Origin of the sequence: Paenibacillus contaminans (assembly GCF_003285015.1) — a bacterium.
Lineage (GTDB): Bacteria > Bacillota > Bacilli > Paenibacillales > NBRC-103111 > Paenibacillus_V > Paenibacillus_V contaminans.
Genome location: NZ_QMFB01000015.1, coordinates 115343 through 171736, shown reverse-complemented (window position 1 = coordinate 171736; position 56394 = coordinate 115343). Strand labels below are relative to the sequence as shown.

At 49.7% G+C, this 56394-nt stretch carries 61 protein-coding genes and 1 pseudogene (2 of these 62 only partly in view); 19 read left to right on the top strand and 43 right to left on the bottom strand.

Features of this window, described 5'->3' with window-relative positions; translation table 11 throughout:
* The 15 genes from DQG23_RS24130 to DQG23_RS24055 form a co-directional block, all read right to left on the bottom strand.
* Nucleotides 1-230, bottom strand: partial view of a hypothetical protein gene (locus DQG23_RS24130; protein WP_113033444.1) — the 5' portion only. The gene continues 100 nt to the left of window position 1, outside the view; 230 of the gene's 330 nt are visible here — the first part of the coding sequence; it begins with the start codon at nucleotides 228-230; its stop codon lies beyond the left edge, outside the window.
* A complete protein-coding gene (locus DQG23_RS24125) occupies nucleotides 208-558 on the bottom strand; it encodes a hypothetical protein (RefSeq protein ID WP_113033443.1) in 351 nt (116 codons plus the stop codon). The genes DQG23_RS24130 and DQG23_RS24125 overlap by 23 nt, the downstream gene beginning before the upstream one ends.
* Before the next feature lie 12 nt (nucleotides 559-570).
* Nucleotides 571-1605, bottom strand: a complete 1035-nt coding sequence (locus DQG23_RS24120; protein WP_113033442.1) for a major capsid protein — start codon at nucleotides 1603-1605, stop codon at nucleotides 571-573.
* 15 nt (nucleotides 1606-1620) lie between these two features.
* Nucleotides 1621-2004 (bottom strand): head decoration protein, encoded by a 384-nt coding sequence (locus DQG23_RS24115; RefSeq protein WP_113033441.1) that lies wholly within the window; start codon nucleotides 2002-2004, stop codon nucleotides 1621-1623.
* Nucleotides 2005-2006: 2 nt separating this feature from the next.
* The gene (locus DQG23_RS24110; RefSeq protein ID WP_158560666.1) at nucleotides 2007-3086 is read right to left on the bottom strand and encodes a head maturation protease, ClpP-related; all 1080 of its coding nucleotides are present in this window, start codon (nucleotides 3084-3086) and stop codon (nucleotides 2007-2009) included.
* A complete protein-coding gene (locus DQG23_RS24105) occupies nucleotides 3061-4569 on the bottom strand; it encodes a phage portal protein (protein WP_238178008.1) in 1509 nt (502 codons plus the stop codon). The genes DQG23_RS24110 and DQG23_RS24105 overlap by 26 nt, the downstream gene beginning before the upstream one ends.
* A gap of 98 nt (nucleotides 4570-4667) precedes the next feature.
* On the bottom strand, nucleotides 4668-4907 hold the full coding sequence (locus DQG23_RS24100; protein ID WP_113033438.1) for a DUF6148 family protein: 240 nt from the start codon (nucleotides 4905-4907) through the stop codon (nucleotides 4668-4670).
* Between the two features lie 24 nt (nucleotides 4908-4931).
* A complete protein-coding gene (locus tag DQG23_RS24095; protein WP_113033437.1) occupies nucleotides 4932-6797 on the bottom strand; it encodes a phage terminase large subunit family protein in 1866 nt (621 codons plus the stop codon).
* A complete protein-coding gene (locus tag DQG23_RS24090) occupies nucleotides 6772-7305 on the bottom strand; it encodes a hypothetical protein (RefSeq protein WP_113033436.1) in 534 nt (177 codons plus the stop codon). Before DQG23_RS24090 ends, DQG23_RS24095 begins: the two co-directional genes overlap by 26 nt.
* Before the next feature lie 297 nt (nucleotides 7306-7602).
* Nucleotides 7603-7908: a hypothetical protein gene (locus DQG23_RS24085; protein WP_113033435.1), complete on the bottom strand. Its 306-nt coding sequence runs from the start codon at nucleotides 7906-7908 to the stop codon at nucleotides 7603-7605.
* A gap of 522 nt (nucleotides 7909-8430) precedes the next feature.
* Entirely contained in the window at nucleotides 8431-8883 is a 453-nt protein-coding gene (locus DQG23_RS24080; protein WP_113033434.1) for a hypothetical protein, read from the bottom strand.
* Between the two features lie 385 nt (nucleotides 8884-9268).
* Nucleotides 9269-9460, bottom strand: a complete 192-nt coding sequence (locus DQG23_RS24070) for a hypothetical protein (RefSeq protein ID WP_113033432.1) — start codon at nucleotides 9458-9460, stop codon at nucleotides 9269-9271.
* A gap of 89 nt (nucleotides 9461-9549) precedes the next feature.
* Nucleotides 9550-9828 carry a hypothetical protein gene (locus DQG23_RS24065; RefSeq protein WP_113033431.1) on the bottom strand — a complete coding sequence of 93 codons (279 nt, stop codon included), beginning with the start codon at nucleotides 9826-9828 and terminating at the stop codon, nucleotides 9550-9552.
* Between the two features lie 189 nt (nucleotides 9829-10017).
* Nucleotides 10018-11166, bottom strand: a complete 1149-nt coding sequence (locus DQG23_RS24060) for a helix-turn-helix domain-containing protein (RefSeq protein WP_113033430.1) — start codon at nucleotides 11164-11166, stop codon at nucleotides 10018-10020.
* On the bottom strand, nucleotides 11156-11812 hold the full coding sequence (locus DQG23_RS24055) for a hypothetical protein (protein WP_113033429.1): 657 nt from the start codon (nucleotides 11810-11812) through the stop codon (nucleotides 11156-11158). Before DQG23_RS24055 ends, DQG23_RS24060 begins: the two co-directional genes overlap by 11 nt.
* Nucleotides 11813-12218: 406 nt before the next feature.
* On the opposite strand from DQG23_RS24055, the gene DQG23_RS24050 reads away from it, so the two are divergent.
* From DQG23_RS24050 to DQG23_RS24040, 3 genes are all read left to right on the top strand, one after another.
* Entirely contained in the window at nucleotides 12219-12659 is a 441-nt protein-coding gene (locus tag DQG23_RS24050) for a copper amine oxidase N-terminal domain-containing protein (protein ID WP_113033428.1), read from the top strand.
* A gap of 27 nt (nucleotides 12660-12686) precedes the next feature.
* On the top strand, nucleotides 12687-12737 hold the full coding sequence (locus tag DQG23_RS43815; RefSeq protein WP_113033573.1) for an excalibur calcium-binding domain-containing protein: 51 nt from the start codon (nucleotides 12687-12689) through the stop codon (nucleotides 12735-12737).
* A 225-nt stretch (nucleotides 12738-12962) separates the two neighbouring features.
* Nucleotides 12963-13616 (top strand): hypothetical protein, encoded by a 654-nt coding sequence (locus tag DQG23_RS24040; protein WP_146762368.1) that lies wholly within the window; start codon nucleotides 12963-12965, stop codon nucleotides 13614-13616.
* A 64-nt stretch (nucleotides 13617-13680) separates the two neighbouring features.
* Here the strand turns inward: DQG23_RS24040 and DQG23_RS24035 are convergent, their stop codons facing one another.
* Nucleotides 13681-14544: an ATP-dependent DNA ligase gene (locus DQG23_RS24035; protein WP_113033426.1), complete on the bottom strand. Its 864-nt coding sequence runs from the start codon at nucleotides 14542-14544 to the stop codon at nucleotides 13681-13683.
* 257 nt (nucleotides 14545-14801) lie between these two features.
* On the opposite strand from DQG23_RS24035, the gene DQG23_RS24030 reads away from it, so the two are divergent.
* Entirely contained in the window at nucleotides 14802-15533 is a 732-nt protein-coding gene (locus tag DQG23_RS24030; protein WP_113033425.1) for a stalk domain-containing protein, read from the top strand.
* A 242-nt stretch (nucleotides 15534-15775) separates the two neighbouring features.
* Here DQG23_RS24030 and DQG23_RS24025 read toward each other — a convergent pair whose 3' ends face one another.
* The 3 genes from DQG23_RS24025 to DQG23_RS43470 form a co-directional block, all read right to left on the bottom strand.
* Nucleotides 15776-15961 carry a hypothetical protein gene (locus DQG23_RS24025; RefSeq protein ID WP_113033424.1) on the bottom strand — a complete coding sequence of 62 codons (186 nt, stop codon included), beginning with the start codon at nucleotides 15959-15961 and terminating at the stop codon, nucleotides 15776-15778.
* A 19-nt stretch (nucleotides 15962-15980) separates the two neighbouring features.
* Nucleotides 15981-16166 (bottom strand): hypothetical protein, encoded by a 186-nt coding sequence (locus DQG23_RS24020; RefSeq protein WP_113033423.1) that lies wholly within the window; start codon nucleotides 16164-16166, stop codon nucleotides 15981-15983.
* A 192-nt stretch (nucleotides 16167-16358) separates the two neighbouring features.
* Nucleotides 16359-16490: a hypothetical protein gene (locus tag DQG23_RS43470; RefSeq protein WP_272949066.1), complete on the bottom strand. Its 132-nt coding sequence runs from the start codon at nucleotides 16488-16490 to the stop codon at nucleotides 16359-16361.
* A 143-nt stretch (nucleotides 16491-16633) separates the two neighbouring features.
* On the opposite strand from DQG23_RS43470, the gene DQG23_RS24015 reads away from it, so the two are divergent.
* Both DQG23_RS24015 and DQG23_RS24010 read left to right on the top strand, forming a co-directional pair.
* Complete coding sequence (locus tag DQG23_RS24015; protein WP_113033422.1) at nucleotides 16634-16852, top strand: helix-turn-helix domain-containing protein; 219 nt, start codon at nucleotides 16634-16636, stop codon at nucleotides 16850-16852.
* On the top strand, nucleotides 16845-18296 hold the full coding sequence (locus DQG23_RS24010; protein ID WP_113033421.1) for a recombinase family protein: 1452 nt from the start codon (nucleotides 16845-16847) through the stop codon (nucleotides 18294-18296). The genes DQG23_RS24015 and DQG23_RS24010 overlap by 8 nt, the downstream gene beginning before the upstream one ends.
* Nucleotides 18297-18329: 33 nt before the next feature.
* On the opposite strand, the pseudogene DQG23_RS24005 reads toward DQG23_RS24010, so the two are convergent.
* The 8 genes and pseudogenes from DQG23_RS24005 to DQG23_RS23970 all read right to left on the bottom strand — a co-directional run.
* Nucleotides 18330-18707 (bottom strand): annotated as a pseudogene (locus DQG23_RS24005) (ABC transporter substrate-binding protein); the annotation flags it as partial.
* A 296-nt stretch (nucleotides 18708-19003) separates the two neighbouring features.
* Nucleotides 19004-20428, bottom strand: coding sequence for a hypothetical protein (locus DQG23_RS24000; RefSeq protein ID WP_113033419.1), 1425 nt, complete (start codon nucleotides 20426-20428; stop codon nucleotides 19004-19006).
* 30 nt (nucleotides 20429-20458) lie between these two features.
* A complete protein-coding gene (locus DQG23_RS23995) occupies nucleotides 20459-21235 on the bottom strand; it encodes an SDR family NAD(P)-dependent oxidoreductase (protein WP_113033418.1) in 777 nt (258 codons plus the stop codon).
* 42 nt (nucleotides 21236-21277) lie between these two features.
* Nucleotides 21278-23290 (bottom strand): glycoside hydrolase 5 family protein, encoded by a 2013-nt coding sequence (locus DQG23_RS23990; RefSeq protein WP_113033417.1) that lies wholly within the window; start codon nucleotides 23288-23290, stop codon nucleotides 21278-21280.
* A gap of 73 nt (nucleotides 23291-23363) precedes the next feature.
* Nucleotides 23364-25283 (bottom strand): alpha-L-fucosidase, encoded by a 1920-nt coding sequence (locus DQG23_RS23985; protein WP_113033416.1) that lies wholly within the window; start codon nucleotides 25281-25283, stop codon nucleotides 23364-23366.
* A gap of 78 nt (nucleotides 25284-25361) precedes the next feature.
* Nucleotides 25362-26237, bottom strand: coding sequence for a carbohydrate ABC transporter permease (locus DQG23_RS23980; RefSeq protein ID WP_113033415.1), 876 nt, complete (start codon nucleotides 26235-26237; stop codon nucleotides 25362-25364).
* A 16-nt stretch (nucleotides 26238-26253) separates the two neighbouring features.
* Complete coding sequence (locus tag DQG23_RS23975; RefSeq protein WP_238178007.1) at nucleotides 26254-27153, bottom strand: ABC transporter permease; 900 nt, start codon at nucleotides 27151-27153, stop codon at nucleotides 26254-26256.
* Nucleotides 27154-27232: 79 nt separating this feature from the next.
* Nucleotides 27233-28888 carry an extracellular solute-binding protein gene (locus DQG23_RS23970; protein ID WP_113033414.1) on the bottom strand — a complete coding sequence of 552 codons (1656 nt, stop codon included), beginning with the start codon at nucleotides 28886-28888 and terminating at the stop codon, nucleotides 27233-27235.
* Nucleotides 28889-29058: 170 nt separating this feature from the next.
* Between DQG23_RS23970 and DQG23_RS23965 the strand changes: the two genes are divergently transcribed.
* A complete protein-coding gene (locus tag DQG23_RS23965; protein ID WP_158560665.1) occupies nucleotides 29059-30786 on the top strand; it encodes a sensor histidine kinase in 1728 nt (575 codons plus the stop codon).
* Nucleotides 30779-32443: a response regulator gene (locus tag DQG23_RS23960; protein ID WP_113033412.1), complete on the top strand. Its 1665-nt coding sequence runs from the start codon at nucleotides 30779-30781 to the stop codon at nucleotides 32441-32443. Before DQG23_RS23965 ends, DQG23_RS23960 begins: the two co-directional genes overlap by 8 nt.
* A gap of 361 nt (nucleotides 32444-32804) precedes the next feature.
* Here DQG23_RS23960 and DQG23_RS23955 read toward each other — a convergent pair whose 3' ends face one another.
* Nucleotides 32805-34319: a carboxypeptidase M32 gene (locus tag DQG23_RS23955; protein ID WP_113033411.1), complete on the bottom strand. Its 1515-nt coding sequence runs from the start codon at nucleotides 34317-34319 to the stop codon at nucleotides 32805-32807.
* A gap of 189 nt (nucleotides 34320-34508) precedes the next feature.
* On the opposite strand from DQG23_RS23955, the gene DQG23_RS23950 reads away from it, so the two are divergent.
* From DQG23_RS23950 to DQG23_RS41880, 3 genes are all read left to right on the top strand, one after another.
* A complete protein-coding gene (locus DQG23_RS23950; RefSeq protein ID WP_113033410.1) occupies nucleotides 34509-34853 on the top strand; it encodes an iron-sulfur cluster biosynthesis family protein in 345 nt (114 codons plus the stop codon).
* A gap of 84 nt (nucleotides 34854-34937) precedes the next feature.
* Entirely contained in the window at nucleotides 34938-35501 is a 564-nt protein-coding gene (locus DQG23_RS23945) for a beta-class carbonic anhydrase (RefSeq protein ID WP_113033409.1), read from the top strand.
* Nucleotides 35502-35734: 233 nt separating this feature from the next.
* Nucleotides 35735-36025, top strand: a complete 291-nt coding sequence (locus DQG23_RS41880) for a hypothetical protein (protein ID WP_146762367.1) — start codon at nucleotides 35735-35737, stop codon at nucleotides 36023-36025.
* Between the two features lie 79 nt (nucleotides 36026-36104).
* Here the strand turns inward: DQG23_RS41880 and DQG23_RS23935 are convergent, their stop codons facing one another.
* Entirely contained in the window at nucleotides 36105-36644 is a 540-nt protein-coding gene (locus tag DQG23_RS23935) for a DUF309 domain-containing protein (protein ID WP_113033407.1), read from the bottom strand.
* A 157-nt stretch (nucleotides 36645-36801) separates the two neighbouring features.
* On the opposite strand from DQG23_RS23935, the gene DQG23_RS23930 reads away from it, so the two are divergent.
* From DQG23_RS23930 to DQG23_RS23915, 4 genes are all read left to right on the top strand, one after another.
* Complete coding sequence (locus tag DQG23_RS23930) at nucleotides 36802-37236, top strand: hypothetical protein (protein WP_113033406.1); 435 nt, start codon at nucleotides 36802-36804, stop codon at nucleotides 37234-37236.
* Nucleotides 37236-37514, top strand: coding sequence for a DUF2653 family protein (locus tag DQG23_RS23925; RefSeq protein ID WP_113033405.1), 279 nt, complete (start codon nucleotides 37236-37238; stop codon nucleotides 37512-37514). The genes DQG23_RS23930 and DQG23_RS23925 overlap by 1 nt, the downstream gene beginning before the upstream one ends.
* Nucleotides 37515-37683: 169 nt before the next feature.
* Nucleotides 37684-39606 carry a glycosyl hydrolase family 18 protein gene (locus tag DQG23_RS23920; RefSeq protein WP_113033404.1) on the top strand — a complete coding sequence of 641 codons (1923 nt, stop codon included), beginning with the start codon at nucleotides 37684-37686 and terminating at the stop codon, nucleotides 39604-39606.
* A 220-nt stretch (nucleotides 39607-39826) separates the two neighbouring features.
* Complete coding sequence (locus DQG23_RS23915; RefSeq protein WP_113033403.1) at nucleotides 39827-40267, top strand: GNAT family N-acetyltransferase; 441 nt, start codon at nucleotides 39827-39829, stop codon at nucleotides 40265-40267.
* Between the two features lie 241 nt (nucleotides 40268-40508).
* On the opposite strand, the gene rbsD is transcribed toward DQG23_RS23915, so the two are convergent.
* From rbsD to DQG23_RS23890, 5 genes are all read right to left on the bottom strand, one after another.
* Nucleotides 40509-40895, bottom strand: coding sequence for a D-ribose pyranase (gene rbsD / locus DQG23_RS23910; protein ID WP_113033402.1), 387 nt, complete (start codon nucleotides 40893-40895; stop codon nucleotides 40509-40511).
* The gene (locus DQG23_RS23905) at nucleotides 40895-41098 is read right to left on the bottom strand and encodes a hypothetical protein (RefSeq protein WP_113033401.1); all 204 of its coding nucleotides are present in this window, start codon (nucleotides 41096-41098) and stop codon (nucleotides 40895-40897) included. The genes rbsD and DQG23_RS23905 overlap by 1 nt, the downstream gene beginning before the upstream one ends.
* A 43-nt stretch (nucleotides 41099-41141) precedes the next feature.
* On the bottom strand, nucleotides 41142-41936 hold the full coding sequence (locus DQG23_RS23900) for an SDR family NAD(P)-dependent oxidoreductase (RefSeq protein ID WP_113033400.1): 795 nt from the start codon (nucleotides 41934-41936) through the stop codon (nucleotides 41142-41144).
* 186 nt (nucleotides 41937-42122) lie between these two features.
* Nucleotides 42123-43283, bottom strand: a complete 1161-nt coding sequence (locus DQG23_RS23895; protein WP_113033399.1) for a UxaA family hydrolase — start codon at nucleotides 43281-43283, stop codon at nucleotides 42123-42125.
* 44 nt (nucleotides 43284-43327) lie between these two features.
* Nucleotides 43328-43645 carry a UxaA family hydrolase gene (locus DQG23_RS23890; RefSeq protein WP_113033398.1) on the bottom strand — a complete coding sequence of 106 codons (318 nt, stop codon included), beginning with the start codon at nucleotides 43643-43645 and terminating at the stop codon, nucleotides 43328-43330.
* A gap of 188 nt (nucleotides 43646-43833) precedes the next feature.
* On the opposite strand from DQG23_RS23890, the gene DQG23_RS23885 reads away from it, so the two are divergent.
* The gene (locus DQG23_RS23885; RefSeq protein WP_113033397.1) at nucleotides 43834-44856 is read left to right on the top strand and encodes a LacI family DNA-binding transcriptional regulator; all 1023 of its coding nucleotides are present in this window, start codon (nucleotides 43834-43836) and stop codon (nucleotides 44854-44856) included.
* Nucleotides 44857-45056: 200 nt separating this feature from the next.
* Here DQG23_RS23885 and DQG23_RS23880 read toward each other — a convergent pair whose 3' ends face one another.
* The 8 genes from DQG23_RS23880 to DQG23_RS23845 all read right to left on the bottom strand — a co-directional run bounded on the left by DQG23_RS23880 (nucleotide 45057) and on the right by DQG23_RS23845 (nucleotide 51820).
* Nucleotides 45057-46028, bottom strand: coding sequence for an ABC transporter substrate-binding protein (locus tag DQG23_RS23880; RefSeq protein ID WP_238178015.1), 972 nt, complete (start codon nucleotides 46026-46028; stop codon nucleotides 45057-45059).
* Between the two features lie 181 nt (nucleotides 46029-46209).
* Entirely contained in the window at nucleotides 46210-46542 is a 333-nt protein-coding gene (locus DQG23_RS23875) for a 4Fe-4S dicluster domain-containing protein (protein WP_113033396.1), read from the bottom strand.
* Nucleotides 46539-48140 carry an FAD-dependent oxidoreductase gene (locus DQG23_RS23870; protein WP_238178006.1) on the bottom strand — a complete coding sequence of 534 codons (1602 nt, stop codon included), beginning with the start codon at nucleotides 48138-48140 and terminating at the stop codon, nucleotides 46539-46541. The genes DQG23_RS23875 and DQG23_RS23870 overlap by 4 nt, the downstream gene beginning before the upstream one ends.
* 34 nt (nucleotides 48141-48174) lie before the next feature.
* Nucleotides 48175-49020, bottom strand: coding sequence for an ABC transporter permease (locus tag DQG23_RS23865; RefSeq protein ID WP_113033395.1), 846 nt, complete (start codon nucleotides 49018-49020; stop codon nucleotides 48175-48177).
* 44 nt (nucleotides 49021-49064) lie between these two features.
* The gene (locus tag DQG23_RS23860) at nucleotides 49065-49904 is read right to left on the bottom strand and encodes an ABC transporter permease (RefSeq protein ID WP_113033394.1); all 840 of its coding nucleotides are present in this window, start codon (nucleotides 49902-49904) and stop codon (nucleotides 49065-49067) included.
* A 22-nt stretch (nucleotides 49905-49926) separates the two neighbouring features.
* Nucleotides 49927-50703 carry an ABC transporter ATP-binding protein gene (locus tag DQG23_RS23855; protein ID WP_113033393.1) on the bottom strand — a complete coding sequence of 259 codons (777 nt, stop codon included), beginning with the start codon at nucleotides 50701-50703 and terminating at the stop codon, nucleotides 49927-49929.
* Nucleotides 50704-50740: 37 nt separating this feature from the next.
* On the bottom strand, nucleotides 50741-51364 hold the full coding sequence (locus DQG23_RS23850) for a nitroreductase family protein (protein WP_113033392.1): 624 nt from the start codon (nucleotides 51362-51364) through the stop codon (nucleotides 50741-50743).
* 249 nt (nucleotides 51365-51613) lie between these two features.
* Nucleotides 51614-51820 carry a YezD family protein gene (locus DQG23_RS23845; RefSeq protein ID WP_113033391.1) on the bottom strand — a complete coding sequence of 69 codons (207 nt, stop codon included), beginning with the start codon at nucleotides 51818-51820 and terminating at the stop codon, nucleotides 51614-51616.
* A 296-nt stretch (nucleotides 51821-52116) separates the two neighbouring features.
* Here DQG23_RS23845 and DQG23_RS23840 point away from each other — a divergent pair, with 296 nt between their 5' ends.
* The 3 genes from DQG23_RS23840 (at nucleotide 52117) to DQG23_RS23830 (ending at nucleotide 55696) form a co-directional block, all read left to right on the top strand.
* Nucleotides 52117-53784 carry a multicopper oxidase family protein gene (locus DQG23_RS23840; protein WP_238178005.1) on the top strand — a complete coding sequence of 556 codons (1668 nt, stop codon included), beginning with the start codon at nucleotides 52117-52119 and terminating at the stop codon, nucleotides 53782-53784.
* A gap of 107 nt (nucleotides 53785-53891) precedes the next feature.
* Nucleotides 53892-54584 carry a response regulator transcription factor gene (locus tag DQG23_RS23835; protein ID WP_113033563.1) on the top strand — a complete coding sequence of 231 codons (693 nt, stop codon included), beginning with the start codon at nucleotides 53892-53894 and terminating at the stop codon, nucleotides 54582-54584.
* A complete protein-coding gene (locus DQG23_RS23830; RefSeq protein ID WP_113033390.1) occupies nucleotides 54581-55696 on the top strand; it encodes a sensor histidine kinase in 1116 nt (371 codons plus the stop codon). Before DQG23_RS23835 ends, DQG23_RS23830 begins: the two co-directional genes overlap by 4 nt.
* Nucleotides 55697-55912: 216 nt before the next feature.
* Here DQG23_RS23830 and DQG23_RS23825 read toward each other — a convergent pair whose 3' ends face one another.
* A protein-coding gene (locus DQG23_RS23825) for a thioredoxin domain-containing protein (RefSeq protein ID WP_113033389.1) crosses the window boundary here: on the bottom strand, nucleotides 55913-56394 show its 3' end. The gene runs 1600 nt beyond the window's last position; only the last 482 of its 2082 coding nucleotides appear in the window; the start codon falls outside the window, past its right edge — the gene reads right to left on this strand; it ends in the stop codon at nucleotides 55913-55915.

Genomic DNA, 56394 nt, shown 5'->3' with positions numbered 1-56394 from the left:
ACTTCGGGGAGGTACCCCAGTTCGACGCGAGCTACATGAACGGTTTTTCGCACGACGAATACCCCCTCCGCGTAATCAAGGGGTGTCTTATCGTTAATTGTATCTTCTACGACCGCAACGAGCTGACGGCCGTCTATAGTATGTTCTCCCCCAAATTCTTGAGGGTTTGTAAAGACTGCGGCATCCAAGGCTACTTGATCTTTAAAGCTAGGAAATGGAGGAATTGACATCGGTTTTTACCTGCTCATTGAGCCAATCCGTGTATTGTTGTATTCGGCCCTCCTTGTTGCTTGCCGGCTGCTCAATCCCCAGGAAAATCAATTCTTCCCGCTGTTCGTCCGCTGTCAATGAGCTAAACTCTTCAAGCGAAAGGGGATCATCCTTTCCGTCATAGCCTTGATTTTCGGTAGAAGAACCGGCGACTTCCGGCATAATCAAGGAAACGGCGCTCATATGGAGAAGGCGATCGGCATCCTTATCGTTCAGCCCAGTGACTTCGTCTCCGATGGAAAACCAAGTACCATTATGGAGAATCTTATTTTTTGCGACGTAAGGCATATTCAATCCTCCTTATAAAACTTTCGCGACAACCCAGCCGGCCACATTCGGCGGGACAGCAAGTGGACGGGACAACATCTGCAGCCAACGCTGGGCCGGCTCAATCGTAACCCATGACTGCGGTGTAATTTGGCCCTGTACTCGGACAAATTGCTCCGTTTTCGGATCCATAATCACATTCGCCCCATAGTGGAATGTAAACTTATCGCGAGTTGACAAGATGGCAATTGTTCCAGCAGGAATAAACGGAACCTCCACGCCACTATCATTGGTGTATGTGCCTGAATAGCTGTACACGTCCATGCCGACATCTCGCAAGCGACCGTGATAGGTCACACCGTCTGGCAGCAGAGTAGTGTCGATATTGCCGACGTCCACACCTCGGTTATTTGCCAGTTCCAAAACCTTCGGATGACGCATAAGCGAAACAGCAGCGTCATAGTCTGCCAGCACAATGTTCGGTGTTGGGGCATTTGCATCAATAACTACTTTCCTTTGAGAAGCAAGAAAAGCGATTGGATCAGATGCCGGATCGCTCCACAAGGCTGTGCCGGAAAGTGTAACGACGTTCGTGAAATCGTAATCGATAACCTGACTGACTCCTTCACCGATTTGCGTGACTTTTCCAGTGAACATCAACTCAGATGCTTGTTGCACTCTGCGGCGCGTGATCGTATCCGTCAACTCGATAATATCTCGTGCCAACAAGCGACGCGCTTGAACCTCTGGCGCCACAGGGTTAATCAAGCTATCGCCAGCGCTCCGCACCTTCAGGTCGATTGCTGTAATCGGGCGCGCCGGTTTTATCAATGCCGGCTTGTACTGCTTAGCAGTGAATCCACTCCGCAAAACAACCTTTCCGGGTTGGAGTTCGGAAACATACGGTGCAATTGGTTTATTGCCTTTGAGTGTTTGAATTTCGACATATTCGGTATCGAACGATTCCCCGTCCATGAAGAACGTATCGAGAATGTACGTGCTTGGCGGCGGCAGTTGACCTACGACCTTTAAAAGAGTGGGGAACGAATAAATATCCTTGATAGCCATGTTCTTTGACCCTCCTTATTTTACAACCCGCTTGGTATAGATTTTGGCATTGTTGAGGGCTGCTTCGTGTGTAGCGATTGTGTCAGCCCCTCCAAAAATAAGCGCATCCCGGTTAAACTCGCCAGATACGTAGGCAGTAGCTCGCTGCTGGACCGTTCTAGCATCCACTTCTTGATCGGCTAAGACACCAACCGGCACTTTTTCTTCAGCCGGAACCGCAGCCGAATCTACAATTTTACATATCCAAGTTCCATCAGCAGCGAAACCTGTTCGTGCCAGAACAGTTCCGCGCGCATAAAGCGCCCCTGCAGCAGCGTTGATAATTATCGATTGGGTGACGATCGGTTGGACCATACCTGCAATAAGTTCATCATATCCATCAATTTCGTAAGCTGGCATTATTACCGACCTCCTCTTAGATTTTTGTACTCTGCGACGATCGCATCCGCCTCAGCCTGTGAAGTTACATCCGGGTCATTCTTGTTATCTGGAGCTTCATCAGGCGGCACTTGCTCGATTCCGCTGTTTTTAGCATCGGCTTGGCGTCGGCGACCTTCATCGGTCAACCGCTCATTAGATGCTTTTACGATATCGATCGCTGCTTCACCTGCTGTTTTACCATCAGCAATCGCTTTTGCGACGATTTCGGCAGCACCAGGAGCTGTTGCAAGTGCATTAAGCGCCGTAATCCGTGCCCGCTCATTAGCCACGCCATCCTGTACTGCAGCTTGATATACTTCTGGGTGCTTTGCTTTCAATTCTTCTAAATCCATTGGTTCGTCCTCACCTTCCGCACCTTGGTGCTCATTTTTTTGTAAAGCGAAGTGTTGAGCCGTCGCGAAGTCCTCAAAAGATCCCGTTTTTGCAAGCTCAAGCCTGATCTTATCAATCACAGCTTGTGGAAGCTCAGCGTATTTCTCTGCGCTGTTGCTAGCGTTTGCCCCTTCTTCCTCTGAAAACATTACACTGTCGGCAAACCCTAGTTCGACAGCTTTTTGTGCGTTCATCCATGTCTCCATGTCCATGAGACTCATCAGTTCTTCAGGTGTTTTCCCGGTTTTTCCGGAGTATGCTGCTGCGATCCCTTGGTCAATGGACAATAAAGTTTTCGCTTGATGAGTGTGGTTGTTTCGATCCCCCTCACTGTACACCCAAGAGTTGTGTATCATCATTTGGGCAGTTGGTGCCATGAGGGTTTTATCTGCGGCCACAGCGGGCAAAGAGGCAGCACTTGCGGCAAAACCAGTTATTTTTGCCGTCGTCTCTCCCTCGTACTCCTTGATTAAGGTGTACATTTCCGATCCGGCAGCAACAGATCCTCCCGGTGAGTTTATATAGATGTCGACCGGTTCGCCTGCAGCTTCTTCAAGCGCGTCTGCAATCATTTTTGGACTCGCCACGGTAAGCCCGAACCATCTGTATATCGAGGCGTTACTATCGCTGGTGATTGTACCGTTAATCTTGATCTTCTTTCTCGCCATCTTGGTTTTCACCTCCTTCCAGCGCCTTCGTGGCAAGACCATACTGCTGACGGATGCTTTTTTCGTGAGCCAACTGCCGAATATTGCTCTCGTACTCACTTCCGGTCAATTCCGCCGCTTCGCGTTGCCCCGTACTCAAGCCATGATCCATCCGCAAAATAGCGGCATTGACCTCTTTTACCGGATCAAGTTGCCCTTGTGACGGGCCATGCCATTCAGCTTTGGTATACGCCTTAAACAAAATCGGATCGTCAAATATACCTGGAGCGTTAATACGACCTTTAATGACCGCTTCCGCAAACCATTCCTCATACGTCGGTTGGCAAAAATCCGCCGACATCCACGCCCGACGCATGCGGAACATCTTCCATGCTTCGAGCAGAGCAGCCCGGCTCGCGGAATATGACGCTGTGAAGTGCTTCAACAGCAATTCGTATGGAATTTCTAGCGATGCACCCACTTGCCGCAAGATGGCTGTGACGAATGGGTCAAATCCGGAGTTCGGTCGCCCGGGGTTGGCAATCGTCGCTTTCTCGCCCGGCTCAAGAAACTGTACTGCCCCGTTCCCCATGCGTAGATCATTACCAGCTGAGGGCAGTGGCTCCCCGGTTGGATTTTCGAACCCATTCGGATCGGTCGATCCAATTCCAAACTGATCAGTTTCTTCTGACGGTGTCTCGATAAACACTGTGAACATGCCTGATATGACAGCGGCCATTAATTCCGCTTCTGTATATCGTTCCAGTTGCTTGAGTGATTCGATTACCGGTGCCAGGATTGGGACTCCGCGGCGCTGCTCTGGCCGTTCAGCCTCCATCAAATGCAAAACGTTACGGCGCCCGCTCTCCTGTCCAATAGCTTCAACCCTGGTCCATTTCATCGGCTGTCCCAGCGTCGAACCCGGGTGTCTATCGGAAAACCAGTAAGCTACGACCATTCCGTCTTTATCCACTTCGACCCCATTGCTGATTTTTTTGCTCACGGACACCCCGGGAGCTAATGGATTGCTGCATCGATCAGCCTCGAGGATGCGTACCCGCAGATCATAGGTCGCATGTTTTCGCGGCAGCAAAGGTAACAAAACAAACGCGTCTCCCGACATCATCCACGACAAAAAGGCAAGCTGCTGCAACTCATAGAAGTTATGCATGCCGCCGGCATCACAGTTTTTGGACTCTGCCCACAGTGAAAATTCGCGCTCGATTTGTCTCTTCAGTTCGCCGGCTTGATCATCCGATAGGCGCAAAAAATCGGCATCGATGGACGGTTTCAACCGTAACCCCGTGCCGACAATATTGGTCCGAAGCGTCTTTATCGATCCATTTGCTAGCGAGCCCCCCATATACAGATCGCGTGCTCGTGGCCGCAGTGTCTCTAAATTCTCGTGGATATCTTCCTCAGCGTCACCGGCTACTGGATTCCAAGCAGTAAGCGATTTTTTTCGCCTACTGGCTCCATGATCGCCGTATCCTTGGTTTAACACCTGCTGCACCGCTTGTTGCCTTACAATCTCGGTTCGAGCTTTCTCTCGTTTAAGTGCAAGACTCGGTGCTACCGCCTTAATTAATCTATCGAGCCCGCTCAATAGTCGATAGGAACATACCGCCGTACTCGTTTTCGTTTACCAAGCCCTTGCAAGTCGCGCTGAGCATCGTCAACTTGTTTCTGCCAATAGCGGATTTGCGTCATTACGTCAGTAAGATCGACACGTGTTAGTGATCGGGTACCGATGCGATACTCTTTTCCAGTTGAGAGAGCGAGTTCAGCAGCAAGCCATGCGTTTAAATGTTTCTGAGCAACCTCGAGTGTATATTGCGACATTTCCTTTTCACCTCCTCTCCTGGGTTATACACTGCTGTTCGTACCTCGGCGGCGCATCCGCGGCGGTACTGATGAAGCACTAGAAGCCGCCGGACTGAGTGGCGGTAGAGACGCATCTAGATTAGGCTGCAGGATCTCAATAGCAGCCCGGTTATAGACGGCTAAGTCAAGCGGTTCGTTTCTTGCCTTGACCTTGACCCATACCTGGTAGGGAACTCCCATCTTGTAACGTGTCCGCACTTCCTCAGCAGTCAATCCGTCGAAGTATTCTTCATTGTACCCACGATCCTTTTCAGTCGTGGTCAAAGGGAAATGGCAGTATGCACCGTCTCCCGGTTTTTGCTGAAGCGATGCCATAACCTTAGCTTTCCCTTCGTCGACACCAAGCCGGACGACTGTCGCTTTGTACCGGTTATTCGTCGAAGTTCCGGCAACCAGTGGCAGGTACGTCCCATCCCCCGGACTATCACCCTTGATCGCGAATAACCGCCGCGCAAATCGCTCTTTGCAGAATTTATAGACCTCGTTCGTAAAGTGACCGCCTGAGTCCATGCAAGTAGTCGCGATCCTGAACTGCCGGCCCTCAGCGTCCTTCCATGTACGCTGCAGGAATTCATCGAGGTCCTTCCATACCTGTTGCTGCTTAAGATCGCCGTAAATCTTGTGATACTGAATTCGCCAAGACTCATGCCCAGCTCCCCAACCAGTAACTTCGACTTCAAAACGGTTGTCCTGGGTGTCGACGGCGGCCGTCAATACTTTCACACCTTCCGGAACATCGGCATGGTACCATTCGCGACGGTTCATCAGGACATTCTCGTCCAGCTTCTCGCCTTTTTCTTCCCACTCTTCAGCAAGCGTCGTGTTGATCCAAACCTTCATCGCTTCGAAATCGCCCTTTTTCATGAGCAACTCTGCTGCTTTGAAGTTCTGGACTATCCTCTCCCAGCTGGAAAACGTGCTCGCTAACTCATTGAGATGGAAGCCGCGGGTGTTAGAATGCTCTTTTCGAGCGACCCATTTGCCCCGAGTATCCATGCCCGCCTTCCATTCCTGCTCAGAATGAAGCGCTCCGCAATGCTTACAGCTATGTTCGACCTTGATCGTCCGCTTTTTAACCGCATCGTATTCAAACTTGATTTGTTTCCAGGAGAGCGGCTGAAGTTCGTCGCAACTCGGACAAGGTACGCACCATTCTTCCTGCGTGCTGTCTTCGTAAAAATCCTCGATCCGTGATGCGCCCTTAATCGTCGGAGTAGACACCAGGATGCGCTTGCGGTTCCAGAAGGTGGTTGTCCGCTTGGAAACAAGGGAAACCGGATCTCCTTCTGAGCCCGCCGATACAGGGTACCGGTCAATCTCGTCACAAAATACGATGCGGATCGGGCGGGATGCTAAAGAAGCCGGGGAATTTGCGCCGGCCATCGTGATATGGCCGCCTGGGAACGTCTTGTGAAGCAACGTATTTCCGCTGTCACGGCTCTTCGATTCGCTGACAACTGCTCGCAGTTTAGGAGAGTCACGATACATCGGGGCAAGCCTATCCTTTGAAAATGCCTGCGCCAAGTCAAGCGTCGGCTGCACCAGCATCATAGGTGAAGGCTCATGATCTGTATGGTACCCGATAGCGTTGAGCAGCCCCTCTGTCTTCCCGAGCTGCGACGCCCACTTAAAAACGAGCGTTTCGACTCTCGGATCCGTAATCGCATCGAATGGTTCTCGTTGATATGGTGCCCTGCTTGTATGCCATGGTCCAGGTTCCGCAGAAGATTCCGACGAAAGAATACGATGCCGGTCAGCCCATTCGGAAACGGTCAGCTTGGCCGGCGGCGCGAGCACACGGAGGATGGATTTAAAAAGCCTCTCAGTCTTCTTCAGGCTTTCGCTCATCTGAAGCACCCGCCTTGAATGATCCCGGATCGTAATCTGACAGCGTCATCAGGCATGAACGGATTTCTTCCGTCAGCATGTCAGTCATTACCGCCAAATCCTGTACATGCACCGCTCGCGGGCTGATTTTTGTCGGCAGCCCCAGCAGGCGAGAGCGCAGAGAAATGAGCATATCACTCATTACCTCCTTCACATCCTCGGCCCGATGCAGCTCACCACGCATAACCGCCAGATCCAGCTCAGCCATTTGCCGTTTAATTTGTGTCAGCTGCGCCCGCTCGTCGTTCAGGCGCGGCCGATTGTCTTCTGTGGCTCCACCTGATGCATGCTCGATGTATGCTTGCACCGCATCGCCGAGCACATATTTTCCCCTTCCGACTAGCTGAAGCACCTTGTCCCGCGTTAATTGGCGTATCCATTGGGGCGTTTTGCCAATGATCACAGCCAATTCAGAAGTTGATACCTCTTGCTCAGCAAGCTGCGCCGACTGTTTCTTTGGTTTCGCCAATGTATCCCGCCTCACTTTCGCTTTAAGAGTTATTTTTTGATAAACGGAATTTATCGACTTAATTCGAAGCGAAAAATAAAAACGCCCTCGTTCGGGTCATCCCCAAGCGAAAGCGAAAGTATTTTTTTAAATTTGTACCTAGCCATATTTCGGGCTCACGCGCACCCGCACCTATTTCAAGCCCCAGAAGGACCCATAAACACCCGCCTATGCTCTTTTCTTTCCAAAACGAGCAAGATATACTAGAACGCACTCCTAACGCTCTACCAGGCTCACAGAAGCTAGAAACACATTCTATCAAATCAACCCGTTTAAAAGGTCTACCCTGTCTTTATGCACGGCTGCCCATCGGAGCGCATAAGGGATATTCATATTCGTCCGGCCGTAGCAAGTAATAAACCGCTGCTCATTGTCCACGAATTGATACACCCACCATACTCCAGCGAGATGAATGAAGTCTTTTCGGTTGTAATCGTAATTGCGATCGTCCAGCTGCTGTTGGCATTGTTCGGTAAGAGTTTCAATATCGATCGGTTCAACTCGTTTGCAATACTGCTCATGTGCATGCCGGCTTATCCTGAGTCGAAACTGTACATATGCCATTCCCCTTTCCCTCCTAGACTTTGATTTATATAAAACAAAAAGCCACTCACGAATGAGCAGCTTTTAGCGAATGAGTATTAATGTTTTATTTACTTTGATTTCTCTTTCTCTTTGATTTCCCCGTTTATTCTGGTAGAAACATCGTTAAATAATAGTTTCCGGTGGAAGAAACTCTATTAAAGAACATTTCCGCGTCGGAAACATCGAAAAACAGCTTCTTTTACCAATACCTAGCAGAAATTTGAATAGAAATAGTGAAAATGGAATCGTGAGAAATCCAGCGTAAAACGGCGGTAATCACAGTTTGTTACTGAGTCGTTTCTGAAAAATCGGACGAGAAGGACAAAATCAGCCGAATATCGATTTTCCACAGTATCCGCGTCACACCTAGATAAAGTGCATTTCAGCATCAAAATCATTTCCGCGTCGGAAACCCATAAAAATGGTGGTATTCGGTAAAGAACGTGAATAAAAAGAACAATAAAAAAGCACCCAAAAGGGTGCTTCACTTATTCATAGATTTTATGGATAGAGTATAAAGTGGTAAGGTTCAGCGGTAGGTCCATCGGCTGTAATCAATAATGCATATTGATGACCTGCGATAGTATTAAACGAGACATATACACCACCCGCTGAAGGATGTATATAAGGAGCTGCATAAATATAGTTATATTCGAATGGATTAGTTACGTCAATAACAGCAATAGCTTTACCAGTTACATATCCTTGGCTAATAAACATCATAGATTGAGTTTTGGTGGAAGTTGCAGTAAATTTCCAAGTGTCAATATCAGAATTTGAAATGACACCCACGCCAGTATCGCCGACATTTACGTTTGTCGCCAATGGGACATTGTCGTTAGGTTCCGTTTCATTAACGACAGCCGCAAATGCAGATGTACCGCCGGCCAAAAGCATACAAGCAGCAACAGAAGCAATCAACATTTTCCTAACACTTTTAAACCTTTTCAACATACAATCCTCTCCCAACTTTTTTTGACAGCATAAGTATGTAATCACTATATATCCTATTTATAGTATATAGCTGCCTTACATATAACGACATCCACATATATACAAATGTTACGTTATATTGGAAATAAAATAATATTTTGTATTTTAACTTGATAAATCGTAGAATTATAGAAAATAAAACTGTCGAAAGGTAGTGTTTTCGAGATGTTCAAGAGTAACCAGATCCTAAAGACGGACGCCGACATAGACAATGCAATGCTATTCGAATCATCCGTTACTGTATGGCAAAACAGCGAAATAATTGATTACGGAGGCAAAATAACAAAACATACGAAAGATGCAGTATTTATCAATGATGGATATTACTTAAAGGCCGTTTGCGAGTTCAAAATTCGCTGAACGGCCTTCTTTTCTTCTTCCGCTTGATTTCCCCCACTATTTTACCTGTATTCTCCTCCACAATCAGAATGCTTAAGCCCGAAATTGCGCCACTTAGCAGGAAAATCTCCTTAATAGCTTGCTCCTTTGTCATCGCTTCTGTAAGTCTTTTGCCTCTGTGACAGATATAGTACTTCATACCCTCTCTCCTCGCTTTTATGGTTTTTATTACCCATAAGTGAGGACAGTTGGAAACTATTCCCTGTCGGTTGATACGGCATAAGTCCGTCAGATTCGAAAATCGTTTGATGCTCCAAGCAAAGCATATCCGGCAATGTCGCGATATGGCGATTCCCCGAAAGCATCCTTTCTTGATGCGATTCTCATTTGCTTGTCAAAAATGCGAACCAAACATAGAGCGTCCGTATACTGCTCCGGTTTCATGCCGTCTGGATAAAGCAGCCGGAGGAAGTCACCGGCTTTTGCGAATGCTTGACCATAAGCAGCATCTTTTTCATCGACGAGCTGCCCGATCTCCTCAGCAAGCGCTTTGTAACTTGTCTCCATTGTCCGCTTCCCTCTCTTGCTCGATTCTCGATGATATAAATATACACTATGGAATTCAAAACAACACATAGGTTTTCCCTATAAAACCCACAATTTACCCTTACGAAAATAAAAAATGTTTAGGAGATGAACTATCTGCCAAATCACAAACAATCCCCCCATCAGCTTTTATGGTGGGGGGATTGACAACTAATGTTTGGGTTTAAAAGCAAATACTTTTCCTGATTCTTTAGGTAAGAGGTAGTTAGCTTCTAGATTGGCTATTGCCTCAATTTCCTCTCGGTATAGACCTAGTTCACTCACAATGTCTTGTTTTGTCTTAATGTCGTTTTCAACAACAGCCTCAAATGCCTGCTTTAATAAAGTAGGCTCTTCAAACGGCAGCTCGTCGTCAAGTGGTTCTTTAGTTAGCCAATTATTTTGTGCTAATTTATTTTTTAGATAAATATACTGGTATTCGCTAAAAATCTCTAGTTGCATTGCTCTATATGCAATAGCATTGATTGAAACTTTCCATCGTTCTTTAAGTGATACAAGATGTTCCAAAGTCGATGAAAAAATTTCCCTTCCAAAGCTCGGGGCCGGTAGGAGAAAAGAACTTGCAAACCGATTGGCCTCTTTCTCAATCCTTTTATAATTTTCCTTTTGGTTAAATTCACTTGTCTTTAACCGGGAATGAAGAACCAAATGTCCTAATTCATGTGCGATGTCAAACCTTGATCGTGAAGCAGTTTTATCATTACTCAAAAGGATATACGGCCTATCACCATCATGCCAAACTGAACAAGCATCGATGCTATAAGTCGAAAATGGAGACCTTGCAACAACGGCCCCCATTTTTTCTAATAGCAATACAATGTTGCTTATTGGTCCATTTCCTAACCCCCACATTTCCCGTACGCTTATAGCCATTTCGTCTATCTCATTAAATTCAGTTGGAATAAACCGCTCGCGATCAATTAACCGTGGGATCTTTGTTGTTGGGAAAACAAGCAGGTTATCTAAATACAGAGAAATCTCTCTGATCCATCCCAACTTATTTGCATGAATTTTTTTTGACTTTACTGTAGCTGCTGATTTACTTCTAAAAAATACGACTGCTTCTTTTGTTGGTACTGATGTCTTATAGAAAAAGTTGACAGGAACATTCAAAACTAAAGCTATTTTTTCGATCGTCTCGAAGCTTGGACTTGACTTATCATTTTTTTCAAACTTCGAGATTGCTTGCTGAGAAACACCAACCTCTTCCGCTAACTCTGTTGTTGTCATACCTCTTATTTCTCTAGCTTCAACAAGGCGGTCCGGTATGAATGTTGAGAAGCGGTTATTAGCTTCCAAAGCCCTCCACCTCTTCTGCAAATTTTCGTAAACCAATCAAGTTTTCTGAAACTATAACTTCTTCTTTCTCCAATTTATCTTTTGTCGATATAACGATTCGAGGTTCCTTAATTAAATCAATTTTATCAAACCAACCAATTCCGTTCGGCATTCCAAGGTTTACAAACCGTGGTTTAACACCGCCGCTACTATATGTTAACTGAAGATAATGTTCTTTTGGAGTATCAAAGGTCGCAATATCATCAAAAAAATTCATTCTAACTTGATTTGACTCCTCCAGTTTCTTTCTAAAATATGCGGGACGAGCAGCGACCTTTGGCGAATCAACCTGACTTAATGTCATTTTTATAGTTTCTTTATTAAACAATAAAAATTTGTAACTTTTATTACTATTACTTTCAATTGAAAGCGAGAACGGCAATCTTCCTTGCTCACATTCACGCTTGAATAAATAATGAATAGCAATAGGGCGAAGGTATCCTTCATGCTTTCTTCCTAAATCCCAGTCAAGGAACAAGATATGCTTTGTTGCCTCTCGTGCAAGTATATAGCCTTGTTCAACAACAGAGACCATGCTTGACATGATCTTTGGAGAAATTTCGCTGCGGATTAATTCTTCAACATTAAGCGGAATAATATTGGTCATAGTGGTCTCCTTTTCTCGGAAAAACATCGTTACAACCATTTTACTAAAAAACTATAAATTTTACAACCGACTTTAGAGTGAATCAGATTTTTCAGAAGGAGTGCACAATAAAGTCCCCGCTGAGCATAAAAGACAGCAGGAGAAATCAATACACAAAATTATCAAAATCCGGGCTGCGAAGCATGCCGTTACGCGCCCAGTTCCGAATTTTAACGCGTGCTCTTATGTAAGGCTCAAGCTATACGAAGTCCTTCTCCTCTCAAACTACAAGCCCCTTCCAAATGCCGTAGAACGCCATCTTATGTTGCGGCGTGCTCCCAGCTCGAGTTGTTAGTTGCAGGAAAATGTAACCATCTGTCGAATTACTGGATACCGCAAACAAATTTATGAAAGGGCTGTAAACTCGATGTTCAAACGATTATCTGCATATATCCTATGCTTTGCTTTGTTATTAACTGCTGTAACGATATTTTACGCAGATGGTGATGTTGCTCCAGCCGTGTTCTTGGACGGCAAAAAGCTTGAATTTGAAGTGGAACAGAGGATAGTTGAAGGTAGCACGCTTGTGCCACTCCGTAAGATATCTGAATCACTTGGAGCTACGGTAGCTTGGGAACAAGAAACTATGACGGTAACCGCTACGAAAGATACGACTGAAATCGTTTATACGGTTGGGCATGATTATTACACAAAGAATGGAAAAGCCACCCCTATTGTGGTTGCTGGACATGTTAAAGACGGATCGACGCTTGTACCTCTCCGCTTTGTAGGGGAATCTCTCGGGGCTACAGTCGGATGGGATGGATCCTCCAAGACCATTACTGTCAGCTCGGCAGGCTTCCGGTAAGGCTCCACTCTATAGAGGTGATCCAGAATACAGTCGAAACTCGATCGAGACGGTGACGGCATTGCTTGTGAGAAATAAACTATGCTCCAATGATTTGCAGTAGATTACGAACACGAAGGATAACGTATATACAAAACTATAGAAATATTGGAACTTATACTTATGTGGAATTAGTAATAATAAATTTTGATGGGAATGGTGATTAATATGACCTCAAAGTTAGACGATGATAGAATATTTATGTTTATCAAATTTAAAGATAACAAAGACCATCTCGTTTCACTTCAAAGGGGACAGCTTTATATGAACAATGGAAACTTCTTTAAGGAATTAGAGAAGAAGACCGGGATCCCTGGTGTTGGTGATAAGTACGAACTGGCACAAATATTTAATCAGGTATCTCTTCGTTTTACAAATCCAGAAACGGACGAAACATTTTTAGTTGACGATGCTCAAATGGTTTCGTTTAATATAAATGCTCATATGTTAATGCCTATCTTTTGCATAACACAGGTAGATTCGACATCACTATCAATCGTTAAAGAAAATGATGACTCGGTTGAATGTAAATTAAACTTTGGAGACCAAGATATAGAACAAATCATCAAGGACTTCGGGGAACATGCTCTTCTTATTAATCCTGGGGAATTTACTAAAAGAGTGGATAAAGCTGTCGAAAAGCAGGGTATTCAAACGTACAAAGGGAAAGTAAATTATGAAGACTACAGCGTTAATTCGAAAGAGCGGCTGATAGCTCAACATAACCATGATCCGAACTTTTTTTTCTATAAGCGTAATGAGTTTGCCCATCAAAGGGAATATCGGATTGTGTTGGCTAATAAAAAGTCTGATGTCCCATATGTGTTAGATATCGGTGATATGAGCGATATTTCTTATCTTATTGAGACGAGAAAATTATTTACAGGAGATTTTGTATTAAAGTTATCGCTTGAATAAAGTTTCAACGGGTAACGATAGTTCAACTAACCGCCTCGTATTTAAGGCGGTTTTTCAATTTTGTTTAAAGTACGAAATCAACCAACGCAGGACTGCGAAGCATACCGTTCCGCGTCCAATTACGAATTTTAACGCAAGCTTTTATTCGAGGCTCCAGGTACACGAAATCCTTTTCCTCTCGAGTCACAAGCGATTTACAGACGCTATAAAAGGCCATCTTATGCCGCGGCGAGACGCCCAACTCGATTATACCGGCGGGCCGTAAACGGCCGTCATTACCGGGCACAGACGCCAACCAGCCGAATTCACTTTTACGATAGCCGGTAATGTAAACATCCTCATACTGCCAGTTAATGATCTTTTGCCACGCCGCCGACCGGTTGCTTACGTATATGCTGTTCTTCCGCTTGGCGACTATGCCCTCCATCTTCCGGGCCCGAATTTGTTGGTAAAGCGTCACGCCTTCATCCTCGATGAATGGGATCTTACCGATAAATGGGCAGCACGACAGATCGGCAGCTGAAAGGATCTCTTTCCGGTCCTTAAGCGCCCGGCCGCGCAGATCGATCCCTTTAAAGCGCAGGATATCAAATACCAGGAAATTAACGGGTAAAGCTGCAGATAGCTTTACTATCTTATCCGGTTTCCGTGCTGAGAACCGCTCCATAACCATTTCGAAATCAATCACTCCGGTCTGCGGATCGGTACAAGCGACCTCGCCATCCAGGATGATATCGCCGTCAAACGTAAAGCTCGCGAGCTCTGGATATTGCCGCGTGCAGTCGTTATTGTGACGTGTATAGAGCCTCGTCTGGCCGTTAACGTGCGAGAGAATCAAGCGGTGGCCGTCGATCTTCGGCTCAAAAATGTAATTGTCGTCAGTAAACGGAGCGTGAGCTGTTTCGAGCAGCATCGGGGAAATAAACATAAAAACACCTCTACGTCAATTATAGCGCGTGGCTATAACGTGTAGAGGCGGGATTTACTGGAATATCCTTGATCATCCCGATAGTGAACTGCTTACCAACCAATTTTTAAACTGGAAGTAAATCCCTGTCACTTGACAATGCACCACCTTTTGAAATTAATGATATAAACTTGTCGAATTATGGAAGGGTTTTGCATGCTTTATGGCGAAAGAGGACATGAAATAAAATACATCATGATTTTGGAGGTAGTTGTTTTATGATTTCAAAAGAAAAAGTCAAAGGTTTTATTATGGGAGTTGCTACAACTAGTTTAATCGTGTCCGGAACTGCCGCTTTTGCTGATCCAGTAACGAAAGGAATAACTGCTGTATATAATAATATCAAAATTGTTGTTGACGGCACTACTGTTACACCTAGGGATTCAGAGGGGAATGTTGTAGAACCATTTATTTATGATGGTACGACCTACCTTCCAGTTCGTGCTGTAGCATCAGCATTAAATAAACCTGTAGATTGGGATGGCAAAACGAATAGCATAATTATCGGACAAAGAACCGATGGGACAAGTGTCCCCTTAACATCTTTGAATTACGCGCGAGTTAGTTTCTCCATGAGCAATGTTCATATCAATCAATGGAATAACCAAAAACCTTTCACTCTAGCAGGAAAGCAATATGACACTGGAATCGCCTTTGATTATACGCCTAATTTTCTCGGGGGGAACGACGGCGTTAACTTCGTTTATAATTTAAATTCTCAGTACAAGAAACTTACTGGTGATTTTAGCATTGACGATATATATAAAGATTCAAAAGAAGGGAATACTTTAGTAATTTACGGTGATGGCAAGGAAATATATCGGAGCAAACCCACCCTTCCTGGTGATATTGCTAAAGTGGATGTTGATTTGTCGGGTGTAAATCAAATAAAGATTGTTTTCCTTGGAGTGAGTTCAGGAGCAGTTTTTGGGAACCCACAAATTAGATAATTACTTACCTGCAACAAAAGAAACCATATACCGCAATCGGGTTCTTGAATTCAATATACAAACACGAGGCTGCCACAGGTGGCCTCGTTCGATTACAGAGACGCTGTCTGAATAAGTATCTACGAAAGGGCCAACGTTCACCATCTCATAGCGGATATCCGCGACCATCCCGGCAATGTGCCGGTAGGTTTCGGGCCGTTCCCTAGCGGGCCTCGTCAGGCGGATTGTGTATTTTCCCTTGCCTATGCCGCACGTTGACGACGAGGTTGGAGCGTATCAATCGCTTGACCTCTAAATGTCATGGTCTTTCCAGCCATGAGCCAACCGCCCCAAGTCCTGATTGTCGCGGTATTTTTGAAAACCCTAACTACATCCACATTGCACTCGAACACAGTCGACCATACATGCATTCCTGCTTTGACTTCCATCCCGCATTCCTCCTCGCGTTTACCGTCCGCCGACGCTATATTTAAATCGCACACCTTGAATAAAACCATTCTCTTTTGCAGCCCGCACGATCGCCATGAAATTCAATTTTGTCTCACGTTCCCAGCCGTTTAACCATTCAATGGTTTTGCGTTCCGAATCCGTCAGTTCCCGGCCGATGGCTTGTTCAATATCAGATATGTTCATATTGGCGTTCTCCTCCCGCATTATTTATTCCAAATCGTTCGAATCAGAGCCGCCACCGAAATAACCAATGCCGCAATGCTGATAATCAATGTTGCAGTGCCCATACCGATCGCCTCCTGTTTTATTTTGTAGTGCTTATATGATAAGATTGGGGTGAGAAGGCCGGGTCGAGTCCGACCTTCTCGTGGGAACCTATTTACGTTTGCCTCGGGGGCTGCGTTTTTTGGTTCCTTTTTTGTTTTTCTCACGAACGGCCAGTCTGTAGAGGATGACTGCTGTTACCAGTTGAATGACCGCCGTAAGAAGTCCTACCCAATCTTTCATCTTCTCACCCTTTCAGGAAGTTGTTATTTAACTTCCTAAATATAATATACACTAAATAAAACCTTTTGTAAATAAAATATTTGCTTTTCTAAATATAAAGTTTATAATAGGAACATAATATTTACGAAAGGAGAATGTCCCCTATGGCATTTACTTATAAACCTTTGTGGCATTTACTCGTTGAAAACGATATGACAAAAACCCAATTGCGGGAGAAACTCGGCCTATCTACTGCGACTCTTGCAAAACTGGGTAAAGACGAATATGTATCACTTGAGGTAATCGATAAAATCTGCACGTTATTTAATTGTCAGCCGAATGATGTGATTGAGCATAAAAAGGAGGAGGTATCAGATGAATAAAGTAGCTATTTATATACGCGTCAGCACAGATGAACAAGCCACTAAAGGAAATTCACTTGCCGAGCAGGAAGAACGTCTCCGCGCTTATTGCAAAGCAATGGGATGGGAAGATGTCGTATTGTTTCCCGATGACGGATATTCCGCAAAGGATACCAACAGACCTCATCTTCAGGAAATGTTGTCTAGGGTACGAAAAAAAGAATTCAACATGATCGTTACCACGAAGATAGACCGTCTTTGCCGAAACTTACTCGACCTGCTGACAATAGTGGATGAGCTTAGTTCGTATCAATGTGGTTATGCATCAGCCAGTGAAAGCTTCGACACATCAACGCCTGCTGGTCGTATGGTACTTCAAATTCTAGGTGCTTTTGCAGAATTTGAGCGTGAACGAATCCGTGAAAGGGTAAAAGAAAACATGAAATCGATTGTGGCAAAAGGTGAAAAAGCAGTTTCTCGCCCTTGTTTTGGATATAATATCGAAAATGGTAAATATGTAATCAATGAGGATGAAGCTGCAGTAGTCAGAAATATGGCTGACTACATCCTTCAAGGTATGGGTGCACGTCGGATTATGCAAGCGATAAAAGGCGTTAAAACAAAAGAAGGTAATCCATTCACCGCTGAGGCAATTAACAAACTTTTGAGGCGGGAGACTCTTGCGGGAATGTTTGTATATAACAGGAGATATGTACACAAGGGGAAAGAACTTATTCGCCCGAAAGCAGAATGGATTATTGTTGAAAATCACCACGAACCAATACTTGAAAAAGATTTGTTCGATAAGGTGCAGTTAGCAATGAATGCAAGGTCAACGGGACATAGACAAGCGGATAATGAAAAATGGTTGCTATCTGGTCTTGTATATTGCACTCATTGCGGCAGAAAAATGATTGGTCGAGCAAGAAGCAAACCGAGCGGAAAAGTTTACTACCATTACGTTTGTTCTGGCTACATGAAAAAGGCTGAATGTTTCCATCACTATATTGAACGCGATGAATTCGAAGATAAGGTGATTCAGTCGCTTATCAATGTCCAAGAAATTCATTTTTCTCTAGGTGCGCAAGCTTTTGAAGATAAAAACGAACAATTAGACACTACAGTAGATGTGAAGGGATTAAACGACAGACTGAAAAAGCTCGACAATAAGATGCAGCGGCAGATCGAGCTGTACGAAGATGAAGCTATAAACAAGGATGACTTTAAAATTGCAAGTAAGCGGATTGACAAGGAACGTAATGAAATCCTAACGCAGTTAAAACAAATTGAGGATAACAACTCCGCTCGAATGATCGGGAAATTTGTTTCTTTGGTCGATGATCTAAAGGATGATTTAGTTTCCCAGAATCGCGCATTAATTAAGAACGCAATAAGACTCTCTGTCCAAAGCATAGATGTGACAAACGGATCGCATATAGATATCAAATACCGAATTTTCAGCTAATGCCCTTTATTCACAAGGTATCACTAACATAGTTTTACGATGGCCGAGGAAGGTGACACCCTTCAGCTGCTTCCAATCAAAATTCGGGATTTTGTTCTTCGCCACGAGGAACGTGCCGTCCGTCTGCGTCAGCTGAGCGAAATTGATTACGGGATCGTCGGAGCCTTGCTGGTAAACATAGATCGACGTTTCCGATCCGACAAGCGCGACATCGATCGCGTTCGACAGGAGCGCCGTCATCGTTTTGTCGCCGCCTGCCGTCGTCGTCAGCTCGATTTCAAGCCCTTCGTCCTTGAAAAAACCTTTGGCAATCGCCGCATATTCCGGCGCATAAAAGATCGAACGCGTCACTTCCCCGATCCGCACCTTGGTCGTCTCTTCTTTTTTGCCGCAGGCCGAAACGATCAGCATCACCGCAAGCAATGCAGCCAAGCAGCCCTTCCATGCATGCTTTCTCATCCTTCATTCCCCTCTTGCAGCCATATTTCCGCCGGCCAACGACGCGCCGTTGACGGACGGCATTTGTTCATCTTATGCATCCGCCTATCAGGCGGTTCCGCAAACAAGCCCGTCATCATGGAACTCTGCCGGTGCGACGCTTTATTTGAAGGACATATTTTTGAGTCAAATCAGCTTTCTCCCGATAACGCCAAAACGGCTGCCAGCGGCAGCCGTTCTCATTATTTGGGTGGAGCACATAGATCCGATTAAGCAGGATCTTGCCAGACGGATTGAATGGCTTCCAGCGTATGTTCGACCAGCAGCCTGCCGCCTTCGTCCCCGACCGCCCCGCTTAACAGCTGAGTTCCGTAGCCCCCGCTTGCAATCGCGCTTGCAGTAGGCAAATAACCGCCGCTTCCGCATGTCAGCTGTGAAATGAACGTTTGCTTCGCAGCGCTTCTCGCTTTGATCTGAAGTCCGTATTCCGTATACAATTCGAAAGGATTTGTAACAAGAGCCGAATCCCCTATTCTGAGCACATGCAATTCCATTTGATAAAAAGCATGTTGACGGAGCCGGTGGTAATGATTTTGCACGGCCCAATCGTTGAAAATTTCCATCTGACGAGCAAAACCGAGCGATTCGAAGTAAACGAGGTCATCTTCCTGTGATTCTTTAGCATTCCGGAATGCTTCCCACTGACTTATTGCCCGTTCCGTTTCCTCTTTCTCTACGCGGCGCAAAGGTAAGCTAACGTTCCTGACCCGATGCTTGAGTACGGGATTCGTATCGATTGTCCGGCCTGTCGTTTCCAGTCCCGCTTCCATCGCCCTTACCAAGCTTGTTGCAGCCGCACGGAGCTCCTCGTCGCCCTCCAATTTTCCGTGGGCCTTGTTCCGCATAAGATCCCGGGGTGCCAAATCTCCGGACGCACCGATCGTTCCCAGTACATGGACGCTCGGTCCCCACTTTTGTTTGACCAGCTCCCTCACTTCGCTTATATAATCCGCAGAAATGAAGCTTTCGTGCTCAATGATTTGGGCAGGACAAGCCATATTGACAATGATGCCCGTGAGCTCTATGTTTTGGTCCCAAGTAAACATCATCTCTACGCGATGATCCTCCGGGCCGCCGAAGCCTTTAAAAAAGATCGAATCGACATTCCCGTACATTTTCGCCATTCCGTCATGATACAACACCATGCGATTATGGCCGATCGCCGCGTAGCCCTCCCCCCAGCTCAGCCCTCCCTGCCTGCGTCCCAGCCATGCTTCCTTAACGGCTTCGACGATCCGTCCGATGACCAAATCCGAATATTCGTCCGGCGTCATAATACCCGGATACTCTCTGGGGCATGTCAAAAACGGTCTTACTCTGCTTTCGATAAAGCCCTTTAGAGTAGGAGCGGTATGGGTATGAGTGACGTTCAAAATAACTAGGTCCGAATCCAGTTCGGGAATGTCGTTTCTCAACCTTGCGCGGACGCCTTCCAGTATATGGTCTTCGATACCTACCAAATCGCAGCTGACCATCACCGCCTGTTCGCCATCAGCCCCTTCTATAGCCATTGCTGTAACCATTACCGGGTCCCGAACGCGGTCGGCGATCCGGTCGTGAAATTGCCCGGCTAACAAAACGGGCTTATCGGGCGTAATGCTTCTCATGCCCCAGCCTATTTTAATCGATTCCATACATGATGCCTCTCTTTCCTTATATCCGTTTCAATAAACTTCCGAAGTAAGTCCGCCGTCGACAAACATCGAGCTTCCGGAAATGAACGACGCGTCTGACGAAGCGAGAAAAGCAAGCGCCGAAGCGATCTCTTCCGGTTCGGCTATACGCCGCAGAGGGTAGTGCCGATTGACCTGGTCTCTCGCTTGTTCCGGATCGGACTGATAATCGAAAAACCGCTTGACCATCGGCGTATTGACATCGCCGGGACATAGACAATTCGCACGGATGCCATATGGCCCGTAGGCAACCGCAAGCGATTTGGTGAGCGCGATAATCGCCCCCTTGGTTGCGCCGTACACGCTCAAGTCGGGATCGCCGACGACGCCCAGAACCGAGCTGACCGATAGAACGACGCCGCTGCGCCTGCTCATCATAACGGGCAAGGCGTACTTGCAGCCGAAAAATACGCCTTTGACATTCACTTGCATCATGCGGTCGAATTGTTCCTCCGTGCATTCATGCAGCGGCCCCATAATTTGTGAGGCTGCATTGTTAATCAAAACATCAAGCGAGCCGAAACGGGATACCGTTTCGCCGATCGCCTGCTTCATATCCGATTCGTTTCCGACATCCGCAGCGATTGCCGTGCACTCCCCGCCTTGTTTGCGAATCTCCTCAGCTACCGCTTCCGCACGATTGCCTTCAATATCGAGAACGACAATTCGGGCGCCGCGTTTGGCAAAAAGAAGCGCGGCCGCTTCTCCGATACCGGAGCCCGCTCCCGTAATGAAAACCGTCTTATCGGCTAGATTATCATTCGCCATATGCGCCGACTCCCTATCTTTTACCGTTATTTGAGCAAACGACTAGTTTTTTTGGATCAAATAATACATCGAAGGATAGGTATGGCCTATTTCGAAAGACAGTACGCCGTCTTTCCATTCGGACGGTACTGCGCCGGTAAAAAATCCTTCCGGATTGACAGACCAAACGCGAACGTCCGATTGTTCGGTTTTCAGCCGTATTTTCGCGCGAATGACTTCAACCAGTACCGGAGGTCGTCCGGGCTTAAGCTCTGCAGTGTGATCTTCGTTATAGACTGCTTCGGTATTGTCTGCGCGTCCGATTGCGGTAAGCAGCATATTATCCGAACTTGCGAGCGGATCGTCCGTTAGCGAGCTGATTGCAATCGTTGCAAAATCGGTCTCCGCCTCGATCGACATGCCGGAAAGCTCGATCAAGCCGGCTTGGCCGATGAAGCCGTAAACCGCTTTTGTCCTCGGAGCGTTTATCCAGCCATACCGCTTGACCCAGCTCCGGTACATTTCTCCGGTGTCGGACAGTACCTCGCCTTTCCCTGCATCCACGAGCTCGGTATCGATGGGAATCACGATATCGTCTTCACCGTTTTTCGCCGTCCGGGGTCCCGGAAGCTCGATCGCATATTTATGGCGTTCCGCAAGAAGATCGGTAGCAGGCACGCGGCACATAAAAAAGCTGATCGAATCGTCCGGTCCGGTGCTGTTTAATTCGGGAAGCTTGACCTTGATCCGCTGCTCCCCTTCTTTGACATCGCCCCGCCGCAAGATTAACGCAGCATGATAAAATAATCCGAATTTGGCAGGGTCGTTGAACGTGTCGAAAATCCCGCGGTAAGTAATGCCGTTCAGAGCGATATTCCGTCCTATACGATCGTCCTGATGGGAAGTCGTATACCGGTAAGTATGGATGGCGTAACCCGACCAGCCTTGAAATGCGCCGGCCGCCGCCAGCAGCAAAGGCGTTTCCGCCCGCCATTCGTTCGGCCACGGGCTTTCCCATTCCGATATGAACATAGGTTTGTCCGGCAGCTTCATAAACCCGATCATTGGCAGCATATTGGATTTGTAGGCGGTCATGGGACGATTGTCGATCGAGCTTTGATCCCCTAACCACCAGTAAGCATGGTTGTCGGTGAAATCGGTCGGCGTTTGACATTGCAGCAAAGCGGCATTGAGCGGCCAATTCGTTCCGGCAATCGGAATTTTTACGCCGATGGCACGCAAATGATCGATCATCTCCACATAATACGAAGTTTGAACCTCGCTCAAGAAAGCGGTCATCGTCTCATCGGGCTTGCAGGCAAAGTTGACCTTTTCTCCGGCCGGAACATCCATTCGTTTCCGATCGGCCCACTCCCTGTACATCCCTTCAAGCTCGCTGCGGTATGGCTCCAATACAACGGGTCTGGACTCGTGCAGAAACAAATCATTTTCATTCGTAATGTCCGTCATGACGATTGACGGGTCATCTTTATAAGCCAGCTTCGTGTAGGGGTTATAGTGCGTAAACAACTGCTCGTTGTATTGCTTTTGCAGCTCGATCAATTTCCGGCTGAAATTGCTATACGGTTTGGCGGCTTCCGTCAATTGGCTGGCGTTTTCTACTCCGTCTCCGGATTTGAATTTTCGGTACACCAGCAAATCCATATACATATAGATGCCTTCTTGCTTGAGACAATAAATCAAGTAGTCGAGCCGATCCAAGCTCTCCGGATCCAAGCAACGCGTGTGATCCTTCCTCTCGCCCTTCGTAAACTGAAAAATATTCGGCGTCGACCATTCGGCATCCATCTGATGAAAACGGACCATGTTCACGCCGAACTTTGCAAGCCGTTTCGCTACTTTCTCGCTATGCTCATGGGATGGAAAATTGGCGCCGCTGTTGAAATTCGTCCCCCAGAACCGGGCGGGGGTACCGTCCTCGAATACGAATCGTTCTCCTTGTACGGTCAGAAAGCCGCGTTTGCCTGCCGGTTTCTCATCCTTGAACACAAAGGACAAATCTATCGGCGTATCATGCCATGTAAACGGATAAGGCAGCGTTTCTTTCTCTCTCATTTTTCGTCCCATCTTTCCTCATGATTTCGACTTCCGGCTTCCGGCTTCCGCCCTCAATGGCTTCCGAACACTCCTACTCAACAACGACCAAAGCATATCCGCCCACTTTGGGCAAAGGGATGCGGATATATCCATTTTTTCGTTCAAAAGCGAGCGGCTCTTTCGTCGGCGCCAAATAAACAGCCTTGGCTTCATCCTGTTTCAGCCATACCGCTGCGTCCGTAAGCGTTTGCCAATCCTCGACAATATTGTACTTCCCCCTCGGCTCCGGATGGGTCGTCTTGATATGAATCATCCGCATCCGATCCTTTGCGGTTACCGTTACGCGAGCCGTTGAAGGCATATTTTCGTACTTGATCAACGGATCCGGAAGCAGCTGCTCCAGGCAATATTTCACAACGTTTTTATGCGCCGCCATACCGAATTCGTTATAAGCGGAAAAAATGTTAAAGCAAAACTGAAAAATGTTTCCCGATCTGGCGAGCGCAGGTCTGCCCGCGCTTTTATCCGACGGGGCATAAAAATAACCGTGAAACCCGTCCCAATGCCGGTTGAAATACGGCTGCACGTAATCGGCGACAGCAATCGCGCCGTCCTTCAGCTGCATCTGAATCCCCTGGTTGTAAACGGCGAGCGGCATGTCCGGAATGCCGGCATACTCCTCAAGCATCTTGAAGTACGATTTATTCCACGGATCCGGCCCTTCATATTCCATATTCCAAGCTTCCAAGGCGAACTTGCTCTTCTCGGGATTCAGACCGGCATAACCCGAGCCGATGATGCCCTTTCCTTCTGCCAAATGCTGCTCCAGCTTTGCTTGCAGCACCTCGGATACTGTAAGCTCGTCGGGCAAAATAACGACTTTGTACGGCGACAGATCCATTCGCTCATCGAGGATGTCGTACGTATATTTAAGCTCGCCAAGTATTCTGACAGCGCCATTGTGGTTTTTATCGATAATGCCGCTGGTTGGCGCCAATATCGCAATTTCCGCTACGGCTTTGGCATGATCCGTCCATGGCTCAAGCTTCTCCAGCTCCGCATACACTTCCCCGACCATTCGGTAAACTGCCGGCTCCAGCCCGTAACGGGGGTGCATATGATCACCGACGGATGTCGTTACGGCATTGCTTATGGCATCCCAGCAATCGTTCTGCAGCGAAGCTTTCGTCTTAAGACCTCCGAAATCTCCCCAACTGGCTTGGAAGCGGCCCGTCATATAGAAAACTTGAACGCCGCGGTTGCGGGCATATGCCGCTTGCGCCGGGAAGAAGTCGTATCCCCACAGACCGGGCAAACATTCGATTTCCCAATGCGTGCTAAGTCCTTCCGCTTCGCCGAAGGTTAATCCGTTCAGGAACAGAAACTTCTCGTCTCCGACCAGCTTTTTTACTTTCCGGCAGTATTCGAGCGTCTGTGCTCTGGAGAAGGCATGCACATGCTCGTCGTTCAACGGATCCATACCGCGCATGACCATATCGAAATTGCATTCGTCGCCGTAGCAAGGGTACGGGTGCATGTTGATGCAATCCAGAAAAATGCCGTCCACCGGATAACGGTCGAGAACCTCCTTAATCATGGCAAGCATATAATCGCCGTAGCCCGAATTCAGACACATATTTCGGAAAAAATGCTCCGTCCGGTCTCCGTAAACGACTTGTCCCTCTTTATTCAGAATGCACCAATCCCGATGCTTTCTCGCCATTTCATGGTCCAAGCCCAAATTAAAATAAGCCGTAACGCCGATTCCGAGCTTATGGCATTCCTCCAAGGTTTGACCGAACATATCGAAATGCAAATGCTGATGCTTCACGCCGATGTCCGTCGGATAATAGGCAAAGCCGAGATTGCATTTGGCGAATGCATTGATGTACTCCACTTTCGCCTCTTTCAGCGTTTGTGCAAACGCCTTGGCGTCAAAGTCGGAACCGATATCGGGAATATCGGGAAGCGTATGAAAATCGATATGAACCGCTCTTTTGATATATCTCATCCTGGGGATCCTCCCGCATAAAGTATGTTTACTACAATTGTATCGGATACCGGGCCGTTTGCCGGAACTTTTCGAACCTCATCCCTTTACGCTGCCGAGAACAAGTCCTTTTACAAAGAAACGCTGCAAGAACGGGTACACGATAATGACCGGAAGCATCCCGACTATAATTTGCGCCGTCTTGACGGTTCTTGGCGACACGTTTAACAACTCTGTGAAGCTCGTCACTTTGCTCATATCCGGTTTCACCACGATCGTTTGCAAATACGTCTGCAGCGGATAATGCTCCGGTTTATTCATATAAATCAGTCCGTCGAACCAAGAATTCCAATGATAAACAAGCGTGAACAATCCGATCGTAGCCAATGAGGGAAGCGACAGCGGCAAGTAAATCCGGAACAGCAGCGTCCAATGATCGGCGCCGTCGACGAACGCGGAGTCTTCCAGCTCTTTCGGCAGCCCGCGGAAAAAATTCAGCATAAGCGTAATATTGAATACCTGCAAAGCCCCCGGCAGCACTAACGCCCATATCGTGTCCAGCAAGCCGTAAGTCCGTACGATCATGTAAGTAGGCACGAGTCCTCCGCTGAACAGCATCGTTACAACCAAAAACCAGACATAAAACGTTCGCGGGCGAAACTTTGCAGACTCTTTGGAAAGCGGATAAGCGGTAAGCAATGTCAAGAAGCAGCTTATCGATAGTCCCAATAAAACTCTCCGGACCGAAACCGCAAGCGATCTGCCGAATTTGGGTTCGTCCAAAATGTACGTGTAAGCGTCCCAGCTGAAATCGACCGGCCATAAGCCGACCTTTCCCGTTCCAGCCGCTGCGGGACTGCTCAATGAAAAAGCTAAAATATGAATAATCGGAAGCACGCACAAAATACCGAGAACGAGCAAAAACACGCTTATGACAACGGTTGATACATTTCTTGAAGCTCCTCCGGCTCCCATCGTTTATCCCTCATTTTTAAAAGATTCGGTATCCGGCCAGACGGTAAGCGAGCCAATAGGATAAACCGATCAAGAGAGCGGCGATCATCGATTTCATAAGACCGATTGCCGTTGCTACCCCGTACTGCGCATCCACAAATCCGATCCGATACAACAGCGTATCGATGATATCGCCGGATTGGTAAACGGACGGACTATACAAAATAAACACTTGCTCGAAGCCGGCATTAAGCACGTTGCCCAGGCTTAAAACCCCAAGCAGCACAACGATATGAGCGATCCCCGGCAGCGTAATATGCAGCGTCTGCTTCCAACGGTTGGCACCGTCGATGTATGCCGCTTCGTAGATCGTAGGGTCTATCGCCGTTAATGCAGCCAAATAGATAATGGTAGCGAAACCGAATTCTTTCCAAATGTCGGAGATCACCAGCGTAAATGGAAACCAGGCATTGCTGCCAAGAAAAAAAGCGCCTGGCAATCCGAGACCTTGGATCACCCTGTTAATCACGCCGTTCTCCACGGACAGAATGTCGATGAGTATGCCTCCGATAATGACCCACGACAGGAAATGCGGCAAATAAATCATCGTTTGGACGGATCGAACCAGCACTTTATTTTTGATTTCATTAAGCAATAATGCGCAAACGATTGGTACGATCAGCCCGGCGCCGATTTTCATCAATGCGATAAAAACCGTATTGTACATCACTTGATAAAAGTCCGGCATGTTGAACATATACGTAAAGTTGTCGAAGCCGACCCAAGTCGACTTGAAAAATCCGCGGTTCGGGATGAATCTTTGAAAAGCGATTACGATTCCGCTCATCGGAATATAAGAAAACAAAATGGCGAAAAAAACAGCGGGAATAAGCATGATGTGAAGCTGCAAATTCATTTTCCAACGTTTCGAATTCACTCGGGCAACCTCCAGAACCGCATTCCGTCAAAAGGAAGGGAGGAAGATGGCAATCGTCCGCCTCCCTTTGTTCATTCCTTTACTTATTTAACTCTTTCGTAATCTCGTCGCCGCCCTGCTTCTTCCAATCGGCAACGAATTTGTCGAACTCGTCAATACCGGCTTCGCCCAGGATGATTTTGGTATAGAGAACTTCCTCCATCTTGGTAAGCGTAGGCATTTTTTGCGACATGGTCGGCGTGGACGATACCTTTAACGGCGTTGTAACCGTCAGCTTATTTTTAAAATAATAGTCCAGCACTTCGGCGCCGCTGTCCGGCGTGCCGAATGTCGCTTGATACATCCAGCCGGTTTGTATCTCCGCTTTTTTCGTGTTTTTGGGGTCTTTGAAATAATCGTAAATCCCCTGCAAATATTGCTTCTCGTTAAACGTATGCTTTTTCTCGTCCGGCTGCTCTTTGGCCAGCATCGCGGCTTTAACGGTCCGGTGCTCGTTTACCTGCATCATCGGCGAATTGAATTGGAGTATCGTATACTGCCAATACAACGTTCCGGTTTCCGGATTGGAGGAATAGTTCGGTCTTGCATTTTTCTGCTCGTTGGTAAAAAAGTTTGCAAACCTCATGACGACTTCAGGGTGTTCGTAACCTTTGCGCACCACCCAGAATCTGTTAGCGGTCGGGCCGACATAAGCTTTGGCAGGCTGATCGTCGAAAGACGGCATCGGATAAGCGCGAAGATCCGCATCCGGATTATTGGCCACCAGATCGCTTGGCGTTCCGAATGCAAGGCCGAAATTGCCGTAGAGCATGCCGAGCTTGCCGGAAACAAGCGCCTCGACGACTTTGCCGGAATCCTTCACGCCGAACTCCGCATCGATCAGACCGGCTTTATACATGTCTGCCAGCTTCTGCAAAGCGGGCTTCATCTCCGGCTGAATGCCGCCGTAAACCGTTTTGCCGCTGCCGTCTTTGACCCATTGGAACGGATACGCATGGAAGCCGTTAAAAAAGCCGTTCAGCTGCTGCAGCTCCTTGGATACGCCCAGCCCGTACGTACCCTTTACCCCATCCGGATTATTTTTAACAAACTCGGAAGCGATATGGGCGACATCGTCCATCGTCTTGGGAGGCTGCAAGCCGAGCTTGTCCAGCCAGTCCTTGCGGATCCATAATACGTTCGAAGTCCAGAACCCTTGCGTAGTCGCAGGGAAAGCGTACAGCTTTCCGTTGACTGTAGCGGCATCTATCGAATAACCGCCGTCCTCGTCCACTATTTTTTTGGTATCCTCGCTTACGTAGTTTTTATATACCTCCGTTAAATCTTCAATCATATCCGCTTCAACGAGATTTCTTAGTTGAACGCCGTCCACCGCGAATAAATCGGGAATATTGCCGGAGGAGATGGCTACATTCGATTTGGCCGTGTATTGATCCGAAGGTACGACCCACTCGTTAATTAATTTGACCCCTAATTCTTTCTCGTATAAATCGTAAATCAGATTCTTATCGATAGATTGACCGGGATCGTACTTGTAATTGTCTTCCGTTCTTCCAATTTTCAGTTCAATGGCCGGCTCGAATTTACCCAGCGGCTCGAAGGATACCTGCTTTCCTTCGCTATTTTCACCGCTTGTTTGCTTTTCTTCGCTGCTGCGGCAAGCGCTAAGCGTTGCAGCCGATAATGCGGCAACAAGCATGACGGTTATTGCGAGTTTGCTTCTTCGCTTCTTCAACGATCATTCCCCCTAATTGTTTCCACTCGAGTGTATACCGTTACTTTAAGTGAATCGGTATCCCTGAACAAGGGACAATCCTTGTCATCCTGCGCACTCTGTTGCTATTCTATTGCCCATTTATTTTTTACCAATTATGATGGTAGTGAATGAAAGGGGCGCTCTTTTGCATGATAAATATTTCCAATTTATTTCCTTTCAGATACGGTATTTTTCTTAAGCTGTTGACTACCTTTCTTATGGTTTGCATCCCTATTTATTTAATCGGCACATTGATGAGCAAATCCGGCGTCGATATTATTCGACAGCAAGTTCTGGTCCTCATGAAGCAAAAATCGGATTATTTCGTGTCCTCCATGGAATCGGAATTAAAAAACGTGCTGCAGCTGCAGGAAAACTTTCTTAAGGATTCTGATTTGCAGATGATCAGCATCCGCTCGGATACGCTTCGTCCCTACGAAAAAACGAAAACGATCAACGATTTGCATTCCAAGCTTATGACTCTTGCTGCATCCAGCAGATATATTAAAGAGGCGTTCGTCCTCATGCCCAATCTGGAGCGGCGGCTCTCATCGGTTACCGGACATACCGAAATGGACCCGCAGGAGCTGAACGATTTTCTTTCACGCAGACCGGCACGTTCCGGCATCGTCGCTCTGGACGATCGTCTCTTTATTCCGATGGGTTTCCCCTATTTGACCAATAGCCAATTTCTGCTCGTCATTGAACTGTCCGTCGATAAAATCAGCAAGGATCTTGCCGACATGAACGAGCAAGGAACCGGCGTTTCGTACCTCATGTCCAACGGTAATACCGATCGGTTCCTAATTCCTTCTATCGATGTTCCGGCAGGGAACACGCAGCTTATCACACATACAACCGGCATAGACAGTTCATTATTCAAGCTGGACGGCATCTCGTATCTCCGCTTCGCCAAGCCTTTTCTCGCTTCCGGGTGGACGCTTGTGACGATCGCCGAGGAAGATGAAATGCTGAAGCCCGTACATGCATTCAAAAAATGGTCGACCATGCTCTACATCATATCCATCTTTGTTATCGTCATTGTCTCTTACTTGCTGCTGCGCTTCATTCACAAGCCGCTTCGCAAATTAATGCAAGCTTTCAAGAAGGTCGAGATCGGTCAATTCGATATTAACCTGCAGCATCTCAACAAGGATGAATTTCACTATTTGTACAATCAATTCAATCAAATGACGGCCAGGCTCAAGTTTCTCGTTCAGCAAGTATACGAGCAGACGATCCGATCGCAGAGAGCGGAGCTTAAACAGCTTCAATCGCAGGTAAATCCTCATTTTCTGTACAATAGTCTGTATATTTTATACCGGATGGCGCAAGAGGAAGATTTTGAAGGCGTTTCCGCAATGTCCAAGCATTTAGGCGAGTACTTTAAATTCATTACGCAGAACAAAGACGATTTCGTTTCGCTGGAAAAGGAGCTGCAGCATGCCAAGGTTTACGCATCGATCCAACAGATTCGCTTCGGAAGCAGAATCTCCATCCAGTTTGATGAGCGAGGATCGCTTCAATCTTGGGAAGTTCCTCGTCTGATCGTCCAGCCTTTTTTGGAAAATGCAATCGTTCACGGTCTGGAGGATGTTTACGAAGGCAAAATCCATGTTCGCGTTGAAGCGAATCCCGGAAGTCTGACAATTGAAATTGAAGATAACGGCAAAGGCGCACCGCCCGAGCTGCTTAGGAAATGGGAAGAAGCCGGCGCGCTGGAGCATGAATTCAGCGATCATGCGCTTTGGAACGTGCACCGCCGCTTGCAGCTGCGCTATGGCAAAGGCAGCGGAATACGGCTGCGAACGAATCCGTTAGGCGGACTAATCGCAGCGCTTATTCTTACAACAGAAGGAGCGGTTACATATGAATAATGTCCTGCTGATCGACGACGAGCCGATTATCGTTGAGACAACTTACAATATGCTGAAAAGAATCGAGCATTTGGACCTCATCGTGTGGAAGGCCCATTCGGCTCACGAAGGCCTGGACATTATGCGGAACAATCGGATCGATATTCTGATTACCGACGTCCGTATGCCGATCATGACTGGGCTCGAGCTGATCAAGCATGTCAGAAAGCAATGGAGCAGGTGCAAAGTCATCTTCCTATCCGGATATTCGGATTATGAATATTTGCAAACCGCCCTGCAGCACCATGCATTCGATTATTTATTAAAGCCGGTTGAGGATGAAAAGATCGTCGAAACGGTTCAGCGGGTCATTGCGGAGATCGATGCGGAATTGCAGATGAACGATATTATGTCGCAAGCCGAAACCCAACTGCAGAAAGCGAATTATTTGCTGCAAAAAGATTTTTTTGAAGCGCTGTTCGACGGTGCCCCTCAATCGCTTGACTTCATCACCGGAGAATTGCAATCGCTTCACATCCCGCTTGAACCGAATGAGAATGTGATTTTGATGATGGGGAGAGTGGACCGTTGGCCGCAGCATTTTCCGCTTAAAGACAAGCTTCTGCTGCAATATGCGATAAATAATATTGTGGAGGAATTTTTGCTCGAGGCATGCAGGATCGTTCCGGTCACGGACGACCGTTATTTGGTCTGGTTTATTCAGCACCGGACCGTGGAGCAATCGGGGGACCTGTACGATATAGAAGAGAAGCGGGATCCGGTCCGCCTGCAATGGTACATTAACGAGCTGCTTGAAAAAATACAGCATTCCGTCCAGCAATATTTGCAGCTCCCGGTCTCATTCATTTTATCCAAGCCGAATGTAGGCTGGCTTCACATTCACCATGCCTACAAGGAAATGGCCGAATGGATGCAGCGGGGAATCGGGCTCGATGAAGGCATCATATGGGTCGAGAAAGCCGGCGACATGCTGCTGCAGAACGGCGAGCAAGAGCTATTGCCCAAAGATATCAAGCGGTATATCAACCAGCTAACGAATACGCTCGAATCAGGAGATAAAAAAGAGTTCAACCGCACATTGGCCGATTTTATCCGTATCACGCAAAAAGCCGTTTTTCTCGATTTCACGCTGCAAATGGAAATATTCGCGCACCTTTCCGCGATGTATCTGTCTTTTATTAACGCCAGGAAAATTTCGCGGGTCATCGGCGGCGAACTTGATCTGACCCTACTTTCCAACTACAATTCGTTCGCTCATTGGTCCGCTTTTGAGGATTTTTGCATACGCTTGTCCGAAGCGCTGTTCTCCCATACGGAGCTCGAAAAAAGGGATCAAAAAAAAGAAATTGCAGAAAAAGTGGACGCCTACATTGTGAAATACATCAATCAAAACATTACGCTGGACCAGATTTCAAAGCATTTTCATTTAAGCCCTTACTACCTGTCGCGGCTATATCACGCCGAAAAAGGGATTCCGTTATCGGAACGCATGAAGCTGCTTAAGCTGACGCAAGCGAAAGAACTGCTGCTCATGGAAGGGAAAAAGATACATGAAGTCGCACTGGAGCTCGGGTTCTACAACGTTTCATACTTCGGCAAGTTTTTCAAAAAAAACACGGGCATCACGCCGCAAGAATACAAGTTGAACAATACGTGACTCGAAGAAGGCAAATCATACGTTCGTTTTTCCCTCCCCTAACGGAAACAAGAAAAACCGTCCGGAAATCGCGGACGATCCTTTGGTGCATGGCTATACGTTTGCGCGTGGGGGAGGTAGTGGATAGGGGCTTTCAACCGCTGATATCGTGTGATCTGGAATTGGTTTTGAGGGTATCACACGATTTCAAAGGCGGCCCATTACGTCTTTTCCAAACCGCCCCCGATCGATCACGGACGGTTCAACCCTCTTTTGAAAAAGCACCCGCATTCATGATGAATGCGGGTGCTTATCGCTCGACTACGCTTGGGAAGTCTATATCCCTGTAGCCTTAAGGACGTCGGAGTCGTTTATTATTGGCTTACAGCTTGTAAATATCTTTGTACTTCTCTTCCAGATAAGCTACCAGATAATCCGGATTCAGCGGCTCCCCGGTAACGTTCCGAATGATTTCCGCAGGATCGAGCAGCTTTCCGTGCTGATACACCTTCTCCGTCAGCCACTCCTTGATCGGGGCAAGCTCGCCCTTTTCGATTTTGTCGTCGAAATCCGGCATTTCCTTCATCAGTGTATGACGGATTTGGGCCGCATACATATTGCCAAGCGAATATGACGGGAAATACCCGAATGATCCGCCGGACCAATGAACGTCCTGCAGGACGCCTTCTTCGTCATTCGACGGCTCTACGCCCAGGTACTCCTTGTATTTGGCGTTCCAGAAGCCCGGCAGGTCCGCCGCTTTAACGGCCCCGCTGAACAGCGCTTTCTCGATTTCGTAGCGTATCATAATATGTAAATTATAAGTAAGCTCGTCGGCTTCGATGCGGATCAACGAAGGCTTCGCTTCGTTAATGGCCCGGTAAAAGTCTTCCGCAGTCACGTTATCGAGCTGTCCCGAGAATGTTTGCTGCAGCTCGCCCATGTAACGGCGCCAGAAGGAACGGCTGCGGCCGACCATGTTTTCCCAGAACCGGGATTGCGATTCGTGAATGCCCATCGACGTTCCCGTGCACAAATTGGTCCCTAGCAGCTCGGACGAAATGTTCTGTTCATATAACGCATGGCCGCCCTCATGAATCGTTCCGAACAAGGCGGTCAGCAGATCGTTCTCCACGAACTTCGTCGTAATGCGAACATCGCCGGGGTTCAAGCCCGTCGCGAACGGATGCACCGTTTCATCCAGCCTGCCCGCTTCAAAATCATAACCCATTTCGCGCAAAATATGATGATTGAACGATCTCTGCGTTTCTTTAGCGAAATTCTGATCCAGGAACGAAGTGTCGAGCTTGTTCGGCGACGCTTGAATCGCTGCAACAAGCGGTACAAGCTTCTCGCGCAGCGCTCCGAACAAAGCGTCCAGCTTGTCGACGGTCATGCCGAGCTCATACATATCGAGCAGCGTATTGTATTTATGTCCTTCATAACCCCACAGCTCTATAAATTCGAGATTGGTTTCCACGATTTTCTCCAAATACGGCTGGAACATCGCGTAATCGGCTTTGTCCTTCGCTTCCTCCCAAACGGATTCCGACTGCGAGGTAAGGACGACGTACGCCTCGAATTTTTCCGGAGGTATTTTTTTACTGCGATCGTATTCTTTCCGGCATTCCCGAACGATTTTGCGATCGATAGCGGACAGCTGCGCAAGACGGTCTTCTCTGTCCAAATAATCAAGATAACCGCCCATTTCGTCGGATACCGACAAACGGAACATTTCGCCGGACAATACGCCGACAACTTCGGAACGGCCCTCCACGCCTTTTTTGGGCAGTCCCGTGCGCATATCCCAATAAATGAGACCTACCGCTTCCTCATAGCTTTTGATCTTTTTGACGAGCGCCCTAAGCCCGCTTATTTGTGTTTGCAATTCGCTCATGCAAAACGCCTCCTTCGGCATCGATTCTGTCAGCGATCGTGATGGACCTACAATTCGATCTTACTGATTTCGCCGCGCAGAAGCAAATTTTGGACGAACGGCAAACATCAGCGTCAAGGAAAGAACCCCGTACCGCATTTTACGAAGCGGCGCTTTGTGTTAAAATAGCTAGTAAAGGAGAGAAAAACCATGCAAATTACGTTTACGGAAGCGGCGTTGAACGAAACGAGCCGGCGTTTGGGCGATAAGCCTTTTCGACTCAAGCTCGTGTACGATTCGGAAGGCTGCGGCTGTGCGGTAAGCGGCGTTCCCGCTTTATGGGCCGAATCCCCCGATATCGGACAAACCGTCCATCCGGAATCGGCTGCAGCGGCCAATACCGTTTTCCCGGTTTTGTTCGAGCAGCGTCATGAAGTTTTTTTCGAGGATCGCCTGACGATCGACTATCAGCCTGCGAAGCTTGCTTACCAGCTGAAAAGCGATAGCCAAATATATACCAACTCGATGAAAATGATCGACCGTAGGCCAGTGTGAAACCTGTTGGCGGCCAAGAGCCGGGCTTACGCTCAACCGGCCAAGCAATTCAAAATCTTATACTACTGGAAAGGTCTGAACCTCATGTCCGAACAATTATCAAGATTATTGTCCTTTAACGAAAGCTTTGTCGCGAATAAAGACTACGAGCAGTACCGCACCGACAAGTTTCCTGACAAAAAAATGGTCATCCTTACCTGTATGGACACGCGGTTAGTCGAATTGCTGCCTAGAGCGCTTAATCTCAAAAACGGCGACGCCAAAATCATCAAAAACGCCGGCGCCATCGTCTCCCACCCATTCGGCAGCGTGATGCGGAGTATTATTGTCGCCATCTACGAGCTGAACGCTTCCGAGGTGCTCGTCATCGGTCACCATGATTGCGGGATGACCGGACTCAACTCCGATTCCGTTCTTGAGAAAGCCAAAGCGAACGGCGTCAGCGACAAGGTGCTTTCCACGCTAAGCCATTCCGGCATCGATTTGTCCCGCTGGCTCACCGGATTCGATCACGTACAAGAAGCGGTCGTCAAAAGCGTAGGCATCATCAAAAACCACCCGCTTCTTCCGGCAGGCTTGCCCGTTACCGGCCTGATCATCCATCCCGTTACCGGAAAGCTGGATGTAATCACGGAAACAACTTCCTGATCGAAAACGTCAAAAAGAGACGTCCGCTTTCATGCGGAAAGTCTCCTTTTGCGTTTTGAGCTGAACATTCATTTGCCAGCTACCTGGCAACGTCTTATTCAACTATAGGGACGGTATTTACACGATCCGTGTGAGCGGCTCCCGCCGCTGCGGTCTCTCCTGCATTCCTTTTTGCCGCCGCTGTTGTCCTTGCCCTTCTTCGAAAGCAGCAGCAGCAAGGCGAGAATCAAGTTTTGTTGATCCTGGCCGTTGTTAACGTTGTTGATGTTGTTATTGATAATGTTGGGATTGACATTGTTATTCGTGTTGCGATTCTCGTTATGATTGGTGTTTTTGTTCGTGTTGTGATTGACATTGTGATTGATGTTGCGATTTATGTTGCGGTTCGCATTTTTATTGGCGTTTTTGTTATGATTGCCGTTATTGTTTCCGCTCCGTTTGCAGCGTTTGCGCATGGGACGTTTTTTGAAGCATTTTTTTGGCACACCCACCGTTCCTTCCCCCCATATAAAACAACTTACTAGATTAATATGAAGGAATTCTAGCAAACGGAACGGCTTTCTACTGTTTATCAGCAAAAATGCCTGCAATCTTTGTTATCCTTTAATGCCTCGTTTCTCTTTGCAGCTGTTTGAGCGCTTGCTGCCGCTCTCTTTCTTTAATGACCTCGGAACGGTCGCGCCGCGTATGTCTGTCGAGCAGCTCCCGATTCGTCATTTCGCTTGCCGAATGCCAAACGAGTCCTTGGCTTCGGCATACGTCGATGCAAGCCTGCTCCAGCTCCTTATGGACTAAAGGAATATTCATATCTGCATAATTTTTAATCGAGGACCCGTGAAGCATAGCGGAACGATCCCGGAGCAGAGGCAATAACTTGGCAGCATCGATGCCCAGCTCGTAAATCCGTTCGTCCGACAGTTTGCCGATCGCGCTTTTCATCATTTTAGCCGCGCCTGCGATATTGCCCCGCCTTTCATGATAAAGCGCTACGGCCAATTGGATCAAACCGACCCACAAGTCGCTGTAAGGGCTGTCGGGCACTTCCTTCCAGTACTCCTCTAGAAGCTCGTGGCATTCGAAAAAATCGCGTTTTGCATGAAACTCAACCAAATAACTTACGTAGGCTTCGGGATATTCCCGCATCAGAAACTCCCTCTCTCGCGCTCTCTTCCGAAAAAAAAACATATCCGTAAAACTATTGTAACAAAACGGGATAATTTATGAAACCGTTGCCCATCCTACACGTATGTATATTGTGGATGTCTATTACCAAAATCCATAGACTACTTGGGAGGGTACCATGAAAAAGTTTTTTCTAGTCATCTTGTCTTGTATGCTGTTCGTGACTTTCGCCGGAGTCAATACGGCGGACGCCAAACCGAAAGCAAGCTACAAGTCGAACAGCGGCAGCTACAAAGCTCCTGCTAAAGACAACGCGGTTAAATCCGACTCGGGGACAACGAACACAAAAACGAACGGCACCACAAACGGCTCGACAACGACGCCGACCAAATCCGGCGGATTTTTCAGCGGCGGCGGATTCATGAAAGGAATGCTCGTCGGCGGACTGGCAGGCATGCTGTTCGGCTCGATGTTCGGCACCGGCTTCCTCGGCAATATGATCGGATTTATGGTTAATATGCTCGCGATTATCGCCGTCGTATTCGTGATTATCCGCATCGTTGCGTACTTCCGCGATCGCAAGAAGCAAAAACCGGATCAGAGGTTCCAGTAATGCGTCTTAGCGAACAAGATATTATGAATGCAATATGCATGCATATTGCGGAGCGCAAGCAGCTGCGTCCGGAGCAAGTAAGCGTGCAGCTGATGTACGACGAAGATCTGGGCTTCTCTGCCGAAGTAACCGCTGAAGGCAGAAGCCAGTATTTGATCGAAGCAAGCATGAAAGAAGCGATCGAACGTTATTTATTGAATGTTTACAATACGCGCGCATTCCGCAGTCAGATCGAACTCGACATCGAGGAAGAAATGATTGCGATCATCCACGATTAGCGCGCTTAAGCAAGGGCTGCCCCATACTGTGGGGCAGCCCTTGTGTGTTTATTTCTTCCATATCGCGCCTCCGCAACAAATCTCGCATTTCTACGTTTAATAGAATAGAGCCCGATGAAAGCAATAATTCGGTCCGGCTCCGTTTCTATTATTGCGAAGGAAGGTGCGTATGAACAAACGAATGGGATCATCCCTCTTGCTGACGCTCGTTATTTGTCTTGTGATCGGCATGATTCCGGGAGCGACAATTGCGGCAAGCGACAAAACGACGAAATACCGCGTCTATCAGAACGCCTCGCTGCTCATGGAATTCGCCGATTTTGCCAAGGCGCAGGCTTATGCCCAAGGGTACAGCCGCAGCCATGTCGAGGAAATCGGCTCGCGCAAATGGCTTTGGCACAACTTTCCCCGCTATGCCGTTTATCAGTATGATGCCGTAGTGCCGAACGGCGAATTTGCCCGGCTGGAAGATGCGATAGCGGAAGCTAGAAAATGGTCGTACGCTTCCGTCAGAGACGTTCAGTCTCCGGGGTGGGCCTGGAACAATTACCCGCGATATCGACTCTATCAAGGCGAAAATACGATGGACTCGTGGAACTTCCTTACGCTGGACGATGCCAAATCGGAAGCGCAATTTTGGGCGAACGCCCATATAATCGAATTGCAAACGAATCGTTGGGTATGGGACAACCTGACTGACGCCAATAAACGGGAACAACGTGCCGGCAAAGCGATTTATCGCGTTTACCAAGGGGCGTATACGCAGGATTCATGGGCCTTCGCTTATTTGGAGGATGCGATCCGTGAAGCGCTGAACTGGGGTAATTCAACGGTTGTAAACACCGAGCAAGGACATAAAGCCGTCTTCTCCAATCAGAAAGCGTATGCCGTCTACCAGAACCATACATATTTAGACTCATTCGTCAGTATCGATGCCGCCGCAGATTATGCAAGAGCTTATGCGCATACGACGATCAGGCTTGGCGAACGCGTCATATGGACGAACCATTCCGGTTATACCGTTTATCAGAACAATAATCTGATCGGCGAATACGACAAACTGACGGATGCGCTCGATTATGCCGCAAGGTACAGCAATGCTTCCATTCGCTTTTATGATGACAGTATGATCTGGAATAATTTTCGCAAGTTGCTTTTCTGGGGCTGGAACGGCAGCTCGTCGCTGCAAACGATCAAAGCGCAAACCGCCGGCACGCTCGGAATGGATGTTGATTCGCCTACTTGGTTCGAAGTAGCGGACGCTAACGGCGGCTTAAAGGACACCTCCTCCAAGGAAGCGGCGGACTGGCTGAAAAAGCAAGGCTTTTCCGTCCACCCTCTGGTCAGAAACCCGTTCGGCGACAAAGACGTTACGAGAGGATTTCTCAACAATCCGGATGGGCAAAAAGCATTTATTCAAGCGCTCGTTAAACGCTCCGTAGACCTTCAAGTCAGCGGCATCAACGTCGATTTCGAGGAGCTGAACGGCAAAGATCGCGCGGCTTTCACCTCGTTCATGCAAATGCTGACCGATGAAGCCCACGCCAAAGGACTGCTCGTTTCGGTCGATTTGCCGCGCGGAGACGTCAAGTGGAACGAACAAACCGCATTCGATCATGAGAAGCTTGCCGCAATGGTCGATTATATCATTACGATGACGTATGATCAGCATTGGTCGGGAAGCACAGTACCCGGCTCGGTGGCGGGCATGCAGTGGGTGGAGCAAGGCGTTCGGCAGTTTCTTTCCTACGGCATCCCCCGAGACAAGCTGCTGCTGGGCATTCCCTTCTACGTGCGCGTCTGGACGCTGAACGACAAAGGCGCCATCGAGGCGAATCGTGCGGTTTATATGAAGGATATTCCTGCACTTATCGCAGATAAAGAAACCACAACTACGTGGGACGAAACGTCCATGCAGTACCGGGTGGAGTTTAAACAAGACGGCAAACGCCAGCTGTTCTGGCTGGAAAACGAAGAAACCGTGAAAGCCCGCCTTGCCATCGCCAAAAAATACGACCTTGCCGGCGTCGCCGCCTGGCGCCTAGGTCAAGAACAAGAGGAAGTTTGGAAAACGATGCTTCAAGAAAAGTAGCGCCAGGGCCGAAACAAGCCGTTTCGCGGAAATCCATCATTCGTTTGCTGACAGATCCGCAGCCGGTCTTGCGAATGTCGCTGACGCTTCGAAAAGCAAAAACGGGCTCGAGATCGAGTCCGTTTTTTTGCTGCATATATTGAATAAATATTCATATACATGTATTATTATAATATCGGAATGCATACTAATCAGTATATTACGTTGAGAGGTGCTGGATATGAAATTGAATTATACGCATGCGCTTCCCGCGAAGGATGCGTTTTATGAGTTGTACGCGACAACCGGCTGGTCAGCCCATATCGGCCTGGGTCCAGATAAATTGTTCGAAGCGGTGTCGGGAACGAGCAATTGGCTAACCGTATCGGCTTATGAAGGAAGCCGTCTTGCGGGTTTCGGCCGTGTGATTTCGGATGGCGCCACGCAAGCGTTCATCTGCGATGTCATCGTGCATCCCTATATGCAGCGCAAAGGAATCGGCAGTACCATGATGTGTATGCTCTTGCAGGCCGTTGCTGCAAGCGGCATCCCAACCGTTACGCTTTGCTGCGCAGACGGGAAAACCGATTTTTACAAGCGGTTCGGCTTTGTCGAGCGTCCAGACAGCGCCCCTGGCATGTATTGGAAATATAAGGACCTGCGGCTTCCGGCATTGGCTTAAAAGCATGCGTAAAACGAGGTCAGGAGTAAGAACGTCCGAGTCCAGTAACATTTCGGGGCAAAACAGTTTGGCTTCCAAGCGCAAGAAATGCCATATGCAACAAGCGAGCGCAGGCCGGGTCTTCCTTAGGGAAGCTCGGCCTGCGCGCAAAAAGCCGCCGGTTCCGCTTAATCAACGGTTCCGACGGCTTTTTTCCCATTTACCCTGTTCATGCATTCCTTCATTATGCTTCTAAAGCGGTTCAGCCCGAAACAATCATAATGTTGGCATAAGGAACGGCGTCGCCGGTACGAATAACCGCTCGCGATTCCGGACATATCTCCTTGAAACGGGCATGACTGACGACGGTAAAGGACAATTCCGGAAACTCCGTTGCCAGCTGTTGATACCGTTCGGGGCTCGCCTCTTTCATCTCCTCGGTTACGATAACCGTATCGATTACGAATTCGGCTTCAATCGCTCTCAGTACGTCCAGCACGGTGGGAATCCCCTCGACAAGCGCAAGATCGAGCCTTTCGCAATTTTGCGGAACCGAAAATCCTTTATCGCATATCGTCAAAATGTCCGTATGTCCCGTCTCCGTTAAAATCCGGTTTAATGTAGGGTGCAAAATGCCGCCGCGTCTCATCAGGCATTCCCTCCTTTCCGTTCAAGAACATTCGCGCGCTGGGTCAGCGTAATTTCTTCGCGAATGGACGGACGAGGACGTTTATAATAAAACGTCTCCACACCCTCCACGACCGTCACGGACACGAGCTCCCAGCCTTCCGCTCCGCGTCCGGCCATCAAATCGCGGCTCGTATCGACCGCGTAATCCCATTTAGTCGTCATGAACGCCCCTCCATGTTATCGATAACTTCTTTATGCAAAAAAATTATCGATCCATATGATCGTCCGGCTGAGCGGCCTTAACGGTCAAACCGCCGTCGACCATAAGCAGATGACCGTTCACCTGCATAGCCTCATCCGAAGCAAGAAACACGACGGCATCGCCGATTTGTCTTTCCGTGCCGAGACGCTTCATCGGATTGGCTTCGATCTCTTTGGCCAAAATCGCCGGATCCGCCAAATAGTCCGTGCACATATCCGTTGCTACGGTGCTTGGTCCGACCGCATTGACATTGATGTTGAACTTGCCGAGCTCGATCGCCATTCCTTTGGTCAGCATGTGAGCCGCCGCTTTGGAGGATTGATAATGCGGTATGACGGGACTCGTCACCACAAGGCTTGCCGTCGAAAGCACATTGACGATTTTACCGTAGCGGCGGGCGATCATCCCTTCCGCAGCCAATTGCGAGCAGAGGAAAATCGATTTGACGTTCGTGTTGTACGTGCGGTCCCACGTTTCTTCCTTCACGTGCATGAACGATTCGAACGGCGCGATACCCGCATTGTTGACCAAAATATCGACAGGTCCCAGCTCGTTCTCGATTTGGCTGAACATGGCTTGAACTTGCGATTTCTGGCCTACGTCCGCCTGTACGACAATCGCTTTGCTGCCTAAAGCCTCCACTTTCTGCTTCACGCTCTCCGCTTTGGCGCGCGAGGAGTCGGATGTAAAATTGATGGCGATATGCGCCCCTTCTTCAGCCAAGCGGATAACGACGGCTTCCCCGATTCCGCGGCTTCCGCCGGTGACAAGCGCTACTCGATTCAATAAACGTTTCATTATCGTATCGCTCCCTTATGATGTAGTTTGCACATGGTTAAACGCCTTCAGTCGTCTTGTCGTCGCCGTTTACATTTACTTACCGGCTTATAAAATTGATAAAGCCGGCGAAACCGCCGATTGTTAACGGGGAGCTCCGCCGGCTGCATGATGGATTGCGATTTCAGGCATACTATTGCGCGCGATCTACAAGCTTGGTCCGATCCGGTTGATGCTGAACTCGGCGTGACCCAATATTTCCGCTTTGGTCAGCTTCCCGCTCGCAACCTCTTGGATTTCGTCCCAAATCAATTGCCCGGCTTCATTCAAATCCATCGTGCCGGAGAGCATCGGGCTTACATCGACGTCCATATTGTCGGACATCCGTTCGTACATCCGTCCGTTCGCCGTAATTTTAATAACCGGAACGACGGCCGAGCCCGTCGGCGTGCCCCGCCCTGTCGTAAAGCATACGACGTGAACGCCGCTTGCAGCCATACCGGAAACGCATTCGATGTCGTTGCCCGGCGAATCCATGAAGAAGAGACCTTTGCCATCAATCGCCTCGGCATATTCGACGACGCCTTCAATCGGCGCGGTTCCGCACTTGCTGATGCAGCCGAGCGATTTCTCTTCGATCGTGGACAGTCCGCCGGCGATGTTCCCCGGGCTCGGATTGCCGCCGCGCATATCTTCGCCCATACGCTCGACTTCCTTCTCGAACCGGTCGACGATATGATAAAGCTTCTCGGCCGTCTCCGGCGTCCGGCAGCGGGCGGCCAAAATATGCTCGGCTCCGATTATTTCCGTCGTTTCGCTGATGACGATGCTGCCGCCTTCGCCGATCAGGGCATCCGCCGCTACGCCGAGCGCCGGATTAGAAGCAAGGCCCGAGGTCGCATCGGAGCCTCCGCATTTGACGCCTACCATCAGCTGGCTGAGCGGAATTTCCGCACGCTCGGTTGTGTCGAGCTCGGCACGAAGTCTTTTGGCAACCTCCGTTCCGACTTGGATCGCTTTGATAGAGCCGCCGACTTCTTGAATATCGATGACTTCCACAGGCTTGCCGGTTACGCGGATAGCGTCTGCAAGCTCATGCGGATTGATAACCTCGCAGCCGAGACTGACGACGATGACGGCTCCGACGTTCGGATTTTTTCCTGTGCCGGCAAGCGTATCGAAAGTGCGCTGCTTGTCTGCACCGATCTGGCTGCAGCCGTGCTGATGGGGAATCGCCACCGTCTCCGGAACGACTTGGCTGATCCGGCTGCACACCTGGTTCGCACAAATAACCGTTGGAATAACGAGAAGATGATTGCGGACGCCGATTTGTCCGTTAGGGCGTTTGTAGCCCAGTAAAGTTCCCATGTGAAGCCTCCTGTTCGAGGTTGATTATCTTTAATTAGCGATTTTTAATTGCTCTTCGCCTGGTCTCCGCGTCCGCGAATCCCTTCGATATTGTGCACGTGGACATGCTTGCCGGCTGCGACAGCCGTCGTTGCGCGGCCGATTACTTCACCGTATTTACGCACGTGCTCGCCTTCCGGAATATCCGCGATCGCTACCTTATGACCGAACGGAACCACATCGAGCAGCACGAGCCGGCGCGACTCTTCCTTCACCCGAAAAATGATCGTTTGACCCGGTTGCAAATCCGCTAAAGCGGTAGCCACATGGTCGCTTGCTTCCATAACGATCGCATCGGCTCCTGCTTGAATGGCCTCTGCCATAGTAATTCGCCTCCTCAACATTTTCTTTAATGTTACCGATAACATCAAGATAACAACTTCTCCACTTGCTGTCAACGATTTGTTTCTGTACAATTGTCACAACGGGGGCCGTTATCTGATAAACGCAGCAAAAGCGGAGGCTTCCATTATTTCATTATTCCTATCTTACGCGAGCAAGGACGAGATGCATGGTCACGATTTATGATATTGCAAAGCTGGCGAACGTATCGGCGATGACGGTCTCCAGAGTTATCAATAACACAGGCAAAATCAGCGACAAAACGCGCGCCAAAGTGAAAAAGGTGATGGAGGAGCTCCATTACGTTCCGAACTCGATGGCCCGCAGTCTTGTGCTTCAAGAAACGAAAATGCTGTCGCTACTCATAACGGACATCACGAATCCCTTTTACACGACGCTTGCCCGGGGTGCCGAAGATGCGGCCATGAAACGGGGCTATAAGCTGTTATTCAGCAACAGCGACGAAGATGTCGCAAAGGAAAGCGAATATGTCGACATGGTGCTTTCGACGCGAGTCGACGGCGTTTTGTTCGCCCCAGCCGGGGATGACTCGCTAAGCCATCTTGAGAAGCTGCGCAAGCATGGCATCCCTTTCGTGCTGATCGACCGCGAGGTGCCGGGCATGGAGTCGGATACGGTGCTCGGCGACAGCAAGGAAGGCGCGAGAAAGCTTGTCGAGCATCTGATCGGACTCGGTCATCGGCGCATCGCGCTCCTGAACGGCTCGCTTGATGTGTCGACCGCCAGACACCGCTATACCGGTTATAAAGAAGCGCTGAAGCTGAGCGATATTCCGTTCGATGACGAGCTTATCGCCGAATCGGCGTACAGCCGGTCGTCGCCTAACCGGACGATTGAAGCGATTGAAAGGCTGCTTCAGCTGCCCGAACGGCCGACCGCCCTTTTCGCCGCCAACAACTTTCTCGCTATCGAGGCGATTCGGGCGATGCGCGATCGAGGCATTCGGGTGCCGGACGATATGTCCGTCGTATGCTTTGATGATCTTGATCTCGCGTCGGTCATCGATCCGTTTTTGACCGTTGCGGCGCAGCCGGCTTATCAGTTCGGAACAATCGGCGTTCAACTACTGCTCGATCGGATTCAAGAGACTGACGGGGCCGAGTGGCGTAAAATCATTTTGCCTTCCGAGATGATCGTACGAAAATCCGTCCAGCCTTTTGCGGAGTTGTAGACGATGTCCGGTTAACGAATCGAGGTTTGACCGCCGACGTGTGACCGAGCACCGCGTGCCGGGATGCGCGCGGTGCGGAAAAGAACTACTCTCCCGCTAACCTGCAACGATTCTCGAAATCCGAAAACCGGCTTAACGCCAACCAAAAACGGCCGGACGCCACAGGCGCCAGCCGTTTTTTTGCACATATTGTGCAAGTCTTACTTCAAAATCCATTGCTGCAAGTCAAAATCTTTCTCGGCCAGCTTCTCCTCGACCAAAAACTTTTTGGTCCCTTCCAGCAGCTTGATACCTTCTTCCGTAAACGGCACATCTTTGATACTGTTAATCGATGTCGATCTTTTCACGAGATCAACCGTAGTGCCCTGTACTTCGGCCAAAAAGGCATAGTATTCCTCAGGCTTCGTTTTCAAATCTTCGAGCGCTTTCAGCCTGGCCGCATTCCACGCCTTCGGAAAGTCCGGGAATTTCTTCAAATACGCTTCCGACACGACGGTCGCGCTTGATCCGATCAAATCCGGATGCTTCGTTGCATCGTCAAGCAGCGGATAACCTTGATCGACCTGCTTAAGCGCGTATACGCCGGTAGTCGTCATCGCGTCGATTTCCCCGCGCGCCAGCGCTGCTTCGCTGTCCACCCGAAGCAAATGGACGATTTTTACGTCCGTAATGTTTTTCTCCTTCAGCAATCCGGCCAAGTAGCGATGATGGAACGAGCCCTTCTGCGTTGCGATCGTCTTGCCCTTCAAGTCCTCCAGCTTCGTCGGACCGTTCTTCTTGCCGATCAGATAACCGATGCTTTCGATTGAGCCCTGTGTGATGAGCCGCGTTTGGGCGCCGGTCGAGCGGGCCAGCATGGCGGGCGTATCGCCTAGACTGCCGACATCCAGTCTGCCGCTGATCAACGATTCGCTTTGATCGGGACCGTTCGGGAAAGCGGTCAGCTTGATTTCCGTAATGCCGTATTTTTTCAGTTCTTCTTGAATGATACCTTTATGAAGCCCCCAGCCTTCGGCGCTGCCCGGCAAATTCAGCTTGTTCGTCCCGATAAAGCCATAGTTGAGAACAACCGGCACATTGGCCGGAGCTGCACTGCCCCCGTTAGCGGCGTTCGTCGTTTCGCCTTCCGCTTTGCCGCACGCTTGCGCCACCAGCGCAAAGGCAACGAGCATAATCAGTGCCCAAAAACCCGCGCCGCGCCTGGCTTTTCGACCATTCCCCGCCCTCTCTGCCGATTGCCTGGATGCTGGCGACATTTCAACCTTCGTCTTCTCTATCTCTCTACTCATATATGTGATCTCCTCTCATTCTTGTAAAGCTCGACAATCGGTTCAACACACGTCGCCGATTATGTTACGGAATAGCCCGTACAGCCAATTGGTACAAGTTCGGGTGCGACGCGACGGGTTTTCTCCCTTTGCCCCAGCCGACCTTCTCGCGGTAACCGCCGATGATTCCTTTGGCCTCCAATTCTTCCTCATCCGCTATGGCGCCTGAAATCGGATCGGGCGCTACATAAAGCGCATCGACCGGGCAATACAGCTCGCACATGAAGCAGGTTTGGCAATCCTGCTGCCGCGCGATAACCGGAATGCCGTTCTCCACGCGGTCGAACACGTTCGTCGGGCAAACCGAAACGCACTGGTTGCACTGAATACATTTGGTTTCGCTGACCACTTCAATCATCGGACCGTCGCCTCCTTTCCTAGAGGTTCCGGCTTCACCCATACCTTGTCGAGCCCGCCGCTGACGAGACGGTATTGCTGAGCCTCATCCAGCTGCGGGAAATCCTCGCGCTTGTGCATGCCGCGCGTTTCCGTACGCGTCTTCGCGGATTCGTACATCCAGCGGGCCGTCGCCGTCATAGCGGCAGCTTCGCGCGCTTTGAACGCTTCGGGGCGGAGCTGCACCGGCTCCTCGCGGATGTCGCTCCACAGCTTATCGAGTCTGCCGAGCGAGCTGTCCAGCCCTTTATCCGTACGGAACAAATTTCTGTCGTACGGCGTCACTTCATCCTGGACGGCACGTATGAACGAGTCTGTTTTATCCGGCTTGCCGGAAGCTTTCTCAGTCAGCGTTACCGCCGACAACCCCTTTAAGCTTCGTTGCGCCGTTTTTCCGCCCAATCCGAGCGCATACGCCGCCGCTCCTTCGCCCGCGAACGAGCCGGAGGACATCGCCCATGCCGCATTATGGCTGCCGCCGCCGGTAAAGCCGCCGCATATCAGCTCGCGCGTCGCCGCATCGCCGGCTGCGTACAGACCGGGCACTTTCGTCGCGCAATTCGTGTCGATGATATGAATGCCGCCCGTGCCGCGAACCGTTCCTTCAAGTCGAAGCGTTACCGGAAACATATCCTTAAACGGGTCGATGCCGACGCGCTCGAACGGAAGGAAAAAGTTCGTTTGACCGGTGCGCAGCAGCGGCCGAATGTCCTCCGGCGCTTTATCCAAACGGGCGTACACTTGCCTGTTTTGCAGCAGATTTCTTGCGATAACCGAGCGCCCCCGCGTCGATCCCGCGCCTTCGACGATCGTGCCGTCTTCATAATAAAAGGAGGCATAACGGTAATAGGCCGTTTTTGTGACGGTAGAGAAAGTCGGGGCGATCGCATAGGCGTTTGAAAATTCCATGCCCGACAAATGCGCGCCAGCTTCCGCCGCCATCAAATATCCGTCGCCCGTGAGCACGTTGCAACCGAGCGCCTTGCTTAGAAACGCGCAGCCGCCGGTCGCGATGACGACCGCTCCGGACTTCACGCTCCACGTTTCGCCGGATTGCGTCCGCACGCCCGCCGCTCCTCCTACGCCAAACTCATCCGCCAACAGCTCCAGCGCCGGACTGTGGTCCAAAATGCGGACACCCGCTTTTTTCACAAGCTTGCGCATTAACCGCATATATTCCGGCCCCTGAAGTCCCCGCCGGTACGGACGTCCTTGCTCGTCTTGCGGGAACGGGTATCCCCATGCCCCGAGTTTGTTCATATTGTCGTACGTCCGATCCAGCACGCGATTCATCCATTCCGAGTCCGCCAATTGGCCGCCGAGTCCAAAACGGCTTTGCTTCGCCTCCTCGCGCAGCTTCGGATCGGGCTCGACGTACCAAACGCCCGTACCGGACGGCGCCGTCGCGCCGCTGGTTCCGCAATAGCCTTTATCGGCGAGTACGACGCTCGCTCCGGAGGAAGCCGCCGTCAATGCGGCCCAAGTTCCGGCAGGACCGCCCCCGATTACCAGCACATCCGCTACCAACTCCAAATCGCTGTTCCGTTTCAAGCTTCCCATAACGATTCCCCCGTTCATCCGATTTTCATAAAAACTATCCTTCATAGGTATCGCGCCATTGGAGCCACCGGCGTTCAAACAGCCGCACTGCCGAATCGATCAGCTTGCCGACAACCGCAAATATGATAATGCCGACGAAAATCAGCTCCGTAACGCCATTTTGCTTGCCGATATTGATCAAAAATCCGATGCCTGACTGCGATCCGATCAGTTCGGCGACGACGAGTCCAAGCCAGGATACGGCAAGCGATATACGAAGCCCGAGTAAAATATTCGGCAGTGCCGCCGGCAAAATCAGCCGGACGATTTGCTTGAACCGGCTGAACGAAAGCACGCTGGCGACCTCGAACAATTTGTTGTCGACGCTGCGGATACCGAGCACCGTGTTTACGTAAAGAGGAAAAAAAGCGCCGTTCGCGATAATCGCGATTTTGGACGTTTCCCCGAAGCCGAACCAAAGGATGATCAGCGGCGCGATCGCCAAATGCGGCACCATGCGCAGCATTTGTACGGATGGATCGATCAGCTGCTCTGTGCTGCGCGAAAGTCCCGCAGCAATACCCAATAACAGTCCTAAGCTTCCGCCAATCGCAAATCCCGCTGCCGCCCGGCCGACGCTGATGCCAAGATGGCTTGCCAATTCTCCGGTCTGCAGCAAACCGCCCAGCTCTGCGGCAATCATATAAGGCGTCGGTAAAAACACAGTCGATATCAGCTTCAAGTCGCCGGCAAGCTGCCACAAAACAAGCAGCAGCACCGGTATAGCCGTGCCTGCCAAAAATCTGTTCGCCCACTCTCTGCCTCTCGCTCCGATCCGCCACCTGCCCGATTTCCCGGTTCTGCCGGCCGCAGCAGCAAGCAGCTCCGCTCTGTCGCTCATGATTGCCCCTCCTTTTCGTATGCCATACCACGGGAACGATTCCCCTATTGCCCCTGAAAGCTATCCCGGCCGTGCAGCCACTTTCGTTCCAGCAGCCGGACCGCCGAATCCGCAACCTTTCCCACCAGCGCAAAAATGATGATGCAGACGAATACGACCGGCGTTTTGGAAAACTGCCTTGCATCCGACATCAAATAGCCGATGCCCGAGGTCGAGCCCATCAGCTCGGCTACGACAAGCCCCAGCCATGCGATGCCGAGCGATATCCGGACGCCGAGCAGCAGGTTGGGAAGCGCCGCCGGAATAACCAGCCTGACGAGCTGCTTGTATCTGCTGAAGCCAAGCACCTTGGCGACCTCGAAGAGCTTGTTGTCCGCATTTCGGATGCCAAGAAAAGCGTTGATATACAGCGGGAAAAACGCTCCTTTTGCAATCAGTAAAATTTTCGACGTCTCGCCCAGGCCGAACCATAAAATAAACAGCGGCGCGACCGCCAAATGAGGGACCATGCGGATCATTTGTACGGACGGATCCAATGTTCGCTCCGAACCGCGGAACAAGCCGACCATGATGCCGAATGCCAGCCCTAGGCTAGCCCCCAGCACGAAACCTGAAATCGCGCGCACGATGCTGATCCGCAGGTTTTCCCAAAGCTCGCCGGATACGACGAGATTGTATCCGGCCGTACCGATCCTTGCCGGCGTCGGAAAAAGCAGCTTGGAAATAAATCCTGCATCGCCGAGCAGCTGCCAGACGATCAAGAGCGTAACGGGAAGCAGCGCGCCTTTGACGAAGGTTACCATTCTCTTCCGGGCCTGCCCTGCAGCAGCGGGGATACCGGTCGTACCCGAGCTTGACGCAAGCAGCTCTCCTTGGTTGCTCATATGCCGATCCCCTCCGTTTCCGTCATATGCCGGAGCTGTCGATCAGCTCGAGCTCTTCGATTTTTTCAAATTCGTTCAGTACCGTGTAGCGCAATTGCTGAAACGATGTACTCGCTTTTTTGCGCGGAAAAGGCAGGTCGACGGGTACGACCGCCCGGATCGCTCCGGGACGCGGCTTCAGGATGACGATGCGGTTCGCGAGAAATACAGCTTCGTCGATATCATGCGTGACGAAAATCATCGTCGTCCGGTTTTTTTGCCAGATGTCCAGCAGCACCTCCTGCATATGCGCTCTCGTAAAAGCGTCCAGCGCGCCGAACGGCTCGTCGAGCAGCAGCACCTTCGGATTACGAAGCAGCGCACGCGCGATCGCCACGCGCTGCGCCATCCCGCCGGACAATTCCCGGGGATACGATTTTTCAAAGCCGGTCAGACGCACCAATTCGATCAGCTCGTCGACTTTTTGGCGTACTTGCGGATTGCGGAGCGACAAGTCGGCGGCGATATTTTTCTCGACCGTCAGCCATGGGAACAGCCGGGGCTCCTGGAAGACGAACCCTTTATCGATGCCGGGTCCCGTCACCTGCTTTCCGCTAAGCTTCACGTCGCCGTCAAACCGGTTATCGAGACCGGCCACGATTTTGAGAAGCGTGCTTTTGCCGCAGCCGCTAGGCCCGATAACGGTGATGAATTCGCCTTCCTTGATCGTAAGATCGATCTGGTGCAGCGCATGAACGGCGCCTTTGCTCGTCAGGAATGTTTTGTTAAGCTTGCCGATCTCGAGAACCGGTGTGCTCATGAAGCTTCGCCCCTTTCTATGGTCTGCGCTTCCCCGTTTATTCGGAAGCTTCCCATCTTCCTTCAATAATGCTTTCCTGCAGCGGCCTGCGTCCATTCGGCGTTTCCCGGTCACGGAAGCTTTCGTGCAGCGTCTCCGCATCTCCCTGATAACCGAGCGCGATGACGGCATGAAGCTCAAACTCGTCGGGTACATGAAGCGAGAGACGCGCCTCTTCTTTATCGAAGCCGCCGATCGCCCGCGTCGATAAGCCCAGCAGCTTCGCTTGCAATGCCAACAGCCCCCAAGCGGCACCGGTATCGAACGCGTGGGCGCCGTTCGGATCACCGTTCGCATTTACCCGATGCGATGCCAATAAAATCAATACCGGCGCTTTTTCGACCCACAACCGATTGTTCGGACGAATAAATGCATGGAACGCCTGCCGCTGCTCCTCCGTCTTCGCCACCACAAAACGCCACGGCTGCAAATTGCTTGACGACGGTGCCCAGCGGGCAGCCTCTAATACGGTGTTCAGTACTTCGTCGGTTACCTGGCTTTCCGTGTAGGAACGCGGAGACCAGCGGTTCAAAAATAACGGGGCGACCGGATAATCGGCCTTGCGATGCGCCTCTACCTCCGAATAAAGCTGTTCTGCCGGATTTAACGTTTGATTGCTCATTTCACGCTCTCCTTTGTGATTTATTAGTTATTGTGAATGGCGAAGCTTGGCCGGTTCTTCCCGTATAAAAACAAAAAGAGGCCGCAAGTAAAATTCATGCGCCTCCAGTCGACTGGTCGTGACACTATGCGATTTCGGATCATTGAGCTTTCCCGTTTGGGTCATGCAGGTCGTTCAGCCCTCTGAATTCTCATGGGGTGATCGACGTCAATCGGATCTTTTACGGTCGAAGCGTTATATAGAAGCGGATCAATGTCTAGCAATACGCCTTTTGGCTACAGGCTGATCAGCCCGCTCACGAACCGGCTCTTTATCGAATCGTTGGCGTTCCGTACGCTCGATTTGGACGATTCGGCCGTCGTGTACGACGATTTGTACGAGTCCGTACTCCAATCCGTTCAAGCTTTTGACAATACGTTCGTTCCATGTTTCATCGATTAACAGCGGTTTGGTCATGATGGTTCCCTCCCAGGATCAGTAACGAATGGTTATATCGGATTATATTCTTATATTTCCGATTTACTTACTATGTTTTATTTGTATGAAGTATAGTACCGTCCGGCGATCGCTGTCAACAGGCTTCGAACATTATGTCAAATCGAAAACATGTCAGGGGGAATGCAGGTTTTTTGCCTGATTTCCCCGCCGTCGGACGTCTCCTTTTCTCGCAAAATGAACGCAAGTATCCTCACAGCTTCTACACATTGTTCCTTTATGATCAAGACACGAATAACGAAAGGATGGGATTGACCATGAGCAATTGGAAACGAAAAAGCGCGGCTGCGGCCGCTGCGATTATAGCCGCCTTATTGACGGGGTGCATGAATGGGAACGACTCGAAGGAGGGCATGGATCATTCCTCCATGAACATGGACGGCAAAGCGACGACCGCTCCGGCTAAGGACGGCGGGAAAACCGAGCAAACGACTGTACTGAAAGGCAGAACCTTCTCCTTGACCGCCAGAACGGCCAATCAGGAAATCGCCCCGGGCAAGACACTCCCGGTTTGGACGTTTAACAATTCCGTGCCCGGACCGGAAATACGCGTTAAACAAGGCGAAAACGTCGAAATCGTCTTGAAGAACGAGCTGCCCGAGCCGGCGACGATCCATTGGCACGGCGTTCCCGTCCCCAATGCGATGGACGGCATTCCCGGCGTCACGCAAAATGCGGTACAGCCAGGCGAATCGTTCACCTATGCGTTCAAGGCGGATGTGCCCGGTACTTATTGGTACCACTCCCATCAAGACAGCGTCAATCAGGTCGACCGCGGGATGTACGGGGCTTTTATCGTAGAACCTTCGGAAGGCGGCAAAACGGATCGGGATTATACGCTCATTTTGGACGAATGGATGAGCTCCGGCATGTCGATGTCCGGCAGCGGCGTAGGGAACGAAAGCGGCTCGGAAGCCGGCAGCTCAGGCAAGCCGGGCAAATCGGAGATGGAAGGCATGGAACACAGCAAGATGGATCACAGCAAAATGGATATGGGCGGCGCCAAACCCGAATCGACCGGCAAGGATGGCGGCAAGCAGGCGGAAATGGCGCATGACATGAGTATGTACGATTTGTTTACGATTAACGGCAAATCCGGCTCTCTCGTACAGGAGCTGCCCGTCAAGCAAGGAGAACGTGTTCGGCTTCGGCTCGTCAACGCCGGTTATATGTCCCACCGCATCCATCTGCACGGACATGAGTTCCAAATTACCGCTGCCGACGGGCAAGCTTTGAATAACCCCGGCGTTTTGAAGGATAGCGTTATCGAAATTGCCCCCGGTGAACGATACGACATCGAATTTACCGCTGACAATCCGGGGCGTTGGCAAATCGAGGATCATAGCGACAACGCCGCTGCTAAAGGCATGAAGGCGGTAATCGCCTATGAAGGCTCTGATGCCGGAAGCGACAAACCGAACGAAACCGAGAAGCTCCCCGCCGTAGATATGACGAAATACGGAGAAGCGGGCCGAATGGCGTTCACGCTCGATCAGTCCTACACGATGACCTATACGATGAACCTGAATACGGCGACTAAGGACGGCGAAACCGTCTATACGATCAACGGCAAGACGTTCCCGAACACGGAACCGATCAAAGTCAATAAAGGCGATACCGTAAAAGTCAAGCTCGTCAACGACTCCAAAACGGACGATCATCCGATGCATCTTCACGGCCACTTTTTCCAGGTGCTGAGCAAGAACGGCCAGGCGCTCTCCGGATCGCCCCTGATCAAGGATACGCTGAATCTGAAGCCGGGCGAACAATATGTCGTCGCCTTCCAAGCCGATAACGAGGGCGACTGGATGTTCCACTGCCACGATTTGCATCATGCTTCAGCCGGCATGGTGACGGAATTAAAATATGAAGGGTTCAAGCCCGGCTTCGTCCCTGATCCGAAAGCGGGAAATATGCCGGAATAACAGCGGAAAGCCTCCCTGGAGCAAACGCATGAGAGGCTTTCTTACTTCTTCGTTTCGATGTGCTCTCGAAGCGGCGATATAGTATGATGACAAAGGGTGATTTCTTGATGCACACGATACTGATGGTCGACGACGAAGCCAAAATACGCGATGTCGTCGTTTCCTATTTGCAAAACGGCGGCTTTCGCACGTTGGAAGCGGATACCGGAGCTAAGGCGCTTCAAGCGATTAGAGCGTCGCGAATCGACTTGGTCGTACTCGATCTGATGCTGCCGGATATGACCGGAGAAGAAGTATGCCAGGAGATAAGGCGGCAGTCCTCCGTTCCGATCCTAATGCTTACAGCCAAAACGTCGGAGACGAATCGCATACACGGGTTAACGATCGGAGCGGACGATTACGTGCTCAAGCCTTTCGATCCGCGCGAATTGGTCGCTAGGGTACGCGCCATATTGCGGCGGAGCAGCGACAATCTGCTGCTGGCCGACAAAATATCGTTCGGATACGGCGAATTAAGCATCGATACGGTACGTGCGGAGGTTTGCCTTAGCGGCGAAGCGGTTGCGCTGACACCTAGCGAATATAAGCTGCTGCTTGTGCTTGCCCGTCATCCGCAGCGGTATTTTACGCGTGACGAGTTGGTGGAGAAAGTGCTCGGCTTCGACTTCGAAGGCGATGCCCGCGCCATCGATCAACACGTCAAAAATATACGCCACAAAATCGAACGCGACCCCAAGCAGCCGAACTACATTCAAACGGTATATGGCAAAGGATATCGTTTCACAGGGGGCGAGTCATGAAACGCGGTCTTCGGTACCGGCTGTCGCTCGTCATGATCGGCGTCGTATGCGGCACCCTGCTTATTGCCGGTATCAGCGCCATGGCGGAAATCCATTATCATTTCGGCATGTACCAGGAGCAATTCGAGACCGGCCAGCAGCAGCCGGGGCTGAACAAACATCTCGAGCAGGCGCTGCTGCAATCGATCGGATGGACGATGCTGGGAGCCGTTATTTTGGCGGTAGCGATCAGCCTCTATATGGCCAAACGGCTCTCCTCCCCTTTGTCGGAGATGAAACGCGCCGCCGAACGGATGACGCTCGGCATGCTCGATGCAAGAACAGCCGTCGATGGGACGGACGAAATTGCCGAGCTTGGACGGACGCTCAACCATTTGGCCGCACAGCTTCAGAGGCAGGAGCAGCTGCGCGTTACGATGACCCAGGACATTGCGCATGAGCTTCGAACGCCGTTAGCCATTTTGAAGAGCCATTTGCAGGCTTTGCACGAACGAATTTGGGAACCGACGCCGGAGCGGATCCGGGCTTGCTATGAAGAATCGGAACGGCTCGCTTCGCTTGTTGCGGATCTGGAGCAGCTTACGCTGATGGACTCCCCGCAATTCCGCTTGCATCGCGAACCCGAACCGCTGACACCGATTCTGCATCAAAGCGTCGAGCTGGTTACAGCCGCCTTTCTGCAAAAGGGGGTCGCGCTCGAATATGAGCCCCTCGACTCGGACATGCGGCTATTGATCGACCGGGACCGTTTTATCCAGATCATCGTCAACTTGCTCAGCAACGCTTTGAAGTTTACGCCGGCAGGGGGAACCGTTTATTTAAGCAGCACGGTGCAAAACGGCGATATCGTTATCGCCGTCCGCGATACGGGGCCGGGTGTTCCGGAGGATGCGCTGCCTTATGTGTTCGAGCGTTTTTACCGTGCGGATAAATCTCGCAGCCGCAATTTTACGGACGGAGGCGGAGGCGGCATCGGCCTGACGATCGTCAAAAAGCTTGTCGAAGCGCACGAAGGGACGGTCACCGCCGAAAGCGGGCCGGGCACGACGGTTTGTATTAGGCTGCCTTTAAAGATAATGGTTGATGCCCCTTCGGGAAACCTGCATGGATGAAAATCCAGCCTCTCGGTTTTTATCGTAAAACGTTCATATCCAGTCGGGTCATACGCTTTAATGAGAGATCGGCCCGCCTGTTTGCGCATTTTCTTTCAAACCGTCAATCGCTGTTTTGGAGGACGTTAGCGTTTATCGAAGATTTAAGCAACTCAGAAGACCCGCTGAGCATCCCTCGTCAGCGGGTCTTTTATAGGCTAGCTTGGATAGTTAGCCCTATTCACTTTCGAAGCCAAGCATATCGAGCAGCTCTTCGATATCCGTCGTCGGGGACTGGCAAGCAAAGTCCTCGCAAACGTACGCCGTCGTTCGACCGCCGATCGCTTGTTTGTCGCGGATTAACGGAACGAGCTCCCTTATACGATCGCCCGCCTCGCCTTTCGGCGCCAGCACCGTCAGCGTATGCGGACGGAAGCCGCTTTGCGCTGCCTCGAGCATTTGCCGCGTTTCTTCTTTTTCGGGGTCGCCGGCAATAACGATTTCGCTTGACGGACTGTAGGCATAATCAAGCGCAATCAAAAACATCGAATGCCCTGCGGGATACCTTTCGATCGCCCCGCCGAATGCCTCCAGCTGGCGCTCCGCGATTTGCGAAAGCTTGGCATCGTATGCCAGCCGCGATAAACGCTGCATGTTGTAGGCCGCCACCGCATTTCCGGAAGGCAACGCACCGTCGTAAATTTCTTTGTTCCGAGAGA

Coding starts and splice junctions, on each gene's coding strand:
- DQG23_RS23935 (WP_113033407.1), bottom strand. CDS start 36,644: ATGCGGGAATATCCCGAAGCCTACGTAAGTTATTTGGTTGAGTTTCAT.
- DQG23_RS23945 (WP_113033409.1), top strand. CDS start 34,938: ATGTCCGAACAATTATCAAGATTATTGTCCTTTAACGAAAGCTTTGTC.
- rbsD (WP_113033402.1), bottom strand. CDS start 40,895: ATGAGACGCGGCGGCATTTTGCACCCTACATTAAACCGGATTTTAACG.
- DQG23_RS23835 (WP_113033563.1), top strand. CDS start 53,892: ATGCACACGATACTGATGGTCGACGACGAAGCCAAAATACGCGATGTC.
- DQG23_RS23985 (WP_113033416.1), bottom strand. CDS start 25,283: ATGAGATATATCAAAAGAGCGGTTCATATCGATTTTCATACGCTTCCC.
- DQG23_RS24065 (WP_113033431.1), bottom strand. CDS start 9,828: ATGGAGACAAGTTACAAAGCGCTTGCTGAGGAGATCGGGCAGCTCGTC.
- DQG23_RS23930 (WP_113033406.1), top strand. CDS start 36,802: ATGAAAAAGTTTTTTCTAGTCATCTTGTCTTGTATGCTGTTCGTGACT.
- DQG23_RS23865 (WP_113033395.1), bottom strand. CDS start 49,020: ATGAGCGACAGAGCGGAGCTGCTTGCTGCTGCGGCCGGCAGAACCGGG.
- DQG23_RS23870 (WP_238178006.1), bottom strand. CDS start 48,140: ATGGGAAGCTTGAAACGGAACAGCGATTTGGAGTTGGTAGCGGATGTG.
- DQG23_RS23830 (WP_113033390.1), top strand. CDS start 54,581: ATGAAACGCGGTCTTCGGTACCGGCTGTCGCTCGTCATGATCGGCGTC.
- DQG23_RS23845 (WP_113033391.1), bottom strand. CDS start 51,820: ATGACCAAACCGCTGTTAATCGATGAAACATGGAACGAACGTATTGTC.
- DQG23_RS23915 (WP_113033403.1), top strand. CDS start 39,827: ATGAAATTGAATTATACGCATGCGCTTCCCGCGAAGGATGCGTTTTAT.
- DQG23_RS23860 (WP_113033394.1), bottom strand. CDS start 49,904: ATGAGCAACCAAGGAGAGCTGCTTGCGTCAAGCTCGGGTACGACCGGT.
- DQG23_RS23890 (WP_113033398.1), bottom strand. CDS start 43,645: ATGGCAGAGGCCATTCAAGCAGGAGCCGATGCGATCGTTATGGAAGCA.
- DQG23_RS23955 (WP_113033411.1), bottom strand. CDS start 34,319: ATGAGCGAATTGCAAACACAAATAAGCGGGCTTAGGGCGCTCGTCAAA.
- DQG23_RS24070 (WP_113033432.1), bottom strand. CDS start 9,460: ATGAAGTACTATATCTGTCACAGAGGCAAAAGACTTACAGAAGCGATG.
- DQG23_RS23840 (WP_238178005.1), top strand. CDS start 52,117: ATGAGCAATTGGAAACGAAAAAGCGCGGCTGCGGCCGCTGCGATTATA.
- DQG23_RS23900 (WP_113033400.1), bottom strand. CDS start 41,936: ATGAAACGTTTATTGAATCGAGTAGCGCTTGTCACCGGCGGAAGCCGC.
- DQG23_RS24020 (WP_113033423.1), bottom strand. CDS start 16,166: ATGAACATATCTGATATTGAACAAGCCATCGGCCGGGAACTGACGGAT.
- DQG23_RS23990 (WP_113033417.1), bottom strand. CDS start 23,290: ATGAGAGAGAAAGAAACGCTGCCTTATCCGTTTACATGGCATGATACG.
- DQG23_RS23880 (WP_238178015.1), bottom strand. CDS start 46,028: ATGCTCGTTGCCTTTGCGCTGGTGGCGCAAGCGTGCGGCAAAGCGGAA.
- DQG23_RS23855 (WP_113033393.1), bottom strand. CDS start 50,703: ATGAGCACACCGGTTCTCGAGATCGGCAAGCTTAACAAAACATTCCTG.
- DQG23_RS23895 (WP_113033399.1), bottom strand. CDS start 43,283: ATGGGAACTTTACTGGGCTACAAACGCCCTAACGGACAAATCGGCGTC.
- DQG23_RS23995 (WP_113033418.1), bottom strand. CDS start 21,235: ATGGCGAATGATAATCTAGCCGATAAGACGGTTTTCATTACGGGAGCG.
- DQG23_RS24050 (WP_113033428.1), top strand. CDS start 12,219: ATGTTCAAACGATTATCTGCATATATCCTATGCTTTGCTTTGTTATTA.
- DQG23_RS24055 (WP_113033429.1), bottom strand. CDS start 11,812: ATGACCAATATTATTCCGCTTAATGTTGAAGAATTAATCCGCAGCGAA.
- DQG23_RS23885 (WP_113033397.1), top strand. CDS start 43,834: ATGGTCACGATTTATGATATTGCAAAGCTGGCGAACGTATCGGCGATG.
- DQG23_RS24030 (WP_113033425.1), top strand. CDS start 14,802: ATGATTTCAAAAGAAAAAGTCAAAGGTTTTATTATGGGAGTTGCTACA.
- DQG23_RS23925 (WP_113033405.1), top strand. CDS start 37,236: ATGCGTCTTAGCGAACAAGATATTATGAATGCAATATGCATGCATATT.
- DQG23_RS24125 (WP_113033443.1), bottom strand. CDS start 558: ATGCCTTACGTCGCAAAAAATAAGATTCTCCATAATGGTACTTGGTTT.
- DQG23_RS23875 (WP_113033396.1), bottom strand. CDS start 46,542: ATGATTGAAGTGGTCAGCGAAACCAAATGTATTCAGTGCAACCAGTGC.
- DQG23_RS23905 (WP_113033401.1), bottom strand. CDS start 41,098: ATGACGACTAAATGGGATTACGCGGTCGATACGAGCCGCGATTTGATG.
- DQG23_RS24110 (WP_158560666.1), bottom strand. CDS start 3,086: ATGGCGAGAAAGAAGATCAAGATTAACGGTACAATCACCAGCGATAGT.
- DQG23_RS24085 (WP_113033435.1), bottom strand. CDS start 7,908: ATGGCATATGTACAGTTTCGACTCAGGATAAGCCGGCATGCACATGAG.
- DQG23_RS24095 (WP_113033437.1), bottom strand. CDS start 6,797: ATGAGCGAAAGCCTGAAGAAGACTGAGAGGCTTTTTAAATCCATCCTC.
- DQG23_RS24120 (WP_113033442.1), bottom strand. CDS start 1,605: ATGGCTATCAAGGATATTTATTCGTTCCCCACTCTTTTAAAGGTCGTA.
- DQG23_RS23960 (WP_113033412.1), top strand. CDS start 30,779: ATGAATAATGTCCTGCTGATCGACGACGAGCCGATTATCGTTGAGACA.
- DQG23_RS24035 (WP_113033426.1), bottom strand. CDS start 14,544: ATGTTTATTTCCCCGATGCTGCTCGAAACAGCTCACGCTCCGTTTACT.
- DQG23_RS23920 (WP_113033404.1), top strand. CDS start 37,684: ATGAACAAACGAATGGGATCATCCCTCTTGCTGACGCTCGTTATTTGT.
- DQG23_RS24000 (WP_113033419.1), bottom strand. CDS start 20,428: ATGGAATCGATTAAAATAGGCTGGGGCATGAGAAGCATTACGCCCGAT.
- DQG23_RS24010 (WP_113033421.1), top strand. CDS start 16,845: ATGAATAAAGTAGCTATTTATATACGCGTCAGCACAGATGAACAAGCC.
- DQG23_RS23950 (WP_113033410.1), top strand. CDS start 34,509: ATGCAAATTACGTTTACGGAAGCGGCGTTGAACGAAACGAGCCGGCGT.
- DQG23_RS23850 (WP_113033392.1), bottom strand. CDS start 51,364: ATGAGCAATCAAACGTTAAATCCGGCAGAACAGCTTTATTCGGAGGTA.
- DQG23_RS24040 (WP_146762368.1), top strand. CDS start 12,963: ATGAACAATGGAAACTTCTTTAAGGAATTAGAGAAGAAGACCGGGATC.
- DQG23_RS43470 (WP_272949066.1), bottom strand. CDS start 16,490: ATGAAAGATTGGGTAGGACTTCTTACGGCGGTCATTCAACTGGTAACA.
- DQG23_RS24080 (WP_113033434.1), bottom strand. CDS start 8,883: ATGTTGAAAAGGTTTAAAAGTGTTAGGAAAATGTTGATTGCTTCTGTT.
- DQG23_RS23965 (WP_158560665.1), top strand. CDS start 29,059: ATGATAAATATTTCCAATTTATTTCCTTTCAGATACGGTATTTTTCTT.
- DQG23_RS23980 (WP_113033415.1), bottom strand. CDS start 26,237: ATGGGAGCCGGAGGAGCTTCAAGAAATGTATCAACCGTTGTCATAAGC.
- DQG23_RS24025 (WP_113033424.1), bottom strand. CDS start 15,961: ATGGAAGTCAAAGCAGGAATGCATGTATGGTCGACTGTGTTCGAGTGC.
- DQG23_RS24115 (WP_113033441.1), bottom strand. CDS start 2,004: ATGCCAGCTTACGAAATTGATGGATATGATGAACTTATTGCAGGTATG.
- DQG23_RS24100 (WP_113033438.1), bottom strand. CDS start 4,907: ATGTCGCAATATACACTCGAGGTTGCTCAGAAACATTTAAACGCATGG.
- DQG23_RS24015 (WP_113033422.1), top strand. CDS start 16,634: ATGGCATTTACTTATAAACCTTTGTGGCATTTACTCGTTGAAAACGAT.